At 68.4% G+C, this 48,967-nt stretch carries 41 protein-coding genes (1 of these 41 cut by a window edge); 19 read left to right on the top strand and 22 right to left on the bottom strand.

Going from position 1 to position 48,967, the window contains the following annotated elements:
• From AC1DBD_RS13295 to cysC, 3 genes are all read left to right on the top strand, one after another.
• Window positions 1-790 (top strand): PKD domain-containing protein (locus AC1DBD_RS13295; RefSeq protein ID WP_476982298.1); only part of this gene is annotated, 790 nt, incomplete at its 5' end.
• 202 nt (window positions 791-992) lie between these two features.
• Window positions 993-1,964 carry a sulfite exporter TauE/SafE family protein gene (locus tag AC1DBD_RS13290; protein ID WP_476892542.1) on the top strand — a complete coding sequence of 324 codons (972 nt, stop codon included), beginning with the start codon at window positions 993-995 and terminating at the stop codon, window positions 1,962-1,964.
• Between the two features lie 2 nt (window positions 1,965-1,966).
• Window positions 1,967-3,277, top strand: coding sequence for an adenylyl-sulfate kinase (cysC, locus tag AC1DBD_RS13285; RefSeq protein ID WP_476982297.1), 1,311 nt, complete (start codon window positions 1,967-1,969; stop codon window positions 3,275-3,277).
• Between the two features lie 113 nt (window positions 3,278-3,390).
• On the opposite strand, the gene AC1DBD_RS13280 is transcribed toward cysC, so the two are convergent.
• From AC1DBD_RS13280 to AC1DBD_RS13260, 5 genes are all read right to left on the bottom strand, one after another.
• Window positions 3,391-6,018 (bottom strand): LuxR C-terminal-related transcriptional regulator, encoded by a 2,628-nt coding sequence (locus AC1DBD_RS13280; RefSeq protein ID WP_476982296.1) that lies wholly within the window; start codon window positions 6,016-6,018, stop codon window positions 3,391-3,393.
• 73 nt (window positions 6,019-6,091) lie between these two features.
• Complete coding sequence (locus AC1DBD_RS13275; RefSeq protein ID WP_476982295.1) at window positions 6,092-8,821, bottom strand: helix-turn-helix transcriptional regulator; 2,730 nt, start codon at window positions 8,819-8,821, stop codon at window positions 6,092-6,094.
• Window positions 8,822-9,110: 289 nt separating this feature from the next.
• The gene (locus AC1DBD_RS13270; protein ID WP_441418741.1) at window positions 9,111-9,743 is read right to left on the bottom strand and encodes a GNAT family N-acetyltransferase; all 633 of its coding nucleotides are present in this window, start codon (window positions 9,741-9,743) and stop codon (window positions 9,111-9,113) included.
• A gap of 186 nt (window positions 9,744-9,929) precedes the next feature.
• Complete coding sequence (gene malQ / locus AC1DBD_RS13265) at window positions 9,930-12,101, bottom strand: 4-alpha-glucanotransferase (protein WP_476982294.1); 2,172 nt, start codon at window positions 12,099-12,101, stop codon at window positions 9,930-9,932.
• 7 nt (window positions 12,102-12,108) lie between these two features.
• Window positions 12,109-12,648 (bottom strand): hemerythrin domain-containing protein, encoded by a 540-nt coding sequence (locus AC1DBD_RS13260; RefSeq protein ID WP_476982293.1) that lies wholly within the window; start codon window positions 12,646-12,648, stop codon window positions 12,109-12,111.
• A gap of 178 nt (window positions 12,649-12,826) precedes the next feature.
• Here AC1DBD_RS13260 and AC1DBD_RS13255 point away from each other — a divergent pair, with 178 nt between their 5' ends.
• The 5 genes from AC1DBD_RS13255 to AC1DBD_RS13235 all read left to right on the top strand — a co-directional run bounded on the left by AC1DBD_RS13255 (window position 12,827) and on the right by AC1DBD_RS13235 (window position 17,638).
• Window positions 12,827-13,180, top strand: a complete 354-nt coding sequence (locus AC1DBD_RS13255) for a TraR/DksA family transcriptional regulator (RefSeq protein ID WP_441418738.1) — start codon at window positions 12,827-12,829, stop codon at window positions 13,178-13,180.
• 24 nt (window positions 13,181-13,204) lie between these two features.
• On the top strand, window positions 13,205-14,005 hold the full coding sequence (locus AC1DBD_RS13250) for a M50 family metallopeptidase (RefSeq protein WP_476982292.1): 801 nt from the start codon (window positions 13,205-13,207) through the stop codon (window positions 14,003-14,005).
• Window positions 14,006-14,104: 99 nt separating this feature from the next.
• Complete coding sequence (locus AC1DBD_RS13245; protein ID WP_476982291.1) at window positions 14,105-15,172, top strand: glutathione S-transferase family protein; 1,068 nt, start codon at window positions 14,105-14,107, stop codon at window positions 15,170-15,172.
• 47 nt (window positions 15,173-15,219) lie between these two features.
• Window positions 15,220-16,380 (top strand): serine hydrolase domain-containing protein, encoded by a 1,161-nt coding sequence (locus tag AC1DBD_RS13240; protein ID WP_476982290.1) that lies wholly within the window; start codon window positions 15,220-15,222, stop codon window positions 16,378-16,380.
• Window positions 16,381-16,429: 49 nt separating this feature from the next.
• Window positions 16,430-17,638, top strand: a complete 1,209-nt coding sequence (locus AC1DBD_RS13235) for an FUSC family protein (protein ID WP_476982289.1) — start codon at window positions 16,430-16,432, stop codon at window positions 17,636-17,638.
• A 92-nt stretch (window positions 17,639-17,730) separates the two neighbouring features.
• On the opposite strand, the gene AC1DBD_RS13230 is transcribed toward AC1DBD_RS13235, so the two are convergent.
• The 3 genes from AC1DBD_RS13230 to AC1DBD_RS13220 are packed head-to-tail and all read right to left on the bottom strand — an operon-like array spanning window position 17,731 to window position 21,359.
• The gene (locus AC1DBD_RS13230) at window positions 17,731-18,645 is read right to left on the bottom strand and encodes a MaoC family dehydratase (protein WP_476982288.1); all 915 of its coding nucleotides are present in this window, start codon (window positions 18,643-18,645) and stop codon (window positions 17,731-17,733) included.
• A complete protein-coding gene (locus tag AC1DBD_RS13225) occupies window positions 18,642-19,982 on the bottom strand; it encodes a 3-oxoacyl-ACP reductase (protein ID WP_476982287.1) in 1,341 nt (446 codons plus the stop codon). Before AC1DBD_RS13225 ends, AC1DBD_RS13230 begins: the two co-directional genes overlap by 4 nt.
• Before the next feature lie 9 nt (window positions 19,983-19,991).
• Window positions 19,992-21,359, bottom strand: coding sequence for an acetyl-CoA C-acetyltransferase (locus tag AC1DBD_RS13220; protein WP_476982286.1), 1,368 nt, complete (start codon window positions 21,357-21,359; stop codon window positions 19,992-19,994).
• 62 nt (window positions 21,360-21,421) lie between these two features.
• On the opposite strand from AC1DBD_RS13220, the gene AC1DBD_RS13215 reads away from it, so the two are divergent.
• On the top strand, window positions 21,422-22,162 hold the full coding sequence (locus tag AC1DBD_RS13215) for a TetR/AcrR family transcriptional regulator (protein WP_476916718.1): 741 nt from the start codon (window positions 21,422-21,424) through the stop codon (window positions 22,160-22,162).
• A 97-nt stretch (window positions 22,163-22,259) separates the two neighbouring features.
• Entirely contained in the window at window positions 22,260-24,419 is a 2,160-nt protein-coding gene (locus AC1DBD_RS13210) for an acyl-CoA dehydrogenase family protein (protein ID WP_476982285.1), read from the top strand.
• A gap of 116 nt (window positions 24,420-24,535) precedes the next feature.
• Here the strand turns inward: AC1DBD_RS13210 and glgA are convergent, their stop codons facing one another.
• Window positions 24,536-25,735 carry a glycogen synthase gene (gene glgA, locus AC1DBD_RS13205; RefSeq protein WP_349627356.1) on the bottom strand — a complete coding sequence of 400 codons (1,200 nt, stop codon included), beginning with the start codon at window positions 25,733-25,735 and terminating at the stop codon, window positions 24,536-24,538.
• A gap of 102 nt (window positions 25,736-25,837) precedes the next feature.
• On the opposite strand from glgA, the gene glgC reads away from it, so the two are divergent.
• The 3 genes from glgC (at window position 25,838) to AC1DBD_RS13190 (ending at window position 29,440) form a co-directional block, all read left to right on the top strand.
• Entirely contained in the window at window positions 25,838-27,256 is a 1,419-nt protein-coding gene (gene glgC, locus AC1DBD_RS13200) for a glucose-1-phosphate adenylyltransferase (protein ID WP_441418728.1), read from the top strand.
• A gap of 99 nt (window positions 27,257-27,355) precedes the next feature.
• Entirely contained in the window at window positions 27,356-28,849 is a 1,494-nt protein-coding gene (locus tag AC1DBD_RS13195; protein ID WP_476982284.1) for an SDR family NAD(P)-dependent oxidoreductase, read from the top strand.
• Window positions 28,850-28,972: 123 nt separating this feature from the next.
• Window positions 28,973-29,440 carry a pyridoxamine 5'-phosphate oxidase family protein gene (locus AC1DBD_RS13190; RefSeq protein WP_441418726.1) on the top strand — a complete coding sequence of 156 codons (468 nt, stop codon included), beginning with the start codon at window positions 28,973-28,975 and terminating at the stop codon, window positions 29,438-29,440.
• A gap of 43 nt (window positions 29,441-29,483) precedes the next feature.
• On the opposite strand, the gene AC1DBD_RS13185 is transcribed toward AC1DBD_RS13190, so the two are convergent.
• The gene (locus tag AC1DBD_RS13185; protein WP_476982283.1) at window positions 29,484-29,927 is read right to left on the bottom strand and encodes a universal stress protein; all 444 of its coding nucleotides are present in this window, start codon (window positions 29,925-29,927) and stop codon (window positions 29,484-29,486) included.
• Between the two features lie 363 nt (window positions 29,928-30,290).
• Here AC1DBD_RS13185 and AC1DBD_RS13180 point away from each other — a divergent pair, with 363 nt between their 5' ends.
• Window positions 30,291-31,025 carry a response regulator gene (locus AC1DBD_RS13180; protein ID WP_441418724.1) on the top strand — a complete coding sequence of 245 codons (735 nt, stop codon included), beginning with the start codon at window positions 30,291-30,293 and terminating at the stop codon, window positions 31,023-31,025.
• 46 nt (window positions 31,026-31,071) lie between these two features.
• Here AC1DBD_RS13180 and AC1DBD_RS13175 read toward each other — a convergent pair whose 3' ends face one another.
• Window positions 31,072-32,769, bottom strand: a complete 1,698-nt coding sequence (locus AC1DBD_RS13175; protein WP_441418723.1) for a GAF domain-containing sensor histidine kinase — start codon at window positions 32,767-32,769, stop codon at window positions 31,072-31,074.
• Window positions 32,770-32,929: 160 nt separating this feature from the next.
• On the opposite strand from AC1DBD_RS13175, the gene AC1DBD_RS13170 reads away from it, so the two are divergent.
• Complete coding sequence (locus AC1DBD_RS13170; RefSeq protein ID WP_476982282.1) at window positions 32,930-33,415, top strand: pyridoxamine 5'-phosphate oxidase family protein; 486 nt, start codon at window positions 32,930-32,932, stop codon at window positions 33,413-33,415.
• A 30-nt stretch (window positions 33,416-33,445) separates the two neighbouring features.
• Here AC1DBD_RS13170 and AC1DBD_RS13165 read toward each other — a convergent pair whose 3' ends face one another.
• The 3 genes from AC1DBD_RS13165 to AC1DBD_RS13155 are packed head-to-tail and all read right to left on the bottom strand — an operon-like array spanning window position 33,446 to window position 36,808.
• A complete protein-coding gene (locus tag AC1DBD_RS13165; protein WP_441418721.1) occupies window positions 33,446-34,297 on the bottom strand; it encodes a transglutaminase family protein in 852 nt (283 codons plus the stop codon).
• Window positions 34,294-35,220 carry an alpha-E domain-containing protein gene (locus AC1DBD_RS13160; protein ID WP_175323354.1) on the bottom strand — a complete coding sequence of 309 codons (927 nt, stop codon included), beginning with the start codon at window positions 35,218-35,220 and terminating at the stop codon, window positions 34,294-34,296. Before AC1DBD_RS13160 ends, AC1DBD_RS13165 begins: the two co-directional genes overlap by 4 nt.
• Window positions 35,213-36,808 carry a circularly permuted type 2 ATP-grasp protein gene (locus AC1DBD_RS13155; RefSeq protein WP_441418720.1) on the bottom strand — a complete coding sequence of 532 codons (1,596 nt, stop codon included), beginning with the start codon at window positions 36,806-36,808 and terminating at the stop codon, window positions 35,213-35,215. The genes AC1DBD_RS13160 and AC1DBD_RS13155 overlap by 8 nt, the downstream gene beginning before the upstream one ends.
• Window positions 36,809-36,961: 153 nt before the next feature.
• Between AC1DBD_RS13155 and AC1DBD_RS13150 the strand changes: the two genes are divergently transcribed.
• Complete coding sequence (locus AC1DBD_RS13150; RefSeq protein ID WP_476909469.1) at window positions 36,962-37,987, top strand: YeiH family protein; 1,026 nt, start codon at window positions 36,962-36,964, stop codon at window positions 37,985-37,987.
• 67 nt (window positions 37,988-38,054) lie between these two features.
• Window positions 38,055-40,661: an aminopeptidase N gene (gene pepN / locus AC1DBD_RS13145; RefSeq protein WP_476982281.1), complete on the top strand. Its 2,607-nt coding sequence runs from the start codon at window positions 38,055-38,057 to the stop codon at window positions 40,659-40,661.
• Window positions 40,662-40,834: 173 nt separating this feature from the next.
• Here the strand turns inward: pepN and AC1DBD_RS13140 are convergent, their stop codons facing one another.
• The 5 genes from AC1DBD_RS13140 to AC1DBD_RS13120 all read right to left on the bottom strand — a co-directional run bounded on the left by AC1DBD_RS13140 (window position 40,835) and on the right by AC1DBD_RS13120 (window position 44,899).
• Window positions 40,835-41,938 carry a lipoate--protein ligase family protein gene (locus tag AC1DBD_RS13140; RefSeq protein ID WP_476982280.1) on the bottom strand — a complete coding sequence of 368 codons (1,104 nt, stop codon included), beginning with the start codon at window positions 41,936-41,938 and terminating at the stop codon, window positions 40,835-40,837.
• Window positions 41,939-42,050: 112 nt separating this feature from the next.
• The gene (locus tag AC1DBD_RS13135; RefSeq protein ID WP_056739465.1) at window positions 42,051-42,308 is read right to left on the bottom strand and encodes a type B 50S ribosomal protein L31; all 258 of its coding nucleotides are present in this window, start codon (window positions 42,306-42,308) and stop codon (window positions 42,051-42,053) included.
• Window positions 42,309-42,492: 184 nt separating this feature from the next.
• Complete coding sequence (locus tag AC1DBD_RS13130) at window positions 42,493-43,302, bottom strand: TrmH family RNA methyltransferase (protein WP_476926204.1); 810 nt, start codon at window positions 43,300-43,302, stop codon at window positions 42,493-42,495.
• Between the two features lie 7 nt (window positions 43,303-43,309).
• Window positions 43,310-44,095, bottom strand: coding sequence for a sulfite exporter TauE/SafE family protein (locus AC1DBD_RS13125; RefSeq protein WP_441418716.1), 786 nt, complete (start codon window positions 44,093-44,095; stop codon window positions 43,310-43,312).
• A gap of 18 nt (window positions 44,096-44,113) precedes the next feature.
• Window positions 44,114-44,899 carry an ABC transporter ATP-binding protein gene (locus AC1DBD_RS13120; protein ID WP_476982279.1) on the bottom strand — a complete coding sequence of 262 codons (786 nt, stop codon included), beginning with the start codon at window positions 44,897-44,899 and terminating at the stop codon, window positions 44,114-44,116.
• 133 nt (window positions 44,900-45,032) lie between these two features.
• On the opposite strand from AC1DBD_RS13120, the gene serB reads away from it, so the two are divergent.
• Window positions 45,033-45,929 (top strand): phosphoserine phosphatase SerB, encoded by an 897-nt coding sequence (gene serB, locus AC1DBD_RS13115; RefSeq protein WP_476982278.1) that lies wholly within the window; start codon window positions 45,033-45,035, stop codon window positions 45,927-45,929.
• A gap of 107 nt (window positions 45,930-46,036) precedes the next feature.
• On the opposite strand, the gene AC1DBD_RS13110 is transcribed toward serB, so the two are convergent.
• Window positions 46,037-46,801: an SDR family oxidoreductase gene (locus AC1DBD_RS13110; protein ID WP_476982277.1), complete on the bottom strand. Its 765-nt coding sequence runs from the start codon at window positions 46,799-46,801 to the stop codon at window positions 46,037-46,039.
• A gap of 408 nt (window positions 46,802-47,209) precedes the next feature.
• On the opposite strand from AC1DBD_RS13110, the gene AC1DBD_RS13105 reads away from it, so the two are divergent.
• A complete protein-coding gene (locus AC1DBD_RS13105) occupies window positions 47,210-47,599 on the top strand; it encodes a DUF5655 domain-containing protein (RefSeq protein WP_476982276.1) in 390 nt (129 codons plus the stop codon).
• A 75-nt stretch (window positions 47,600-47,674) separates the two neighbouring features.
• On the opposite strand, the gene AC1DBD_RS13100 is transcribed toward AC1DBD_RS13105, so the two are convergent.
• Both AC1DBD_RS13100 and fabG read right to left on the bottom strand, forming a co-directional pair.
• Entirely contained in the window at window positions 47,675-48,094 is a 420-nt protein-coding gene (locus AC1DBD_RS13100; RefSeq protein WP_441418711.1) for an Hsp20/alpha crystallin family protein, read from the bottom strand.
• 174 nt (window positions 48,095-48,268) lie between these two features.
• On the bottom strand, window positions 48,269-48,967 hold the 3' portion of the coding sequence (fabG, locus tag AC1DBD_RS13095; RefSeq protein ID WP_175323342.1) for a 3-oxoacyl-ACP reductase FabG. 27 nt of this gene lie beyond the right edge of the window; the window shows 699 of its 726 coding nt (coding positions 28-726); its start codon lies off the right edge, out of view — the gene reads right to left on this strand; the stop codon is at window positions 48,269-48,271.

Raw genomic sequence — 48,967 nt, 5'->3', positions numbered from 1 at the left:
CACGGTGAATGCCGCGCCGGTGGCGTCGTTCACCGCCTCGGCCTCCGGTCTGACCGCGGCTTTCGATGCCAGCGCCTCCACCGACGACGCCGGCATCACCGGCTACGGATGGGCCTTCGGAGACGGCAGCACCGGGACCGGGGTATCGGCCTCGCACAGYTACGCCGCCGCGGGGACCTACAACGTGACCCTGACCGTCACCGACACCCAGGGAGCAACCGGCACCAAAACCACCCCGGTCACCGTCTCCACCTCCTCCGGCTCCGTCACCGACGTCGTCGTGCCCGCCAAATCAGTGTGGAAATACCGGTACAGCACCACCGCACCGGACCCGGCCTGGAAGAACCCCGGCTACAACTCCTCCGCCTGGAACACCGGACCCGGCGCCCTGGGCTACGGCTCAACCCCGCTGGGAACCAACCTCAACCCCTCCGCCACCACCAGCGCCCGCCCCCTGGCCGCCTACTTCCTGCGCAGCTTCTCCATCCCCACCGCCTCCGCCGTCACCGCGCTCAAACTCACCACCGTCGCCGACGACGGCGTCGTCATCTACGTCAACGGCACCGAAGTCGGCCGCACCCGCATGCCCACCGGCACTGTCACCATCAACACCTACGCCACCGCGGCAATCCCCACCTCCAACGCCAACGCCGCCCCGGTCACCTTCAACGTCCCACTCTCCCTGCTGGTCAACGGAACCAACACCATCGCCGCCGAAACCCACCTGAACTACCACGCCACCAAAGACATCAGCTTCGACCTCACCGCAACAACCACCACCAGCGGCTAGCGGAGTGAATGCCGTGCCGGCGGCGGCCTTGCCCGTCGATCGGCCGTCCGTCAGGACTGCGGCGGGGTTGCGGCGGGGGCGCTTCGCGCCTGACCACGCGGCATCGGGCCTGGTTACACTGTCTGCCCGGCCCCGGTGACTACTCTCGGAGGCACCGAACTACCTGTTTGTCCGGTGCGTCCTCGGTGGCAGGATCTGGGCCATGGACCTGAACTTGGCGTTGACCGCTTTCGGTGTAGCCATCGTCGTTGGACTGACAGGTATGGGCGGCGGCGCCCTGATGACCCCCGCACTGGTGCTGTTCTTTGGCGTTCCCCCGCTCGCCGCGGTCTCCAGCGACCTCGTCGCCAGCGCCGTCATGAAGCCGGTGGGCTCCCTGGTACACCTGCGGCGCCGGACGGTGAACTTGGACGTGGTCAAGTGGCTGGCAGTGGGTTCGGTGCCTTCGGCCTTCTGCGGCGTGCTGGTCCTCAAATGGCTGGGCCCCGGCGAGGACGTCCAGCAGAGCGTCAAAACGGCGCTCGGCTTCGCTCTGCTCTTGAGCGCCATCCTGTTGGTGGTGCGGGCCTACCTCCGGCTTGCCGAGCGCGCACGCAGCGCGGACGGGCGCGGAGCCGAGCTGCCTACAGAGCGGCCGCAGGTGGCGGTCCGGGTTCTGCCCACCGTCCTTTTGGGCATTCTGGGCGGCATTGTGGTGGGCATGACGTCCGTCGGAAGCGGGTCCTTGATCATCATCGGGCTCATGCTCATCTACCCAGGGCTCAAGGCCAACCAGCTGGTCGGCACCGATCTTTTGCAGGCCGTTCCCCTGGTCTTCGCTGCGGCCGTGGGTCACACGCTCTTCGGCGATCTGAACCTCGGCCTGACCCTGCCCTTAGTGTTGGGCAGCATCCCCGGCGTCTACCTCGGGGCCATGCTGTCCTCCCGTCTCTCGGGCGGTTTCGTGCGCCGGGCGTTGGCCTTTGTGCTGCTGGCCTCGGCGCTAAAGATGCTCTCCGTCCCGGACCCGGTAACAGCAGGGATTCTGGTGGCCGCCTTGCTGGTGGCGCCCCTGGCATGGATGTATCTGCGCCGGCAGAAGGGTTTCCCGGCGCTGGCCACCGTGGAGAGCCGACGTCGGCGCGAGGCAGCCGCCTTGTTGGACTCAACGAGCGGAATCAGGGGGACACTGTGAGCTTGCTCTTCGGTTCTGAACCATCACACGTTCTGACCGGCGCCCGGCTCGATGAGCTGGAACTCCTGCTGGGCGGCCTGTACGGCCCGGCGGACGGCTATGCCCTGCCCTGCAACGTTCCACCGGAATGGCCCTGGCCGTTTACGCTCGCGGTGCCCGCCGCCGTCGGCCAACAGGCGGTGGACTGCGGAGCCCTGCTGATCACGGATCCGGATGGCACACCGCTGGCCAGATTGACCGTTTCCGCCGGCCAGGGCGCGGGAAAAGGCACCATGCATCTTGCCGGCCGGCTGGAAGCCCTTCAGCCCGCCGAGCATCCGCCCATGCGCCGGCTGCGTCTGACGCGGCCCCTCACCGGACCGGGACAGGACACGGATCCGAGCCTGGTGGCGGCGTTCGACCGGCTGCCGGAGCCTGCCCAGCTCGCCGAAGCGATGGGTATGGCAATCCGCCATCACGCCAGGTTGTGGCTTGTCGCGGTTGCCGGCTGCCAGGAGCACGGAAACTATACGGTCCTGGAACTGCTTTCCGTCCTTGAACGCTGCACGGAGCAGCTGGTTGGAGCCCGGACCGGACTGCTGGTCCTGCCCGCGTTCGAGGGTGCGTCCGGCGCCCGTGACCGGACCCTGCGCGACTACGTGCTGCTCCGGCTGGGCGCCTCCATCCTGCTCAACTACACCTCCGATGCGGGGGCCGCGGCCAGTGCAGCGCCGAGGCGGCGTGCCGCCGCCGCTCCCGAACCGCTGGCAGCAGGCACCCCACCGCTGGGTGCTGTCGTTTTCCTGACGGGCCTGTCCGGTTCCGGGAAATCGACAATCGCCCGCGCACTGGCGGAACGGCTGCAGCGGGCAGACTCCCGCCCCGTCACGCTGCTGGACGGCGACGACGTGCGCAGGCTCCTGTCTTCGGGTCTTGGCTTCAGCCGGCAGGACCGGGATCTCAACGTCCGCCGGCTCGGGTGGGTCGCCTCCCTGGTTTCCAAGTCCGGCGGAGTTGCCGTCTGCGCTCCGATCGCGCCGTTCGAGTCGACCCGTCAGGAGGTCCGGGCGATGGCCGAGACTGTCGGCTCGTTTGTCTTGGTGCACGTGGCCACGTCGCTGGAGGTATGCGAAGCGCGGGACCGAAAGGGACTGTACGCACGGGCCCGGGCCGGCGACATACCGGACTTCACCGGGATCGGCTCTCCGTATGAACCGCCGCTCGACGCCGATCTGGTGCTTGATACCGGCACCACCTCGGTGGACGAGGCGGTCGATGTGATTTTGGCAGCGATGGGCGTCGGGGCCAGGGAACTGGTGGAACTCAGCCAGTGAAGACGGCGCGTGGCGGTTGAGCGAGGAAATCTGCCGTAAGCCAGGACATTCCTGTTGGCCTGGTCATGGAGGCAGGTCAGTAGCCCAACCACCGTTCCTGTTCTCCCCGGTCCTCAGCGGGGGCTGAGCGCGTCGCTTCGCACAGCCATCAGGTCACAACTCGTCAGGTCTTCGCGGCGGTTGATGCCGAGCTTGCTGAAGATCCGGTAGAGGTGTCCTTCAACAGTGCGGACCGACAGTGAGGCGAGCTGGGCAATTTCGCGGTTGCTGTTGCCGTTGATCACCATCGTGACTACTTCGCGTTCCCTGGGCGTCAGGGAGGTGGCGTCATCGGTGCCGAACAGGGACAGGGTGCTGATTCCCGCCAGCTCCCTGCGCCTGAGCTGGAGCAACTGGGCCACGGCGCGAACGCGCTTGCGGTCCCCGCTGCCGTTCAGGAACCAGACGGCCTTGCCAAGGCATTCCGCCGCCAGCAGGTGGTACCGCAGTTCCTGTGCCCTTTCGCTGGCCGCGATCAGCTGCTCAGCGTCACGCTGAAGAAGGGCCCGCGCGTAGGCATTGAGGCACTCGGCCTCCGGGCCTTCGCCGTGATCCGTCAGTTCCACCAGCCGCGGCAATTGGCCGCTGTCGCCGAGCCGGAGCGCCAGTTCTCGGGCATCCCGCTCCGCCGCGAGCAGTCCCATGCCTCGGGCCCGATCAGCCAGCACTGACAGCTCCCGGACGCCGTTAGCTGCTCCATGCAGACCCGCCCGCGCTGCCGCGACGTGGGCCTGCCCCATCAGCTGGAAGTGTGCGGACCCTCGATACGGGACGCGGTTGAAAGCCTCGCAGTAGCGGTCCACCACGTCGTTTTGCCCGAGCAGCGAAGCTGCATAGGCCGCCAAACCCAAGGCATACGGCAGGAGGTGGTCGAAGTCTGATTCAAAGAAGGCCTCAATGGTGACCGAAAGCCTGCCCAATGCGGTCACCATGTCGCCCTGTCTTAGCGCCGCCAGCCCTTCCACCAAGGACTGTCCCCCGCTGAAGTGCAACCCGCTGCGGAATCCGTGCCAGGGGGCCTCCGTAGGGGGCATGGCGACCAGGTTCCATCGTCCCAGGCGAACCAGTGCCAGCGAATGCTTGAAGCGTGCCAGCTCATACGCCCGGAACTGCGCCGTGGAACTTCCCCCCAGCAGCTGCAGGATTTCGCCGCTCGCCCGGAAGGCACTGTCCGGCCGACCGGTGGCGGCCAGCAATTCAGCCCAGAGATAGAGAATCTTGGCGCGGGTAATCGGATCTGATCCGGTGTCGGCCAGCCGTTCGGCCAGCTCATCCTCGATCTCGGCGTAACGTCCCTCCAAGTGGAGCGCATACAGAATCAGCAGCCGGCTACCGGCTGACTCGGCCGGTCCGGGCGTCAGGCTCCCTGCTCCCAGACGCTGCTCCGACGCGCGCCAGGAGGCGGCGATCTTCCTCAGTTCCAGGGTCTGCCCGCCCATGCCGAGATGCACGCGGGCGGCGAGGATGGATGCTGCCCCCGCCGTCGCGTGGTCCGCGGCGGAGTCGACGCAGTCCTGCAGCAGCGCCGCCGCGCGCGGAAGATCACCAAGATGGAAATGGGCGTCTGCCATTTGGACTTTCGCTGCCGCCCGGAACACTTCGCCATCGATCGCTCCGGCCGTTTGCAGCGCTACCATCGGCTCGAAATGCCGGTTGGCGCTGGCGGCTGCACCCAACAGCTGCTCGTCGGGAACCTCGGCTCCGCAGTCCAGGGACCAGCAGACCAACCGCGTCTGCATCTCCTCCGGCATCGTGCCGTCCACAACATCGAGCACGCGCGAGCGGATCATCATGCTGCGGGCCGGAGGAACAAGGGCGCGCACCACCTTTCCCAGCAGCGGGGAGGCCGACCGCACCAACCTTTGCGGCCCCCGGGCAATGGTGATGAGCCGGTCCTCTATCAGGGTGTCAACGTCCGAATCACTGGCGAGCCGGTGCAGCCAGGCCAGGGGCAGAGGCTCCGCGAGCGCGACCGTCTCAAGGATCTCCGTCTCGGCCGCAGACCTGCAGGCGAGCTGTTCCCGGACCAGATCCCTCAATTGCTGATCGACGCGCAGATGAAAGTTCTTCAGCATCCAGACGTGGTTACGCAGCACCAGTTCACCGGTGCGCTGGGCCTGGCGGATCAACGCGAGCAGAAGCAGGGGGTTTCCGCCTGCAATCCTGCATAAAGCGGTACTGGCGCTGTTGATAACCTCACCACCCAGCACCTGGCTACAGAGCTCGCGGGCCTGCGCATCGGTGAGCGGTGACAGGTCAAAGCGCCGCAGCAGCCCCTCGTTCCAGAGGGAAACAAAAGCTGCTGTCGGTCCCGGCTTTGGTCTGGAGAGCACCAGCAGCTTTACCAGGCCCATCAAGGCCAGTTGCGCCAGCACCCTGGAACTGTCTGCATCCAGGTTCCCGGCGTCTTCCACGATCACAAGCGCTGTGGGTTCCCCGGTTTCGAGCCGCCGGCTAAGCACCTTCTCCATGCGGCGGGGCACTGACGGCCACGGTTCGGACTCCGGCAAGGGGTATGAGCCCAGGTATGGAGCCAGCGCGCCGAAAGGGAGCTTCGTCATCGCCGCTGCGGGAAAGATCCAAAAGGGCTTGACCGCCGCGCCGAGCTGCCGGAGCACCGCCCCGGCCAACGCACTCTTTCCCAAGCCGGCGTCCCCCGCCAGCAGGACTCCTACCCGGTCAGGGTCCTGCAGCGCGGCCACGATTGAAGCTACCAGGTCGGAGCAGCCCACCAGGGCGCGGGGAAAGTCGTCGTTGTCCATGTCCGCCGGCCCCCTAGGCAAAGGTCATCTTCAGGTCGGCACGGCTGGAGACCTGAAGCTTTCCGTAGATCTGGTAAAGATGGCCCTCCACCGTCCGCACGGAAATGCACATTTTCGCGGCGATGGCCTTGTTGCTCTCACCCGCGGCCGCCCGCTGGGCTACCTCCTGTTCGCGCGCTGTGAGCGTCGGTCCGTCCTCCTCCGCCGGCAGGACGCCCATTTTCTGGACACTGCTGCTGATCCGGTGTCTGGCTGCCCGGGCCGCGGCCCGGTCCCCCGCGGCGTCGGCAACCTTCTGGGCCTCCCTGGCGGCGTCCCTGGCGAACAGGTCATCACCTATCCGGGCGGCGGCCTCAGCGGCCTCCAGCAGCACGGCGCTGTCCTGTTCCACAATGCCCGTTCCGAACAGGTGAGTGACGTCCGCGAACTGACCCTGGACGGCAGCTGACGCCGCGACCAGCCGCGGGGCAGCGCCCCGGCAGCCTTGGCGCACGGCAGCGCAGAGGAAGAGCAGTTCAGGGAGTTTCGCGCCGCGTCGGCGTTCCTCCTCGGCGCGTTCCAGCAGTCGCACGCCCGCCTTTTCTTTAGACGCCAGCTCGGCAGAGGCGAGCACCTGAAACAGTGAACGCACGCTCAAGGAGAGCTGAGAGGGGCAACGTCCGTCCAGCTCCACAGAGCGCAGATACTGGAGGGCTTTGTCGTTTTCCCTGAGCAAGGCGTAGCAGTAAGCGATCGTGGCACTGGCCAAAGCCTGCGCTCCGGACGTATCCAGCTGCCCCAGCTGACTATGTGCCGGCAACAGCCTTTCCAGCGCACGCTCCGCCCGGCCGCAGTACGCGTCAAGAGCCCCCTGGGCGAGTTGGTCCAATGCGACGGCGGCGACGGCGGCGATCCCGTCGCCGAACCGTCCCGCATCGGGGCTATGGCAAAGCTGGGGATCTGAGGCCGTCCCGAGGAAGACGCTTAACAGTGCCTGCTCCGCTGACCTGGCATTGACCGCCGCCAGCTCCTCCGCGGTGAAACGCATCTGCATGTCGTGGACAAGGGCCCGGGCCTCCGCATGGCGTCCCACAATCGTCCAGGCTTGCCATAGGAGCGTGGCAGCATGCACCTTATTGCCTTGGGTCGCGCATGCGGGATAGAGCCGGCTCAGCGCATCCGTCGCCTGCCGGTATCTGCCCTCGCCGAGGTCCAGTTCGGCCCTGGCCAGGGCGACGTCCTCCCGCAGCGCGGCGATACCGGCCGCGTCCTGGACAGAGGCGGCAGCAGATCCGTTCAGCCTCGCTTCCACCCGGTCCAACGCGGCGCGGGCTTCCGGTCCGCGGCCTGGACGGGATGCGAGGACGGAACTGCGCACCAGCATCGCCTCAACCCAACAGCCCAGCGCAAGGTCCATGGCGTCAAGGGCATCCGGCGACAAGAGCTGTTCGGCCCTTGCGGCGTCCCCCAAGGCTGCGTACGCCCGGCCCTGGTGGGCCAAAGCGGTGCCGCGTTCCTTCGGAGCCAGGAGCTCCACGAACCTCAGGGCCTGCTGCGGCTGACCTGCGAGATTGGCCAGCCGGGCAGCATGCCTGGCCTCCTGAGGGGACAAGGCCTCCCCACAGTCGAGGGCCCACCGGGCCAGCTCCAGGGTTTCCGTGGCCGACCTGTCAGTTGCTCGTTGGGTCTGTGCAGCGAGCCGTCGCAGCGTCCGGCTGCGGCCGTGGGGGACGCGTTGGCGGATCGCGCGCTCCGCCAACGGGTTCGAGAGTCGGACAAGGGGCCGCCGGTCGGTTGCCAGGTCGAGGCAGCCCCGCCGGGTGAGGGAGTCGAGGGCTTCGGCGCTGCACAGGCGCAGGAGGGTGTTCAATGGCATTCCGCCGCTGAGCGCCAGCAGCTCAAGGACCTGTTGCTCGGCCTCGGACTCCGGGTTGGCCCAGGCGCTGACGGCGTCCCGGGAGCATGCGCCGTACACGAATGTGCCGTTGGTCAGCACCCAGACGCCGGCGTCCTCAATGAAGGTGCCGGCGTAAATCTGATCGCGCAGGATCAGTTCGAGCGCCCGCGGATTGCCGCGGCTGGCCCTCCAGAAAGCCACTGCTGCGGCAGTTGAGACCTCGGCGGCGCAGAAGCTGCGCAGCCACTGGCTTGCCTCGGCGAGGCTGAAAGCGCCCACGTCTGTCCGACCGATGAGCCTGTCCTTCCACAGCGACACCAAGTCGCCCGGAGCCGCCAGCAGATCCTCTCCCGTGGCCAGCAGGCGAACGGTTCCATGGACGGTCAGTCGGTTGATGACGAGCGCGGCGAGCTCGTCCAGGCCTTCGGTGTTGTCCACAAACAGCACGATGTTGCGCCCCTTTGCCCGGTCCCGCAGCAACTGGGCAAGTCCGGCCACCACCTTTAGCGGATGTTCGGCGCATCCTTCGTCGAGGTCGTTGAGCAGCGATCCCAAGGCGCCATAGGGCGTCGACGCCGAGGTGGAACTGCCATTTACTTGCACCACAAGGTAACTGTCGTCCAGCCGCTCCAGCGCCTGGCGGGCCAGAAAGGTCTTGCCCACTCCCGGCGCCCCGACTACCACCGCGCCGCAGGAGCCGCCGGGTGAGCCGCGGCCGGTCAGGGAGCCCAGGATGTCCTCGACCAGGTCCTGCCGGCACCATGCGGGACGGGAAATCTGTTTAACCCCGTCCGGGGCATCGGAATCACGATTTTCAGGGTTGCCTGCGGCAACAGAAATTAAGACGGCAGCATTTGAATCGAACATGAGGTGAGACCTTCGTATTCAGTTGGAGACCCAGTAGCCCCAACCTACGAACGGCGCTGCGCAGGTACACGAGTAACGTGTACTCGATTTACCTGCCCCGGTCCTGATGGCGGACGGCAACGGTACTCAACCTCTTGGATCTACTACCTACCCGTCTCGTGACCGCCCTTCGGCGACGCCGCAAGTACCGTCACGCCTCTATCTCTGGCGCGCGGGGAGGAGGTGCCGGACATGGTGCTCCAGAATCTCGCCGGAGCCGTGAGCAAAGCGAGCGTCCCCCGGCCCGGACCTAGACGGCGAGCAGCCCGGCGGGCCTCTGCCCGGACAGGGAAGCCAGCGCGCGGGGACGCAGCTCCGGCCACTCCTCGGTCAGCAGCGACAGGATGACGAAGTCGCGCCAGACGCCGTCGGCGTTGCGGGAGGACCGGCGCCGGGTGCCTTCGGCAGTGAAGCCGAACCGGGCCAGCGAGGCCAGCGACCGCTGGTTGCGGCTGTCCACGTCGCATTCGACCCGTCCAGCCCCGCAGGAGAACAACCAGTCGAGCAGGGTGATCTTCACCTCGTGGTTCACCTTCGCTCCCCAGAGGTCCGGGTCCAGCACGGTCCGGCCGATCTTCACGCGCTCCGTCCTCTCGTCGTGTTCGGTGATGCCGGTGGTTCCGACGAAACGGGACTGTCCCAGCGGGAGCTGCTGGTACACCGAAAACACCTGCAGCCCCGCGAAACGGCGGTCCACGAACGCTGACAATTCGGCCTCACCCGCGGGCCGGGCCTCACTGTCACTAAAGCCTTGGGACCAGATCTCGTCGCGGGCCAGAAGGCGCGCCAGCGGCTCGACGTCGAGCGGTGTGAATGGTGCCAGGACGAACCTGCCGGTGGCCGTCTGAAGGGTCGGCAGGGTGTCGGGAAGGAGCAGCGCCATTGCGGCCTTTCTGGTGCGCGGTGAAGCGTGGGGAGTAGGTCGGCGGAAGCCGTATGTGTCCGCAAATTTTCGGCGGCAAGAGAAATTATCACCCCGATGCCGCAGTCCGCAACGACACGCTGGCCGCGGCTGTGCGGCAGCCCATCCGCAGCCGGTTCAGCCAGCTGCCGGCCGGCCACGAACGACTTATCCGCGGGGGTGGAGGGCCTGCTGGACCGTGCCGAGGAGCGAACGGAACCTTGCGTCCTGAGGCAGTTCCTCGATCAGCACGACGCCTTCCGGCCCGGCCAGTGGTATCCGCCAGTTGGGGTACTCCGTGCTGGTGCCGGGCTGGTTCTGCGTGCGGGTCTCCCCCACGGCGTCGACCAGCGCCACACCGAGCAACGACGACGGCGTGAGGGCGGTGAACGCGTACAGCGCCTCCACCGTGGCCTGCTCCCCGGCCTCCGCCGCTGCCGGCAGCAGCCCGCGCTCCCGGACGAGCTCCAGCACGGCTTCCTGCTCTGCGGCGTCGGCGGCGCGTTCTTCCGCGACCGGGCGCCGCAGCAGCCCGAGCGACTCGCGGAGCGTCACGTGCGCGCCGGCCAGGTAGCCTGCGGTAGGAGGCAGGTCGTGCGTGTTGACACTGGTGAGGCACTGCTGCCGGTAGCGTTCCGGCGCCAGCGGCCCGTCGCCGTCGTGCTCGAACCACAGGATCGAGGTGCCGAGGATGCCCCGTTCGGCCAGGTAGTCCCGGACCCAGGGTTCGAAAACGCCGAGGTCCTCGCCGATCACCACTGCCCCCGCGCGTTGGGCCTCGAGGGCCAGGATGCCGATCAGCGCTTTGTGGTCGTAGTACACGTACGTGCCCCCGCCCGGCCCGGCGCCCTCCGGGATCCACCAGAGGCGGAACAGGCCCAGGACATGGTCAACCCGGATCCCGCCGGCGTGGCGCAGCACGGTCCGCAGCATGTCCCGGTAGGGGGCGTAGCCGGCCTCGGCGAGCCGCCCCGGGTGCCACGGCGGCTGGGTCCAGTTCTGGCCCTGCTGGTTGAACATGTCCGGAGGCGCGCCAACCGTCACGCCGTGCGCGAGGACGCCGGACAGGGTCCAGGCGTCGGCGCCGCCGAGCTTCACCCCGACCGCAAGATCATGCACGACGCCGATGTCCATGCCGGCCCGCCGCGCGGCGTCCTGCGCCGATTCCAGTTGCTGGTCGCAAATCCACTGCAGCCAGCGGTGGAATTCGATCCGGTCCGCGAGCGCGGTCCGTTGGGCGGCGCAGTACCCGGTGTCCGGGGAGGCAGCGGCGTCCGCCCACTCGGGCGCCGGGGGGTCGAGTCTCTCTGCCAGGGCGCACCACAGCGCGAAGTCGTCGAGCCCCTGGCCCTGGTCCCGGCAGAAGTCGCTGAACCGGCGTGAACGGGAGGGTCCCCGCCGGACGCGGAACACCCGCTCAAGCACCGCCAGCTTTGCCTCGTAGCTGGAGTTGCGGTCCAGCAGGGACGCCTCCCGGTTGGCGGCCCGCAGGCGGGTCGCGAGGCTGTCCGCCTCGGCCAGCGCACCGGGCTCCAAGTAGGCGTATTCCGGGATATCCTCCACCCGGATGTACAGCGGGTTGAAGAAGCGCCGGGTGGCCGGCAGGTACGGCGAGTCCTCCACCGGCGGCTGGGGCTCCGCGGCGTGCAGCGGGTTGACCAGGATGAACCCCGCCCCTTCCGCCCCGGCAACGGCGGCCAGATCGGCCAGGTCCGCGAAGTCGCCGATCCCCCAGGAACGCGCTGATCGCACGGAGTAGAGCTGGGCCGTGAGTCCCCAGTTGCGGCGTGCCGCCAGGGCTGCAGTGGTCCGCAACCGCCCCGGAGTGACCACCAGCGGGCACTCTGCCGCGGTGCCGGCCGCGTCCGCCTGGATGGTGTGCCAGCCGATCGCCAGCCCCTCCGGGATGGCGAAGCTCGCGCGCCCGGTCAGGACGCCGTCGACCTCTTTTGGCTCCTCCCAGTTCTCCAGCTGCCGGACCTCGTGCCGGGCGCCATCCTCGGCGACGACCCGGACATTGACGTCGGTCCCGTGCGGGACGTGGACATCGAAGGATGCCGCTGCTCCCTCCCGCGCCACCACGACCGGCGGCAGGAACCGGCGCCAGGGGGCCAGCTCGGCTGCCTCCAGCGAGCGCTTGATCTCCCCCGGACCGGCGGAGGCAACGCCCAGGGCGGTGAGGACCCGGCGAAGGGTGTCCGCGGCAACGGAGCGCTCCACCCCGTCCCAGCCCCAATAGGAGGTTCCCACCCCGTGGGCCGCTGCCAGTTCGCGCAGCAGCGCGTCGGCGTCGTCTGCCGTGGCGGGGTGGTGGTCAGCCGGTTCCGTGCCGTCCCTCATGGGCGCGTCAGCCGTTGTCCGGGCGCGCCGGCGGTTCGGCACCGTGGGCGGCATGGATGTGGGCCTCCCCCACCAGCTCGTGCAGGCCGGCGACGGAGGCGGCGAGGCTGAGACCGGGCGATTCGACAATGAACGGCATCAGCAGCCGGTTTTCTTTCTCCAGGTGCAGGGCGAAGACCTGTCCGATCGTGCCGGCGGCGACGGCGGCGTCCACTCCCTGGGCGGCGCGGAGGCGCTCCACGAGGCCGACTATCGCCTTGTGTTCGGCGAGCATCCCTGCCACCAGCAGCCGTCCCTCCGGCATAGCCCCCGGTCCGCCGTACAGCGGGCCCTCCTCGGCAAGCGCATGCGGGACAAGTTCGGTCTCGCACCATTCGACCAGCACCTCGTGGGCCTCGTGCTCCGCTCCGGTGTCGCGGGCCTTCACCGCGCGGGTCAGGGCGGCAATCAGCGCCTCGAGCCGTTTGAGCATCCCCGCATGGTGCGTCTCCACGGCTGCGAGCGCCCCGGCTTCTTCCTCGGGTTTCTTGGGAACCGGCGTGTCCATGGCGTCTCCCTGGCTGGGCGGAACTCGGGTCCTGCTGAATCTGATCCAACTGTACGGCCGGCCCGGTTCCCGCGAACAGGCCTTTCGGCCCCGCATGCCGCCCGGACCTGCCGGCAGGGCCGGGGCGTTTTGGGGCGGTTTCGACGCTTCCCGGCCGGCCGCGCTAGCCTTGCACCCTATGATCGACGTCGAACGGTTCCGGATCCTCCTCAGCCAGGAGCGCGAGCGGAAGCTTGCCCTGTTGCCCGCCCTGCGCAGGGACATCACGTCGGTGAATGCCGCCCGGCAGGATTCCAACGTCGACGACGAACACGATCCGGAGGGGGCGACGATCGCTTTCGAACTCTCCCAGGCCTCCGCGCTGCTGGAACAAAGCAGGGCCGGGCTCGCACAGATCGAAGCTGCGCTGGTCCGGATCGACGCAGGTAGCTACGGCATCTGCGAGGTGTGCGGCGGCCCGATTGCCGAGGGCCGGCTTGAGGCCAGGCCGTGGACGCCCTACTGCATCCGGCACAGCGCCGGCCCGGCATAACAGCGAAGGCGTAACAGTCCCCCCATGAGCAATGAGTCAACTGCCCTCGCCACCGACGACCTGGCCGGCACGTGGTGGCACCGCATTGTGGACGGGTTCAGCCACGCGCCCGCACCGGTGGTGACCGGAACCGAACTCCTGCTGGTGGTCGCCGTCGCCGTCGCACTCTCCCTGCCGCGCGCCAGCTGGCGGTACTTTGGCCTGCTCGCCACCGTGACGCACGAGCTGGGCCACGCCTTCGCCGCACTCATGACCGGCCAGCGGCTTGGCGGCATCAGGCTGAGCCTGGACCATTCCGGCACGACCACGAGCTACAGCCGCCGGCCCTTGGCCGCCGCCTGGTCGACATTCTGGGGCTATCCGGTCCCCGCCGTTGTCGGCGCCGCGATGGTCTGGTCAGGCTTCAACGGCTGGGGGCCGGCGGCGATGTCGGTCGGCACCCTCGTGTTGCTGCTTTCCTTCCTCTTCCTGCGCAACGGCGTCGGTGTACTGATCACGGCCGCGGCGGTTCTCGCCGCAGTGCTGCTGGTCCTCTTTGTCCCCGCGGTGTTTATTGGCCACGTGATGATCGGCCTGGGGCTGGCACTGCTGGTGGCTGCCGTCCGGGACCTGGGCAAGCTGGTGGCGGTGCATTCGCGGCACCGGAACCGGCTGTCGACGTCGGACGCGTACCTGCTTGCCCGCTCCACGCCCTTGCCGGCGTTTGTCTGGATCGGGCTGTTCGGCGTCGTGGTGGCGGCGGCCTGGTGGGTGGCATGGCAGCCGATGGCGCCGGTCGTCGCCGGCCTGTTCGGCCTCGTGGCCCAGGCTGCCCGGATGGGCTGATCTGCTGGGCTGATCTGCTGGGCTGATCTGCTGGGCTGACCGGGGCCGGTGCGGCCGGTCAGGTGCGTCCGGCTGGCCTGCTGCGCATAGGCTGGGAGCATGAGTGAGACAACCACGAAATCGGACCAGGCCTTCAGCACGCGGGGCGCCTATGTCACCGGCGGTGCGGAGTTCAACCGGGACACCAACTACATCGAGGACCGGATCACCCGCGACGGCGCGCCCGGGGCCAACGGGGAGCCCGGCTGGCCCGTCGAACCCGGCCGTTACCGGCTGGTCGCGGCGCGCGCCTGCCCGTGGGCGAACCGGACCGTGATCGTGCGGCGCCTCCTCGGCCTCGAAGACGTGATCTCTCTCGGCCAGCCAGGCCCCACCCACGATGCACGCTCCTGGACCTTCGATCTGGATCCCGGCGGCAAGGACCCGGTCCTGGGCATTGAGCGGATCCAGGAGGCCTACTTCCGCCGTTTCCCGGACTATCCCCGCGGCATCACGGTCCCGGCGATCGTCGATGTGCCCAGCGGCGCAGTGGTCACCAACAACTTCCCGCAGATCACCCTGGACTTCTCCACCGAGTGGACGGAATTCCACCGCGACGGCGCCCCGGATCTTTACCCCGAAGCCCTCCGGGAGGAGATCGACGCCGTCAACAAGCGGGTCTTTACCGAGGTCAACAACGGCGTCTACCGCTGCGGTTTTGCCGGCTCCCAGGACGCCTACGACGCGGCCTACGACCGGCTTTGGACGGCGCTGGACTGGCTGGAAGAACGGCTCACCGGGCAGCGGTACCTGGTGGGCGACACGATCACCGAGGCGGACGTCCGGCTGTTCACCACGCTGGCACGCTTCGACGCCGTCTACCACGGGCACTTCAAGTGCAACCGCCAGAAGCTCAGCGAAATGCCGGCGCTGTGGGCCTACGCCCGGGACCTGTTCCAGACCCCCGGCTTCGGTGACACGACCGACTTCGTGCAGATCAAGCAGCACTATTACATCGTCCACGAGGACATCAACCCCACCGGGATCGTCCCGAAGGGGCCGGAACTGGGCAACTGGCTCTCGGAGCACGGCCGCGAGGCCCTCGGCGGCCGCCCCTTCGGCAACGGCACGCCGCCGGGTCCCGTCCGGGCCGGCGAAGAGGTTACCGCCGGACACGGCGCGGGCTAGGCACCGGCCGCGGCGGGCGGTGCAGACGGCGGCGCTAGGGTGGGGCAATGGAACTTTCCACCCAGCCACACTCCGGACCGGCGGCCGGACCGCAGCTTTCCGTCGGGACCGCCGCCCCGGCGTTTGCCGCCGTCCGTGAACTCTTCGACACATTCCTGGCAGAGGATCCTGAGTACAGTGCCCAGTTAGCGGTGTACCGCGGCGGCGTCAAGGTACTGGAGCTCAGCGGCGGTCCCGGGCTGGGCCCGGGCGACATCACAGGTACCTACTCGTGTTCCAAGGGGGCGGCAGCCTTCGTCATCGCCCTGCTGGTACAGGACGGGCTGCTGGACCTGGACGCGGCCGTGGCGTCCTACTGGCCCGAGTTCGCCGCGCACGGCAAGGACCGGCTCACCGTCCGCCAGGCACTCTCGCACCAGGCGGGCCTGCCGGGCATCGCCGGCGGCTTCGCGCTCGAGGAGTTCGCCATGCCGGAAGCCGCCCGCCGTCTGGCCGCCGCCGCCCCGCTGTGGCGCCCGGGACGCACCTTCGGCTATCACGCGCTGACCATCGGCATCCTGATGGAGGAACTGTGCAGGAGGGTCGCCGGAGCCCCGTTGCAGGAACTCTTTGACGAGCGCCTCCGCCGTCCCTTCGACATCGATTTCTTCCTGGGCCTGCCCGCCGAGGAGGAGGAGCGCTTCCGCGAGGTGTTGTACACCGAGGACCCCGATGGCTGGCTGGACCCGCTCAGCCTGGCGGGACTGAACAGCAACGCGCCGGTCAGCGGCATCATGGAGCTGCCCAACCACCGCGTCATCCGCGCAGGCGGCATGAGCAGCGCCGGCGGGATAGGCTCCGCGGAAGGACTCGCCCGGCTCTACGCCGCAGCCACCACCGGAGTCGACGGCGGTCCGGGCTTCCTGGCGCCCCGGACCATCGGACTGATGGCGGAGGAGCAGGTGTGGGGCCTTGACCGTTCCTCCGGACAGGACAACGCCTTCGGCGTGGTCTTCATGAAGCCGCACCCGGGGCGGGACTTCGGCAGCCACCTCGCTTTCGGCCACGAGGGCGCCAACGCGGCCCTGGGCTTCGCCGATCCCGGCTACGGAATCGGCTTCGGCTACGTGCCCAGGCGCAGCGAGGAAGGACGCACCAACGGAAGGGCCCAACGACTCTCGGCCGCGGTGCGGAAGGCCTGCGCGTCGACCCCGCTGGCATCCCCGTAAGGGTTCGTCCAGTTGTAGCAGCAACGCCGCGGCCCTAGGGTGAGCCGGGATGGCAAATGCAAAAGAACACGACGACGGCGGCACCCACCCCTCCTGGGCCCGCAGGCTCGCGCGCACCGTGGCCGGGAGCGTCTCTGCCGCCCTGCTGTGGCCCCGGCTGCAACTGGCCACGAAGGCGGCCATCGCGGCGGGCGTCGCGTTCTTCATCGCCCCGTTTATGCCCGGCTCCGCGGCTGACTACCCGTACTACGCGCCCCTGGGCGCCCTGGTCGCGATGTACGAAAACGTCTCCGGCTCCATGCGCCAGGGAGTCCAGACGCTGGTGGGCCTGGCCCTCGGCATCGGGCTCGCCTTTGCGCTGTTCAGCTTGGGAAACCCGACGCCGCTGTCGGTCGCGATCATGATGGGACTCGGCGTCATCCTCGCCGGCCTGCCGAAGATCGGTTCCGGCAGCGACTGGATCCCGACGGCGGCGCTGCTGGTGCTGCTGGTCGGCGGCCACAACCCGGACAAGTTCTCGTTCGGCTATCTCTTCCAAATGGGCGTCGGCGTCAGCGTCGGCATCGTGGTGAACCTGCTCGTCTTCCCGCCGCTGCACTTCAAAGCCGCCGCCCTCAGCCTGGCCGAGCTGCGGCTGGCCCTGGCCCAACAGCTCTGGGATATGGGCAAGGCGCTCCGCGAGAACTGGCCGCCGGAACACGAGGACTGGTCCCGCCGCTCAGAGGCGCTCGCGGGGCGCGCCCGCTCCGTGCGCGTTGCCGTGCAGAAAGCCGACGCAAGCCGGCAAGCCAATCCCCGCCGCCGGCTGCACCCGCGGGACGTCGAGGAGGACTACCGCAACCTGCGTGACCTGGAGCGGCTGACCTTCCATATCCAGGACGTCACCCAGGTACTCTCGGACGTCATCTGGGCCAAAGACACCCCCTTCGTGATTCCGGACGGGTATGCCGAGCCGCTCGCCGAAGCCATGACCATGGCGGGCGACGTGCTCCGGGCTGCGGAGGAGGAGGAACCGCAGCGGCAGGCCGAACTCGTCGAGGAGGCTGACGCGGCGGTCAAGGCCTTCACCGCGCGAGTCGCCGCCGACGACCAGTCCGCCGGCGCCCCGAGCGCCGTCGAGTCAATCCTGCTGAGCCTGCACCGGATGCTGCGGGTAGTGAAGTCGGGTAACGCTGATTCCGGCGCCCCCAAATCCAGCGACGCGAAGTCCAGCGACGGCCACCGGGAACCGGACGCCTCCTCCGCCGGCACCAGCTAGCCGAACGGCACAGCCGCGCTCCCCGCCAGAACGACGGCGGCGGCCGCCCCCGAAATAGTCGGAGACGGCCGCCGTCGTTGTTCGGTGGCGCGCTATTTCAGCGACGCCACCGACCCGCTGAAGTGCTTGCGCCCCGAATGCGGGCTCCAGGCGACGTAGTCGGAGCGCAACCACGCGCCGTCGTCGCCCTGCACCGTGCTGATGTCCAGCGCGACCCGGGCCGGCAGGAACACCGGCGCCTCGAACGCCACGTCCCAGCTGAAGGCGTCGCCCTTGGCCGCGCCGACGTCGGCCAGCGCCCTGGAGGCAAGGTACATGCCGTGGGCGATGGAACGCCGCATGCCGAGGGCCTTGGCGCTGAGCACGCTGAGGTGGATCGGGTTGAAGTCACCGGAAACGGAGGCGTACGCCCGCCCGGTGTCCACGCCGAGCTGCCAGAGCGCCGTCGGGTTCGGGGCCCTGAAGCCATCGGACGCGGCGGCCGCGGACGGCTTGTCGATGCCCGGGAGGAACACGCCCTTCGCGAGGTAGGTGGACACGCCGCGCCAACGGACGAAGTCCTCTCCGGCCCCGCGCACTTCAGCCACAAGGTCCAGCTGGGTGCCGGCCCGGTGGCCGCGCAGGTTTTCCGCCCAGGCCCGGATGTCCAGGGCTTCGGAGAACAGCACCGGAGCGCTCTGGACCACCTTGTTGGTGAGGTGGATCATCCCCAACAACGGCAACGGAAAGTCGTCCCGGTTCATCACGGACATGGACAGCGGGAACGCCAGGGCATGGATGAACCCGGCCGGCAGCACGTCGCTGGCGGTCTCCCCGATCAGGTGCTGGTAGGCCGTCAGGTTGGCGACCCCGGCCGTCACGCCGCGCACCTCATGGCTGCAGCCGGGCAGTTCCGTGCCCGCGTGCGTTCCCAGCACCCGCCGGCGCGCAGCGGTGGCGGCAGCGTTGACGTACAGCTTGGACAGCGACGGCATCTCGCCCAGGAGGACGGGCTGAGTACCACTCATGCGCCCACCAGGTTCTGCCCGCAGACACGCAGCACTTCGCCGGAAATGCCGCCTGCGGCGTCGCTGGCGAGGAAGGCGATCGCCTCCGCCACGTCCCCGGGCTGGCCGCCCTGCTGCAGCGAATTGAGCCGGCGGGCCACCTCGCGGGTGGCGAACGGGATCCGGGCCGTCATTTCGGTTTCGATGAAACCGGGAGCGACGGCGTTGATGGAGCCGCCGTGTGCTGCGAGCAGCGGCGCCGTGGCACGGACCATGCCCATCACGCCGCCCTTGGACGCTGCGTAGTTGGTCTGCCCGCGGTTGCCGGCGATGCCGCTGGTGGAGGCGACGGAGACGATCCGCGGCGAGTTCCGGAAGTGCTCGGAGGCCAGCAGCGCCTCGTTGATCCTCAGCTGCGCGGCGATGTTCACGGCAATCACCGAGCTCCAGCGGCCCTGGTCCATGTTGGCGAGCAGCTTGTCCCGGGTGATGCCGGCGTTGTGGATCAGGATGTCCAGGCCGCCGTGGCGCTCCACGGCGTGGTCGATGATGCGCTGCCCCGCGTCTTCCCGGCTGATGTCAAGCTGCAGGGCGGTACCGTGCACCTCGTTGGCGACCCTCGCCAGGTGGTCCCCGGCGGCCGGGATGTCGACGACGACGACCGTGGCGCCGTCGCGGTACAGCGTGCGGGCGATGGCCGCGCCGATCCCGCGGGCGGCTCCGGTCACGACCGCGACCTTCCCTGCCAGCGGCTTCTCGGCGTCGGCAGGCAACTGGCCGGCCTCGGAGGAGACCGTCAGGAACTGGCCGTCCACGAAAGCGGAGCGGCCGGAGAGGAAGAACCGGAGGGCCCCGAGGGCGCTGGGGCTCGTAGTCCGTGCGCCGTCGGCGAGCAGGATGCCGTTGCCGGTGGCGCCGGCGCGCAGTTCCTTCGCGAGCGAGCGCAGCAGGCCGTCCACGCCCTGCCGGGCCGCCGCCGTGGCCGGGTCCGTGGTCCCGGCGGCGGCGCGGGAAACGGTCACCACGCGCGCGTTCGCGGCGAGGTCCCGGAGCGAGGCCGCGGCGCTGAGCACGGGCTTTTCAAGGTCCTCGGGCCGCGCGGCCTCGTCCAGCACCAGGATGATCGCGCCGAGTTTTTCGCGCGGCACGGCGTGGCGGCGGACGTCCAGGTTCCAGGACAACAGCGTAGCGGCGAGTTCATCCGCCCCGCTGCCGGCTCCCTGGACCAGGACGGGTCCCTGCACCAGCGGCTGGCCCGGCCGGTGGCGGCGGAGCACCACGGGCTGCGGCAGCCCGAGCTTCTTGGCAATGTCCTTGCCCAGGCCCCGGCTCACGAATTGGGTGTATTTGTCAGTCATCCGGTCCCCCTAGTGTGCTTCGAGAATAGCGACGACGCCCTGGCCGCCGGCGGCGCAGATGGAGATGAGCCCGCGCGCCGGGCGGCCGTCGACCTGTCCCTTGTCATGCAGCATCTTCGCCAGCGAGGCGACGATGCGGCCGCCGGTCGCGGCGAACGGGTGCCCGGCGGCGAGCGAGGAACCGTTGACGTTGAGCTTGGTGCGGTCGACGCTGCCCAGGGCGCCGTCGAGGCCGAGCCTTGTGCGGCAGAATTCCTCGTCCTCCCATGCGGCGAGGGTGCTCAGCACAGTGCCGGCGAAGGCCTCGTGGATTTCGAAGAAGTCGATGTCCTCGAAGCCCAGGCCGTGGCGGGCCAGCAGCCGCGGGACAGCGAACGCGGGAGCCATCAGCAGGCCGTCCTTGCCGTGGACGAAGTCGACGGCGGCCGCCTCGCCGTCGAGTACCGTGGCCAGCTTGGGCAGGTCGTGCGCGTCGGCCCATTCCTCCGAGGCGAGCAGCACGGTGGAGGCGCCGTCGGTGAGCGGGGTGGAGTTGCCGGCTGTCATCGTTGCTTCGGCTCCCAGGTTCTTGCCGAAGACCGGCTTGAGCCCCGCGAGCTTTTCGAGCGTGGTGTCGGGCCGCAGGTTGGAGTCCTTGCTGAGCCCGCGGTACGGGGTCAGGAGTTCCTCGAAGAAGCCGGCGTCGTAAGCGGCGGCCAGGTTGCGGTGGCTGTTGTAGGCCAGCTCGTCCTGGGCTTCGCGGGTGATCTTCCACTGCGCCGTGGTGAGCGCCTGGTGCTCGCCCATGGACAGCCCGGTCCGGGGCTCCCCGGTGTTCGGGGCATCCGGGGCCAAGTCCTTCGGCCGGAGCCGGCTCAGCACCTGCAGCCGCTGCGGCAGGGTCTTGGCCCGGTTCAGGTCGAGCAGGATTTCGCGCAGGCCCTCGCTCACGGCGATGGGGGCGTCAGAGGCGGAGTCGACGCCGCCGGCGATGGCGGAGTCGATCTGTCCCAGTTTGATCTTGTTGGCTAGCCCCAGGACGGTTTCGAGGCCGGTGGCGCACGCCTGCTGCAGGTCGTACGCGGGGGTTTCGGCGGAGAGCGCGGAACCGAGCACCGCTTCGCGGGTGAGGTTGAAGTCGCGGGAGTGCTTGAGCACGGCGCCGGCGGCAACCTCGCCGATCCGCTCGTCCTGCAGGCCGAAACGTGCGATCAGTCCGTCCAGCGCGGCGGTCAGCATGTCCTGGTTGGAGGACTTGGTGTAGGCGCCGCCGGTGCGGGCGAACGGGATGCGGTTGCCGCCGACCACAATGGCTTTGCGGAGTTGCGGCGCTGCGGCTGATCCTGCGCCCGGCGTGGTGTCCTTCGGTCCGGTCGCGGATGTTCCGTTTTCAGGCATGTGCTCTCTCCTTTGATCAAAGCGGATTACTGATACCCAGCGTACCTGATACGCTGGGTATCGTGAACATCCTGCAGGCGGAACCCCCCGGACCGGTCAGTGCCGGCATCAGTGCTGCGCGCAGCAACCCCGGCGACGCCTCGGGGAGCCCAGTCGATGGCCGGGCCTCCCGCTGGCAATCCCACCGAGAGGAACGGCGCCGGGAGCTGATCAAGTCCGCACGGAAGGCGGTCCACGCCCTGGGCAGCGAAGCCTCGATGGAGGACATCGCTGCAGCGGCCGGAACGTCCAAATCCGTCTTTTACCGCTACTTCGGAGACAAGGCCGGCCTCCAGCAGGCCGTGGGCGAAGTGGTCCTGAGCCAGATGCAGCGGCGCATCCAGGAGGCCGCGCAGAGCGCCCAGACCCCGCGCGAAGGGCTGTACGCCATGGTGTCCGCCTACCTGCAGATGGCCGAGACCAGCCCGAACGTCTACACCTTCGTCACCCGCTACGCGCCCGGCGAGGCGGAGAGCCACAACGGTTCGATCGCCGCGGCCGGGGCGCTAGGCCATTTCTTCGCGTCGATCAGCGAGATGATCGCGTTGCCCATGCGGAGCCAACTGCGTGCTGTCGCCGGTAAGGAAGCCGTGATCGGCTACTGGCCCAACGCCGCGATCGGGCTGGTCCGGAACGCCGGGGAGCAGTGGCTCGCCAGCCCGGACTCCCCCGCCAAACCCGGCCAGGAAGCGATGGCCCGCCAGATCACCGACTGGCTCTGCTTCGGCATCGCACCCGAACTCCAAGATCCGCCGGCCCCGTAGCCGCGTACCAGCTCCAACACGACCAACTGCCAGAGCACCAAAGACCAGAACCACCAACGACCAGAACCGCAATGTCAGTGCCAACGAAGGAATCGACATGACTGAACTAGCCGACCGCCCCGCGGGCCACCCCACCTCCCCGGCCCCCGCGCCCCGGACCTCGCCCGCCGCAGCTTCCGCTGCCGGTGCCCCCGCCGTCGACGTCGCCGCCCTCGGCGAACAGCTGCTGGGCAAGTGGGCCGCGGTCCGCCGGCAGGCCCGGGACCTGGCCGGCCGCCCGGAACTGCACAAGACCGAGGGGCTCACCCACACCGAACACCGCCAGCGGGTCTTCGGCCAGCTCAAGATCCTGGTGGAGAACGGCGCCGTGCACCGGGCCTTCCCTGCGGAGGTAGGCGGTGCGGACGAACACGGCGGCAATGTCGCCGGCTTCCAGGAACTCGTCATTGCCGACCCCTCGCTGCAGATCAAGGCCGGCGTGCAGTGGGGCCTCTTCGGCTCCGCGGTGAACCACCTCGGCACCGAGGAACACCACCAGAAGTGGCTGCCGGGCATCATGAGCCTGGACATCCCCGGCTGCTTCGCCATGACCGAGACCGGCCACGGCTCGGACGTCGCCAGTATCGCCACCACCGCCACCTACGACGCCGCCACCGGCGAGTTCGTGGTGCACACGCCCTTCCGCGCGGCCTGGAAGGACTACATCGGCAACGCCGCCATCGACGGCCTGGCCGCCGTCGTCTTCGCGCAGCTGATCACCAACGGCGTCAACCACGGCGTGCACGCGTTCTACATGGACCTACGTGACCCGGAGACCAAGGAGTTCCTGCCCGGCATCGGTGGAGAGGACGACGGCGTCAAGGGCGGCCTGAACGGCATCGACAACGGCCGGCTGCACTTCACCCAGGTCAGGATCCCCCGGACGAACCTGCTCAACCGCTACGGGAACGTCGACGCCGACGGCACCTACACCTCGCCGATCGCCAGCCCGGGCCGCCGCTTCTTCACGATGCTCGGCACCCTGGTCCAGGGCCGCGTGTCCCTCGACGGCGCCGCCGTGACCGCGTCCAAGCTGGCCCTCAAGACCGCCATCCAGTACGCCTCCGAACGGCGCCAGTTCAACGCCTCCTCCGCCACAGACGAGGAGGTCCTGCTGGACTACCAGCGGCACCAGCGACGGCTGTTCACCCGGCTCGCCACCACCTATGCCGCCAGCTTCGCCAGCGAACAGCTGCTGCAGAAGTTCGACGACGTGTTCTCCGGCCGGAACGACACCGACGAGGACCGCCAGGACCTCGAGACCCTGGCCGCCGCGCTCAAGCCGCTCAGCACCTGGCACGCCCTCGACACCCTGCAGGAGTGCCGCGAAGCCTGCGGCGGCGCCGGCTTCCTGATCGAGAACCGGTTCGCTTCGCTGCGCGCCGACCTCGATGTCTACGCCACCTTCGAGGGCGACAACACCGTGCTGCTGCAGCTGGTCGCGAAGCGCCTGCTGGCGGACTACGCCAAGGAATTCCGCAACGTGGACTTCGGCGTGCTGGCGCGCTACGTCGTCGGGCAGGCCACCGGCGCCGCCATCCACCGGACCGGCCTGCGCGGCGTCGCCCAGTTCATGGCGGACTCCGGCTCGGTGCAGAAGGCCGCCAGTGCGATCAAGGACGAGGCAGGCCAGCGGGCCCTGTTGACCGAGCGCGTCCAGGCCATGGTGGCCGAGGTTGGATCGGCGCTCAAGGGCGCGAACAAGCTGCCGCAGCAGCAGGCCGCCGCGCTGTTCAACAGCCACCAGAACGAGCTCATCGAGGCGGCCCAGGCGCACGCCGAACTGCTGCAGTGGGAGGCCTTCACCGAGGCGCTGGGCAAGGTCGCCGACCCCGGCACGAAGGCGGTCCTGACCTGGCTGCGCGACCTCTTCGGACTGTCCCTGATCGAGAAGAACCTGTCCTGGTATCTGATGAACGGCCGTCTCTCGATGCAGCGCGCCCGCACCGTGGGCGAGTACATCAACCGGCTGCTCGTGAAGATCCGCCCGCATGCCCTGGACCTGGTGGACGCTTTCGGTTTCGGCCCGGAGCACCTCCGCGCAGCGATCGCCACCGGGGCGGAGAAGACCCGCCAGGACGAGGCCCGGGAGTTCTTCCGCCAGCAGCGTGCCAGCGGCCACGCCCCGGTTGACGAGAAGATCCTGCTGGCCCGCACGGCGCGCGAGGCGAAGGCCAAATCCGGGATGGCCGCTTCCGGCAAGGCGCGGCGCGGCTAAGCAACAGCGCCGCTAAGAAAGCAACCGAGCTCAAAAACAGCAGAGCCTAAAAACAGCACGGCACGACGACGGCGCCGCCCCCTTACCCTGGGCGGCGCCGTCGTCGTGCTGCGTCACTACTGCGGAAGAACCGAGCGGTAGACCTCGAGGGTGGTTTCGGTGATGGATTCCCAGGAGAAGTGCTCCTCGGCCCGGCGGCGGCCGGCCTGGCCCATCGCGCGGGCGCGCGCCGGGTCGGAGACCACCTCGGTCAGGGCCGCGGCAAACTCCGTAACGAACTTCTCCGGATCGAGCGGGGTGCCGGTGCCGTCGGTGACCTGCTCAAGCTGCACCAAGAGTCCCGTCTCGCCGTGCTGCACAACTTCCGGGATGCCGCCCGTGGCGCTGGCCACCACCGCGGCGCCGCAGGCCATCGCCTCCAGGTTCACGATCCCGAGCGGTTCGTAGATGGACGGGCAGGCGAACGCGGTGGCGTGGCTGAGGACCTGGATCAGCTCGCGGCGCGGAAGCATCCGCTCCACGAGGATCACGCCGCTGCGCTGGCCCTGCAGTTCCTCGATCAGGCGGGCAGTCTCCGCGGCGAGTTCCGGCGTGTCCGCGGCGCCGAGGCACAGCACCAGCTGGACGTCGGCGGGAAGCTTCGCAGCGGCCCGGAGCAGGTACGGGACGCCCTTCTGGCGGGTGTTGCGCCCCACGAAGACGACGCTCGGCCGCTCCGGGTCGATGCCCAGGGCGCGGACCACGTCCTCGTCTTCGTCGCGGTTCCAGAGGCTGACGTCGATGCCGTTGTGGACCACTCGGACCTTCGCCGGGTCCACCTCCGGGTAGCTGCGCAGAATGTCCTGACGCATCCCTTCGGACACGGCGATGATCGCCGCGGCGGACTCGTAGGCGGTCTTCTCCACCCAGGAGGACAGGGCATAGCCGCCGCCGAGCTGTTCGGCTTTCCAGGGCCGCAGCGGTTCCAGGCTGTGGGCGCTGAGCACGTGCGGGATGCCGTGCAGCAGCGAGGCGATGTGCCCGGCCATGTTGGCGTACCAGGTGTGCGAATGCACGAGGTCCGCGCCGGCGATGTCCGGGACGATCCTCAGGTCCACGCCGAGGGTCTGCACCGCGGCGTTGGCGCCGGCCAGGTCCTCCGGCACGGCATAGGACGTTACGGTGGCCCCGTGGTAGTCCGGAGTGCGCGGGGCACCGAAGGCCCGCACCTGCAGATCCACCCTCTGGGCCAGCACACGGCTGAGTTCGGCCACGTGGACGCCGGCGCCCCCATAGATTTCGGGCGGGAATTCCTTGGTCACAATGTCTATTCGCACAAACCCCAAGGTAGTCCTTCCGGCTGATCTGTTCTAGTGTGAAGAGGTCCGGGCACACCGGACGGTTTTTGGGGAGCAACGAAGGCGTTCAGGAGCGATCACATGCCGCAGCAAAAGAAAGTCTTGGCCATTGTCCTCGCAGGTGGCGAGGGAAATAGGCTGATGCCGTTGACGGCCGACCGGGCCAAGCCGGCCGTTCCCTTCGCCGGAAGTTACCGGCTCATTGATTTCGCCCTTTCCAACCTGGTGAATTCCCGGTATTTGCAGATTGTCGTCCTGACGCAATACAAATCCCACAGCCTTGACCGGCATATTTCCGAAACGTGGCGCATGTCCACCCAGCTCGGCAACTACATCGCCTCCGTACCCGCCCAGCAGCGCGTCGGCAAGAGCTGGTTCCTGGGCAGCGCCAACGCCATCTACCAGTCCCTCAACTTGATCCACGACGCCAACCCCGACATCGTCGTCGTGGTCGGCGCGGACCACGTGTACCGCATGGATTTCGCGCAGATGGTCGAGCAGCACGTCGCCAGCGGCGCGAAGGCGACGGTGGCGGCCGTACGGCAGCCGTTGCACATGGCCGACCAGTTCGGCGTGATCGAGGTTGACCAGGAGAACCCGGAGAAGATCGCGGCCTTCGTGGAGAAGCCGTCCTCCACGCCCGGGCTCGCCGCGGACCCCACGCAGTTCCTGGCATCCATGGGCAACTACGTTTTCAACGCCGACGCCCTCGTCGAGGCGCTGCACGTCGACGCCGAGCGGCTCGACACCAAGCACGACATGGGCGGGGACATCATTCCCTACTTCGTCGACCAGGGCGAGGCCGGGGTGTATGACTTCACCCTCAACGACATCCCCGGCTCCACCGAGCGTGACCGCACCTACTGGCGCGACGTCGGCACCATCGATTCGTTCTACGACGCCCACATGGACCTGATCTCCCCCGTGCCGGTGTTCAACTTGTACAACTCGGAATGGCCGATCTACACGCGCCAGAGCATCTCGCCGCCGGCCAAGTTCGTCCGCGGCGAGGGCGGCACCGTGGGCACGGCGCTGGACTCGATCGTGGCCAGCGGCGTCGTTATCTCCGGCGGCATCGTGGAAGGCTCGGTGCTCTCCAACGACGTCTACGTCGGCACGGCCAGCCGGGTCCTTGACTCGGTGCTGATGGACAAGGTCCAGGTCGGGGCGGGCGCAGTGGTCAAGCGTGCCATCGTCGATAAGAACGTCCGGATCCCGGCCGGTGCCGCGATCGGCCTGGATCCCGAACTGGACCGGGCGCGCGGGTTCAAGGTCACCGACTCCGGCATCACGGTCCTGTCCAAGGGCCAGGAAGTTCCCGAGCCCGGCGACGCCGAACGTTCCCTCTCCGCGGCCAACCTGTACCTCGTGCCGGATGCCGTGAAGACCGCCACCGAGAACTGGCCGGCCGGCCGCGAGTCCGTGGAAAAGGTCGGCGAGGTGCACGCCGCCGCCGTCGGCGTCGAGCCTCCCGGGAAGTCCTCCACCAAGGCGTACTAAGCCGCGGGCCTGAGCCGGGCCGCCGGTTGGCCGCCCGGGTTCCGGGTCGCCAATCTGCGGCGTCGGGTCGGGGCCGTTGCAGGCTGTAAAATTAGCCCAATGAGCTCTCCCGATCTGCCCTCCGTGCCGGCCAGCGATTCACCGGCCCCGGCTGAGTTGACCCCCGCGGAAATCGCCGCCTGCCTCAAGGTGCTGAACAGCATCCACGTTTACGACGAGGAACACCCGGACTACGTTTCGATCCGCCGCGCGACCGGGAAGATGTTCAAAGCGGTCAAGCGGCACCGCCGGAGCACGAAGCGGGACCTCATCGCCGAGGCGGACCGTGCCGTCATCGCCCAGACCGCGACCGCCGCACCGGACCGGATCGATGACGAGACCCGCGGCAACAAGCTGGCGACCTCGGCCACCGGCGAGGTCGCGGGCCACCTGATCAGGTCCCGGCCCTGCTACATCTGCAAGCAGCACTACACGCAGGTGGATGCGTTCTACCACCAGCTCTGTCCCGAGTGCGCCCTCTTCAGCCACAGCAAGCGCGATGCCCGGACTGACCTGAGCGGCCGGCGTGCGCTGCTGACCGGAGGACGGGCCAAGATCGGCATGTACATTGCCCTCCGGCTGCTCCGCGACGGCGCCCACACCACCATCACCACGCGCTTCCCGAAGGACGCCGCCCGGCGCTTCGCCGCTATGGAGGACAGCGCCGACTGGCTGCACCGGTTGCGGATCGTCGGCATCGACCTGCGTGACCCCTCGCAGGTGATGGCCCTGACGGACTCCCTCGACGCCGCGGGCCCGCTGGACATCATCATCAACAACGCCGCCCAGACGGTCCGGCGCTCGGGCAACGCATACAAGCCGCTGGTCGACGCCGAGGACGAAGCCCTGCCCGCGGAGCTGCAGGCAGCCAACGGCGGCCCCGAGCTGGTCACCTTCGGCCACGCCCACGACAAGCACCCGCTGGCCCTGGCCAGCTCGGTCCTGGACCATCCCGTGCTGGCCGGCGACGCCATCACCTCGCTGGCGCTGTCCACCGGCTCCGCCTCGCTCGAGCGGATCGCCTCCGGCACCGCGATCGACGCCGGCGGCCTGGTTCCGGACCTCGCCAGCATCAACAGCTGGACCCAGGTGGTGGACGAGGTGGACCCGCTGGAGATGCTTGAAGTGCAGCTCTGCAACGTCACCGCGCCGTTCCTGCTGGTAAGCCGGCTGCGCGGGGCGATGAGGCGCTCCACCGCACGGCGCAAGTACATCGTTAACGTCAGCGCAATGGAGGGCCAGTTCTCCCGCGCCTACAAGGGACCCGGTCACCCGCACACCAACATGGCCAAGGCCGCGTTGAACATGATGACGCGGACCAGCGCCAAGGAAATGCTCGATTCCGACGGCATCCTGATGACCGCCGTCGATACCGGCTGGATCACCGACGAGCGGCCGCACTACACGAAGGTCCGGCTGATGGAGGAAGGCTTCCATGCGCCGCTGGACCTCGTCGACGGCGCCGCGCGGGTCTACGACCCGATCGTCATGGGCGAGTCCGGCGAGGACCAGTACGGCGTTTTCCTGAAGGACTACAAGCCCAGCCCCTGGTAGGACCGGGGCCGCCGGGTCCGGTGTGCCGTGGACAAGCGGGCCGTAGTCAAGCGGGCCGTCCGTCCCGGCGCCACGGGCCTTATGGCCCTGATGGGCTGCCCGGCCTGTCCGTAACGTGGAGCTGTGAATACGACGACGCCTCCGCCCAATTTCCAGCTGTCCATCGACCAGTGCTGGGTGCTGCTCGACAGCGAAGTTGTCGGGCGGATTGCCCTGATCGTCGACGGCCACCCGGAGGTATTTCCGGTGAACTTCGTCCTGCAGCGCCGCTCGATCGTGTTCCGCACGGCCGGTGGCACCAAGCTGTGGGGCGCCATCACGGCCAAACCGGTTGCCTTTGAGATCGACGGCTACGACTCGCACGAGCAGACAGCCTGGAGCGTCGTCGCCCGCGGCGAAGCCGAACTGATCGAAGACCAAGCGGACAAGGACGCGGTGGACGACTTGCTCCTGGAGCCCTGGCAGCCCGGTGAAAAGAACTACTACGTGCGGCTGGCGCCCAAGGCCCTCACCGGACGCCGCTTCAAGGTCAACAACCCGGATGTCTGGCACACCCGGCTGGCGGACCCGCGGCGGGCCTCTTTCGAATAGACCCGGACGGACGCGGCCGCCCCGGGCCCCCTGTCAGCCCCGGCTAACGCTTTTCCGGTGTGTGCACCACCAGTACGGGGCAGTGCGCGTGCGCCACGAGGGCGGAGCTCACCGAGCCGAGCAGCAGGCCGCCGAAGCCGCCGTGCCCGCGCCGGCCCAGCACCAGCAGGTCCGCGCCGCGGCTCTCATCGAGGAGCACTTTGCGCGGGTGCCCCTGCACCAGCCGCGTTTCCACATTGGCGGGGGTGGCTTCGCCGAAGGCCTTCACCACGGTCTCCTGCAGGATTTCACCCGCCCGCACGTCGAAATCGTTGATTCCCATGGCGACGTAACCGTCGTAGACCGGCGGAACGTCCCAGCAGGCCAGTGCCACGATGTTGGCCGACAGCGGGACCGCCAGCCGTTGCGCCTGCCGCAGGGCCTCCACCGAAGCGTCCGATCCGTCGACTCCGACCACGATGGTCCGGATGCCCGTAGCCTCGCTCATGACTGGTCCCTTCGTGGTGCCCCCATGGCACGTAGCTCCAAGGATTCCGGCGTCCGGGTCCGCAGGCTAGGGCCGAAAGTCACGCCGGCGGGCCCAGCCGGCCCGGCGTCGTGGGCCGAACGGCCCTTGTCCGGGGCAACGCGCCGGCCGCAGACTTTCAGTGCGCGGCGAAGAAATATTCCCGCTTCGCGACCATTGGGGGCGACTAAAGCCCACAATGGAAGGTACGACTTCACCGCAATTCAGGGATCAGCAAGCAGGGTCCCGCACAAGTTGGACGGGCGCGCTCCGCCACGGACCTGCAACGCGAGCTGGGGAGCTCCGTGGGACCGGTGGCAGCGACAGCGCCCGGACGGGAGAAACATGATTGCCTGGGCAGATGCCGGTCTCACTGCAACCGAGGGCCACCCGGCCGTGATCCGCGTGTTCATCCTCGACGACCACGAGTTGGTCCGCCGGGGCCTCCAGGAACTCCTGGAGGGCGAGGGTTTCCTGGTCGTCGGCAGTTCGGGATCAGCCGTGGAGGCGACGCGGCGGATTCCGGCGCTGCACCCGGACGTTTGCGTTCTGGATGCCCGGCTGCCCGACGGGACCGGGATCGAGGTCTGCCGCGACGTTCGTTCCGTCGACCCCTCGCTTAACTGCATCATCCTCACCAGCTTCGACGACGAACAGGCCCTTCGCGGCGCCGTCCTCGCCGGAGCCTCAGGCTACGTCCTGAAGGAGATCGGCGGAACCGACCTGATCGGTGCCCTGCGCCGCGCCGCCTCGGGCGAATCCCTCTTCGAGGACGGCGTGGCCGCCGGGATCGTTGAAAGCCTGGTGGAAACCGAAGAAGTTGATCCCCGGACCGCTTCCCTCACGCCGCAGGAACGCAGGGTGCTGGAGTTGGTCGGCGGCGGGCTCACGAACCGCCAGATCGCGGCAGAGATGTTCCTGGCCGAAAAGACCGTCAAAAACTACGTCTCATCCCTGCTGGCCAAACTGGGCTTCGAGCGCCGCACCCAGGCGGCGGTGTTCATCGCCAGCCCGGCCGGCGCGGGAACGCCCGCCAACGGCACCGAGGCCGACGCCGGCCGGCGACACAGCATCCACTGAGGGTGCCTGCCCGACCTGCCCGCCGGGCCGAAGCCGGGCACGCCGGCTAGAGCGGGACGGACCATTCGACGCTGGTTCCGGCGTCCGGCGCCGTCGTGATGGTGCACTGGCCGTCCAGCATCCGCGCCCGATCTTCCAGATTGGCCAGGCCGTTGCGCTCCTGGCTGTCATTGAAGCCGGAACCGTTGTCCGTGATGACCACCGTGACCTGGCCCTTGATGACGGCTACCGACACCGAGATAGCGTCCGCACCGGAATGCCGGATGGCGTTGCTCAGCCCTTCGGAGACCACAGCCACGACGTTGTCCGCCTTGTCCGGCGTGACGGCGTCCACCGGGCCGGTCAGCGTCAGCCGGGGCGTGAAGGGCATGGACTTGGCGGAGCTTCGGGTCACCCGACGGATCCTTCCGCTGAGCAGTTCCGTTTCGCCGCTGCTGCTCTTGAGCGAGTAAATCGTGTCGCGCAGGCTGCGGATCGCTTCGTCCAGTTCGCCGGTGATATTGCGGATCCGCTCGGTTGCGAGTTCGTCCTTGGTGAACCGCGTCAGGCTCTGCACGCTCAGGCCGGCCGCGAAGAGCCGCTGGATCACGAGATCGTGCAGGTCCCGGGCGATCCGGTCCCGGTCCGTAAACACCAGCAGTTCCTCGCGGAGCCGGTGCACGCGGGCGAGTTCGAGGGCGAGTGCCACGTGCGAGCCGAAAACAGCGCCCATCTCGACGTCGGTACGGGCGTAGCGCAGCGACTCCGGGTTGCGGGCCAGCAGCAGGAGGCCGTGGTGGGCGCCCTGCGTGCTGAGGGCCACCGCGAGCAGCGGACCCAGGCCGCCGCCGTCGACCCCGTTAAAAACCCCGCCGGCGTGGTCAAGCATGACCGGCTCGCCGCCGGAGAGCACGTCCTGCAGCTCGGGCGAGTCGAGGCAGAGCGACGTGCCGGAGAAGTCCTTGGCCCGCTCCCCCGCGGCGCCCGCCACGATGAACCCGGGCCCGGACACGGCGGGAGCCACAATCAGCGCCAGCGCCGAATCCGACTCCTGCAGCGCCCGCGCCGCGATCGGGTCGAGGCCGCCCGCGGAGTAGTCCCGGTCGCTGGCGAGCATCAGCCCGGACACATCCATGCACGCTTCCAGCCAGCGGGCACGTCGCCGGGAGTCGTCGTAGAGTTTGGCGTTCTCGATCGCGACGCCCGCTGCGGCGGCCAGCGCCACCGCAAGCGCCTCATCCTCCGCGGTGAAGTCCCCGCCGCCTTCCTTCTCCGTCAGGTAGAGATTGCCGAACACGGTGTCCCGGACCCGGACCGGCACGCCGAGGAAGGACTGCATGGGCGGGTGGTGCTTCGGGAATCCGTAAGCCTCCGGATGTTTGCGCAGGTCCTGCAGCCGTAACGGCCGGGGATCGCTTATCAGTAGGCCCAGCACCCCGTGCCCGGTCGGCAAAGGTCCGATCTGCTGGGCGAGCTCGCCGTCGATTCCAACGGTGATGAAGTGGCTCAGGGCGTGGTCATCGCCGATCACGCCCAGGGCGCCGTAGCGGGCGTGCAGGAGGCGGCAGGAGGACTGCACCACGCGTTCCAGGACGGCGTCCAGGCTGAGATCCTCGGCCACGGCGACGACGGCTTCGAGCAGGCCCGCCATGCGCTCCTGGGACTGGAGCAGCTCTCCGGCGCGGGACACGAAGTCCTTGAGCAGGTCCTCGATCCGGGGGTTGCCGGAATTCACAATCTCCGGGCTGTTATTAGGTGAATGCATCTACATTGGCCCCAATCCTCACGACGTACATCCGCGCCGATGACGTGTTGCCAGAATACCCTGATACCTTCCGATCGGACCCTAAAAGCTCGGGGATTATTACGCCGCCGGGCCGTTATGCCCTAGCCCGATTGTCGCCGGCTGACGTAGGCTCGGCGCCATGAGCACCGATCCGAAACCGGCCGCAGGCCAGCCCCATGACGTCGAAAACCTGGACAACCACGAGTGCTGGCGGCTGCTGCGCAGCGTGACCGTGGGCCGGATGGCCGTGTGGGTGGACGACCATCCGGACATCTTCCCGATCAACTACAAGGTGGACCACGGAACCCTCGTTTTCCGCACCGCGGAGGGCACGAAGCTGCAGGCCGCGACCGGCGACACTCCGGTAGCAGTGGAGGCCGACGGCGTCGATGCGGACAGGGGCATCGCCTGGAGCGTGGTCATCAAGGGCCAGGCCGCCGCGGTGAAGAACACGGAGGAGATCCTGGATACGGTGGGCCTGCTGCTCTTCCCGTGGCAGGCCGGCAAGAAGGACCACTTCGTCCGCATCACTCCGGACTCGATCACCGGCAGGCGTTTCAAGATTGTGCCGCCGCTGACGTGGTGGACGCCGCTGGACGACGCCACCCGCTCGGGCTTCGAATAACCCCACAACCGCGGACGGCTGGAAAGCGGCTTAGGCCAGCCGGGTGATTTCCACCGTCACCGACAGGGCGGACCCTCCGCCGCCGGACAGGATGCCCTTGAGCGGCGGTACGTCGCGGTAGTCGCGGCCGCGCGCCACCGTGACATGGAAGTCCCCGGCAGGTTTGTGGTTTGTCGGGTCCCAGCTGCGCCATTCCCCGTCCCACCATTCCAGCCAGGCATGCGACTGCCCGGCGACCGTCTCGCCGAGATCCGCCGTCGAACGCGGGTGCAGGTAACCGGAGACGTACCGGGCCGGGATTCCGCAGCTGCGCAACGCCCCGATCGCCAGGTGGGCGAGGTCCTGGCAGACGCCCTGGCGCTGGGTCCAGGCCTCCTCGGCGTTCGTGGTGACGCCGGTGGAGCCCTTCATGTAGCTCATCTCGCCGCGCATCCATTCGAACACGGCCATGGCGGCCTCATGCGGGTTGCGCCCCTCGACGACGCCGGGGACGATCGCGAGCACCTCGGCGCCGGGGCCGGTCAGCTGCGACTGCGGGATCCAGTCGCTGAACTGGTTGAGCGTTTCGGGCGAAGAGAGCACGTCCCAGCCGACGATGTCCGCCTCGGCCGGGATCCGCTCGACGCGGTGGACCTCCACCGTGGTGGTGGAGAGGACCTCGAGGTGGTCGTGCGGCATCTGCATGTCGAAGGCCGTCACGCGGGTGCCCCAGTAGTCGCGGTAGCTGCTGAGCGCCGCCTGCGACGGAGAGACCTTCATGGAGGACTCCAGCACCACCTGCTGCGGGTCCGTCAGCGGCGTCATCCGGGCCTCGTTGTAGGAGAGCGTGACCCGCTTGTTGTACTTGTACGCGGTCTTGTGCGTGATGCTGAGCCGGGTCATGAAACTTCTCCCACCCAGGCCAGTTCGTCTGCCTGATTGAAGTACTTACGGGAAATGGCGTCCGAGGCCTGCGAGACGGCCTTCTGCACGCGCTCCATGTGCTCCGGCAGCTCTGACATCAGGTCGTCGGTGCGGTGGAACTCAAGGAAGGTCCGGGCCTGGCCCACGATCCGTCGGGCGTCATTGATGAAGCCGACGCGCTGCGCCGAGGGGTCCAGCTTGGCGAGGCAATCGTCGGCGTCGCGCAGGGCGTAAACGATGGACCGCGGGAACAGCCGGTCCAGCAGCAGGAACTCGGCCGCGTGCTGATCGCCGAAGGCGGCCCGGCGGGTCCGCAAAAAGGATTCGTACGCGCCGGCGCAGCGGAGCATGTTGACCCAGGACATCCCGGCCGAGAGCACATCCCGGGTCGAGAGCATCCGCGCGGTCATGTCGGCCCGCTCCAGCGAGCGTCCCAGGACCAGGAAAAGCCAGCTTTCGTCGTGGCTGACCGTGGTGTCCGCAAGGCCGCTGACCATCGCGGTGCGTTCCAACACCCAGTTGCAGAAGCGGTAGGTGCCCACCACGTCCTTGCGGTGCTGGTTCAGCCCGTAGTAGGTGGTGTTCAGGCTCTCCCACAGACCGGAGGACACGGTTTCCCGGGCGCGCCGGGCGTTCTCACGCGCGGCCCCCAGGGAACCGGCGATCGAGGTGGCGCTGTGCTTGTCGTAGGCCAAAGCATGCAGCAGCTCGTCCAGGCCGAAGTCCTCGGACTGCGGCCGGGCGCCCATGACGGCGAGGAGTTCCTGCGCGACGCTGCGCTGTTCCTCCATCGGCAGGTGGTTCAGCCGTTCGAGGTGGACGTCCAGGATCCGTGCGGTGCCGTCCGCGCGTTCCACATAGCGGCCGATCCAAAACAGTGACTCGGCAATACGGCTAAGCATTCTCGGCTACCTCCCGCGCGTCGGACATCTGCTGCTGTTGTTGTTCCTTCTGGCTGTCACGCCAGTTGCTCTCCACCGGCCAGACCGAGACCCGCTCGCGGACCGCAATGGCAGGCCGCGGGATGACCTCGACCGGGACCTGCGGGGAGTCCGCCAGCACCCAGGTGTCCTTGGAGCCGCCGCCCTGGCTGGAGTTCACGATCAGGGACCCCTCCTTGAGCGCCACCCGGGTGAGGCCGCCGGGCAGGACCCAGACGTCGTCGCCGTCGTTGACCGCGAAGGGGCGCAGGTCCACGTGCCGCGGGCCGAACTTGTCGCCGCTGAGCGTGGGCACGGTGGAGAGCTGCAGCACCGGCTGCGCGATCCAGCCGCGCGGGTCGGCGATGATGCGCTTGCGCAGGGCCTCGAGCTCGTCCTTGGACGCGTCGGGGCCGATKACCAGGCCCTTGCCGCCCGATCCGTCGACCGGCTTGACCACCAGCTCGTCGAGCCGGTCCAGCACGTGCTCGCGGGCTTCCTTCTCCTCAAGCCGGAAGGTGTCCACGTTGGCGATCACGGGTTCTTCGCTGAGGTAATACCGGATCAGGTCAGGCACGTAGCTGTAGACCAGCTTGTCGTCCGCGACGCCGTTGCCCACCGCGTTGGCGATCGTGACGCCGCCGGCGCGGGCGGCATTGACCAGCCCGGGGCAGCCAAGCATCGAGTCGGAGCGGAACTGCAGCGGGTCCAGGAACTCGTCGTCGATCCGCTTGTAGATCACGTCCACCCGCTGTTCGCCGGCGGTGGTGCGCATGTAGACCCGGTTGCCGCGGCAGATCAGGTCCCGGCCCTCGACGAGCTCGACGCCCATCAGGCCGGCCAGCAGGGTGTGCTCGAAGTAGGCGCTGTTGAACACGCCGGGGGTCAGGACCACGACGGTGGGATCGTCGACGCCGGACGGCGCGGTCTTGCGCAGCGCGGAGAGCAGCCGGCGCGGGTATTCCTCCACCGGGCGGATGAGCTGCTGGCCGAACGCTTCCGGCAGGCCCTTGGCCATGGCGCGGCGGTTCTCCAGGACGTAGCTGACTCCGGACGGGACGCGCACGTTGTCTTCCAGGACGCGGAACGTTCCGGCCGCGTCGCGGACGACGTCGATGCCGGAAATGTGCACGCGCACGCCGCCTGCCGGTTCGAAACCGTGGACCTGGCGGTGGAAGTGGGCGCTGGTGGTGACGAGCTGCCGCGGGATGACGCCGTCGGCGACGACCGTCATCTTGTCGTAGACGTCGTTGAGGAAGGCTTCGAGGGCCCGGACGCGCTGGGCCACCCCGCGTTCCAGGACAGACCACTCGTCGGCCGGGATTACCCGGGGCACGATGTCCAGCGGGAACGGCCGCTCCTCCCCCGCGAAGTCGAAGGTGACGCCGCGGTCCAGGAAGGTCCGTGCCATCGAGTCGGCGCGGGCGGTGACGTCGGCCAGCGAGAGCTCCTGCAGCGCCCCGGCCACCTGCCCGTAGGAGCGCCGGGCCTGCTGGTCCGGGGTAAACATCTCGTCGTAGGCGCCGCTGCGGCCGGCGGCCTCGGAGTAATCCTGGAAAAGGTCAGACATGCCCACTAGCCAACCACCTTTTCGTTACGAAATCATTTCGGCGCATCCGGTGGGGCGTGTTGCGGCTCACACCGGCGTCCGGCTTTGGAGCGGTTCCGTGTCGCGCTTCGATGTTTGTCCGCAAATTACGGCAAGGTTGGGTGCGTGCCACTTATCCGACCCGCCTTCCTGCAGCGGCGCCCGGGCCGGCTGCAGCCGTTGCTGCCGGGCCTGCTCGCCTGCGCCGCCGCCGTCGTCACAGCCCTCGCCGTCCACCTGGCGCTGCCCGCACTGCCGGCCATGACGGTGGCGGTGGTGCTGGGACTGCTGGCCGCGAACCTGCCCGGTGTGTCCGGCTGGAGCGCCGGCTCCGGCCGGCCCGGGCTGGACTTCGCCGGGAAGCACCTGATGCGCAGCGGCATCGTGGTGCTGGGGCTCAAGGTCAGCGTGGTGGATGTCCTGGGCCTGGGCTGGCCCGCGCTGCTGCTGATCACCGGGGTGGTGCTGGCGGCCTTCGCCGGCACCTACGGCATCGGCCGGCTCTTCCGGCTGCCGCCGCCGGTGTCGCTGCTGATCGCGACAGGGTTCGCCATCTGCGGCGCCTCCGCGATCGGTGCGATGGCCGCGGTGCGCCGCATCCGGCAGGCTGACACCGTGCTCCCAATCGCGCTGGTCACGCTTTGCGGCACGCTAGCGATCGGCGTCCTGCCGCTCCTGATCGGCCCGTTGGGACTGGGCCCGGAAGCTTTCGGGGCATGGGCCGGCGCTTCGGTGCACGACGTCGGGCAGGTGGTCGCCACCGCGCAGACCGCCGGGGCTTCGGCTCTCGCCGTCGCCGTGATCGTCAAACTCACCCGGGTACTGCTGCTCGCGCCCATGGTCGCCGCGGCGGGCATCCACCACCGGATTGGATCCGACGACGGCGGGAAGCTCCCGCCGGTCGTCCCGCTGTTCGTGGTGGGGTTCATCGCCATGGCGGCCCTGCGGTCCGCCGGCTGGCTCTCCCCCGCGGCGCTCGGGGCGGCCGCCGTGCTGCAGGACCTGCTGCTGGGCATGGCGCTGTTCGGACTTGGTTCGGCCGTGCGGGTGCGGCACCTGCTGCGCACCGGGACCCGTGCCCTGCTGGCCGCCCTGGCCTCGTGGCTGCTGATCGCCGCGCTGGGCCTGGGCGCCGCCGTCGTCCTCATCCCCGGGCACTGATACCGGGCGCTGTTACCGGGCGCTGACCCCGGCTGTGCAGCGGCACCGCTCGTGATTAGATAGCGGAGTGTCGAACCAGAACCTGCGCCGTGACGAAGCGGCCGCCCGCTCAGCCCTGATCACCACCCACAGCTACGACGTGTCCCTTGACGTCCGGCAGGCGGCGGACCCCATGGTCGCGGGCTATACCAGCCGCAGCGTCATCAACTTCTCCGCCAGCGAGCCCGGCACCTCCACCTTCCTGGACTTCATCAGCAGCAAGGTGCACAGCGTCTTCCTCAACGGCAAGGGCCTGCCGGTGGCGGACGTGGTGGACGGCTCGAGGATCCGGCTGGACAATCTGCAGGCCGAAAACCAGGTCACTGTCACCGGCACCGCCCTGTTCAGCACCTCGGGTGAGGGTATGCACCGTTTCTTCGATCCCGCCGACGGCCAGTGCTACCTCTACACCCAGTACGAGCCCGCGGACGCGCGGCGCGTGTTCGCGAACTTCGAACAGCCCGACCTCAAGGCCGAGTTCACCTTCCACGTGATGGCCCCGTCCGAATGGCAGGTGTCCTCGAACGGCGTCGAAGCCCTACGCACCCAGCTGACCAGTGATCCGGCGACAAGCCGCTGGGACTTCGCCCCCACCAAGCCGATGTCCACCTACATCACCACGGTGCTCGCTGGCCCCTACTTCAAGGCCGAGGACACCTGGCACGGGACCCTCTCGGACGGCACCGTGCTGGACGTGCCGCTGGCCCTCTACTGCCGGGCCTCCATGGCGCAGTCTTTCGACGCGGCGGAACTGTTCCGGCTGACCAGGAACGGCCTGGACTTCTTCAACGAACTCTTCGACTACCCGTACCCCTGGGGTAAGTACGAGCAGGCCTTCGTGCCCGAGTACAACCTGGGCGCCATGGAGAACCCCGGCCTGGTGACGTTCACGGAAAGCTATGTGTTCACCTCCCGGGCGGCCGACTCGCAGTACCAGGGCCGGGCCAACACCCTGCTGCACGAAATGGCGCACATGTGGTTCGGCGACCTGGTCACGATGCAGTGGTGGGACGATCTGTGGCTCAAGGAATCCTTCGCGGACTACATGGGGACCCTCGGCGTGGACCGCACCACGGACTGGGGAACCGCCTGGGTGAACTTCGCCAACAACCGCAAGGCCTGGGCCTACGTCCAGGACCAGCTGCCCACCACGCACCCGATCGTCGCGGACATCCCGGACCTTGAGGCCGCCAAGCAGAACTTCGACGGCATCACCTATGCCAAGGGCGCCTCGGTGCTCAAGCAATTGGTCGCCTACGTGGGCTTCGAGGCGTTCATCGCAGGATCGCGCCAGTACTTCCGCGACCACGCCTACGGCAACACCACGCTGGAGGACCTGCTGGCCGCGCTCAGCGCCGCGTCCGGCCGCGACCTCGCCACCTGGGCCCGGCAGTGGCTGCAGACCTCCGGCATCTCGACCCTCACCTCCGAGATCCAGGAGCACGATGGCGTCCTGGCCACCGTGTCCCTGCACCAGCACGCAGAGGACCCGATCACCGGCCGGCAGGAGCCGCGGCCGCACCGGCTGCGGATCGGCCTCTACAACCCCGATGCCGCCGGCGCCCTGGTGCGCACCGACAGCGTGGAGACCGACGTCGACGGCGAACTCACCCTGGTAAGCCAGCTCGCCGGCAAGGCGCGACCGGCGCTGCTGCTGGTCAACGATGAGGACCTCAGCTACGCCAAGGTCCGGCTGGACCCGCACTCCGAGGCCACCGTGCGCAGTTCCCTGGGGACGATCAGCGATCCGATGGCACGGGCACTGTGCTGGACCGCGTTGTGGGATTCCGCCCGGGACGCCGTCACGCCCGCGGCCCGCTACGTGGAGGCAGTGCAGCGCTTCGGCGCCTTCGAGACCGGCATCGGCGTGCTCCTGAATGTCCTCGGCAACGCCGGAACGGCGATCGAACGCTACGTTCCCGCGGCCGGGCGGAACGCCGTCCGCAGCGCCTTCCTGGACGTCGCCGCCGCCGAACTGGAGAAGGCAGCACCCGGCTCCGACCACCAGCTGGCCTGGGCACGCACGCTCGCCGCCACGAGCCGCTTCGACGCCGGACGGCTGGACCTGGCGAAGGGCTTGCTGGACGGCAGCACTGTCATCGAGGGCCTCTCCGTCGATGCGGAGCTCCGCTGGAACCTCTGGCACGCCCTCGCGGCCAACGGCCAGGCGGACCCGGCGCAGCTGGACGCCGAACTGGCCCGCGACAACACCGCCTCGGGCAAGTCCGGGCACGCCACCGCCCTAGCGGCCCGGCCTGAGCCCTCGGTCAAGGATGCCGCCTGGGACGCCGCCGTGCACGGCACCGCACTGTCCAACCAGTTGCTCAGTGCCACCATCGCGGGCTTCAACACCGCGCCGGCCGGCCTGCTGGCCGGCTACGTCGAACCCTACTTCGAGTGCCTAGAGCGGGTCTGGGCGGACCGCAGCATCGAGATCGCCAGCCGGATCGTTCGCGGCCTCTACCCGGCCGGCCAGGACCTGACCCCGGACCTGCCTCCGGAGGAGCACCCGGTGATCGTCCGGACGGACAAGTGGCTCGCCGAACATACGGACGCACCCCGCGCGTTGCGACGGATCATCATCGAACAGCGCAGTCAGTTGCTGCGGGCCCTCACGGCGCAGGCCGCGGGCTAGGAACCGCCCGGGGCGCCCATCTGACGCGAATGGCCGCTATACGCGTGGGCATAGCGGCCATTGGTGGCGAATCGACGAAGGACGTCGCCCGCCCGGGCGCCCATCGGATGCAAACGGCCGCTGGGGTGTGTACGGAGGACTGCTGCGGAGCAGCCGGCGCGATAGTGGGGACGCTACGGGACCCGGTGTAGCCACTCCGTGGTGCCGAACTTGGTCTCCACCCGCTGCCGGGCAGCGTCGAGTTCGGCCTCGGTGAGTTCCGCCGGCGTCGCGCCGTACCGCTCGGTGAAAACCTCCATCATGGCGGCGACAATCTCGGCGCGGGCCAGTCCGGTCTGCCGGCGCAGCGGGTCGACGCGTTTCTTTGCGCTCGTCGTGCCCTTGTCCGAGAGTTTCTCCTTGCCGATCCGGAGCACCTCGACCATCTTGTCGGCGTCGATGTCGTAGCTCATGGTGACGTGGTGCAGCATGCCGCCGTTGGCGAGGCGCTTCTGTGCGGCGCCGCCGATCTTGCCCTGCTCGGTGGCGATGTCGTTCAGCGGCACGTAGAACGCGCTGATGCCGACCTTTTCCAGGGCCGCCATGACCCACGCGTCCAGGAAACCGTAGGAGTCGGCGAAGCTGATGCCGTCCACGAGCGTCTGCGGCAGGTAGAGCGAGTAGGTGATGCAGTTACCGGCCTCCATGAACATGGCGCCCCCGCCGCTGATCCGGCGGACCACACTGATGCCGTGCCGGCTCACGCCGTCGGGGTGGACTTCGTTGCGGACGGACTGGAAGCTGCCGATCACCACAGACGGCTCCTCCCAGTCCCAGAACCGCAGCGTCGGGTTGCGGCGGCCGGCGCCGACCTCCTCGGTGAGGACCTCGTCCAGGGCCACGTTTACGTGGGTGGGCAGCACGGACGGGCCGATGATGTTCCAGTGGTGGTCGGCCCAGCCTGTGGCCTTGGCCAGGGCCCGGCGGACCGTAATGGCGATCGCCTCGGCGGAGAAACCGAAGAGCACAGCGTCCTCGGGCAGCGCGGCCTTGACCGCCGCGGCAAGGTCCGCCGCGCTGGCATCCTCGGCCTGGCCGGTGAGGCTGCGGTTGATCTGCAAGAGCGCCTCGTCGGGTTCCAGGAAGAAGTCCCCGCTGATCGAGACGTGGGCCAGGACCCCGTCGACGACGTCGAGGTCGGCCACCACCAGTTTGCCGCCGGGAACCTTGTACTCGCCGTGGCGGCGGCCGCCTTCGTCCTCGGTGGCGGACGCTGCGGGCGAAGGGAAGGAAGTCATACCCTTAATCCTGCCACGCGGCCAGGGTCGGGGTACGCAAAGCGGCCGGGACGCAAAAAGCCCGCACCGTTGCCGGTGCGGGCTTTTCCAAAAGACTTTGGGGTGAAGAAAGTTACTTCTTGCCGCCGAAGCCCTTGAAGCGAGCGTTGAAGCGCTCGACGCGGCCTGCAGAGTCCATGATGCGCTGCTTGCCCGTGTAGAACGGGTGGGACTCGGAGGAGATTTCGACGTCGATGACCGGGTAGGTGTTTCCGTCTTCCCACTCGATGGTCTTCGAGGAAGACACGGTGGACTTGGTCAGGAACTTGACGCCGGAAGCCAGGTCGTTGAAAACAACAGCTTCGTACTTCGGGTGGATATCAGACTGCATAATTGGACCTTTGTTCACGCAACTGGATTTTGCCAGCTGCCAGGTATGAGTGGGATGGCTGCTCGGCGCCGGAAGGCGCAGCACGGCCAGCTACCAATAATAGCCCAGATCCCCCGACTGGACGAACCGGCCCGCAGGCGGCCGCGGAGGATCTCCGAACCGACCGGCGGGCGGCCGCGGAGTGTCAGTCGCGGGGCCGCAGTTCCCAGAACGCGACGGCGGAGGCCGCGGCGACGTTGAGCGAATCGACGCCGGGGCGCATCGGGATCTTCACGGCCAGATCGACGGCGGCCAGGGTCTCCACACTCATCCCGGCGCCCTCGGTGCCAAGCACCAGGGCCAGCCGTTCGGGGTTCCGGGCCGCAAGGACATCGACGTCCACCGCGTCCGGGGTCAGCTCCATCGCGGCGACCAGGAAGCCGTGTTCCTTGAGCACCTCCAGCTCCCCCGGCCACGTGTCGAGCCGGGCCCACGGGACTTGGAAAACGGTTCCCATGCTCACGCGCACGCTGCGCCGGTAGAGGGGGTCGCCACAGCGCGGGGAGACCAGCACGGCGTCAAGCCCCAGGGCGGCCGCGGACCGGAAGATCGCGCCGACATTCGTGTGGTCCACAATGTCCTCGAGGACCGCGATCCGGCGGGCACCGGCGAGCAGGTGGGGCAGCGGCACGGGCGCCGGACGGTGCATGGCTGCCATCGCGCCCCGGTGCAGGTGGAAGCCGGTGATCTCCTCCAGGAGCGCGGCCGAGCCGATGTAGGCCGGGACGTCCGGATACTCCTCAAAGACATCGGCGAGGTCCTGGATCCACTTCTCCGCAAGGAAGAAAGAACGCGGCCGGTGCCCGGCGGCGAGGGCGCGGCGCAGCACCCGGGAGGACTCCGCAATGTACATGCCCTCGGCGGGTTCGCGGAGCTTACGCAGGTGCACGTCGGTGAGCTGGGTGTAGTCGGCGACCCGGGGGTCGTCGGCGGATTCGAGGTAGTGGAAGCTCATGCGCCGGTCAATTCACCAGTTTGGCGATCATGAAGCCCAGGGCCACGGTTCCCAGGATGAAGATCACGCCGCGCAGCACCGGCGGCGACAGGCGGCGGCCCACCTTGGAACCGACCAGGCCGCCGATCAGCGAACTGACGGCGATCAGCCCGACGGCGGGCCAGCTGATCCGGTCGAAGGCGAAGAGCAGGTAGGATGCCGCGGCGACGAGGTTCACGCCGAGGACCAGGATGTTCTTCATGGCGTTGGCGTTCTGCATGGTTCCGGCCATGAACACCCCGAGGATGCCGACCAGCAGGATGCCCTGCGCCGCCACGAAGTATCCGCCGTAGACACCGGCGAGGTAGACCAGGACCACCAGCAGGATCCCGTGCCGTTTGTCGCGGATGGCGTGCTCCGGGTTCTCTTCCCGGTTCTGCACCCAGCGTTGCAGCCTGGGCTGGAACACCACCATCAGCAAGGCCACCACGATCAGCGCGGGCGCGGCGTAGTGGAACACCATTTCCGGCAGGTGCAGCAGCAAGTAGGCGCCGGTGATGCCGCCCAGCAGTGAGGCGGGCAGCAGCCGGAGCAGCTGGTTCCGCCGCCCTGCCAGCTCCTTGCGGTAGCCCCAAGCACCGGCCGCGCTGCCGGCCACAAGGCCCATGGCGTTGCTGATCGAGGCGGTCACCGGGGCGAAGCCGAGGGCGATCAGCACCGGAAAAGTCACCAGGGTGCCCGAGCCCACCACGCTGTTGATGGTTCCGGCCCAGAGGCCGGCGAAGAAAATGAAGACGCTACTGAGGAACTCCACGCGCTGTCAGTGGTTTCTTCAGCGGCGGGCGGTGGCGGTGTACCGGCCGCCGGAAACGTTGACGTCGAGGTCGACGCCGAACGTCTTGCTGAGGTTTTCCGCGGTCAGCACCTCGGCCAGCGGGCCGGAGGCAACAACGCCGCCGTMGCGCAGGAGGAGTGCGTGGGTGAAGCCCGGCGGGACCTCTTCGAGGTGGTGGGTGACCAGCACGATCGCGGGGGCGGCCTCGTCGCGGGCCAGCTCGCTGAGCCGGTGGACGAGGTCCTCGCGGCCGCCCAGGTCCAGGCCGGCGGCGGGCTCGTCGAGCAAGAGCAGTTCAGGATCCGTCATGAGCGCGCGGGCAATCTGCACGCGCTTGCGTTCCCCTTCGGAGAGGGAGGCGAAGGGGCGGTTGAGCAGCGGGCCCATCCCCCACTCATTGAGCAGGGCGAAGGCGCGGCGTTCGTCGTCCTTCTCGTAGCCCTCGCGCCAGCGGCCGGTGACGCCGTACGCGGCGGTCACGACGACGTTGAGGACCTTTTCGTGCTCGGGGATCTGGTTGGCGAGGGCGGCGGAGGACAGGCCGATCCGCGGGCGGAGTTCGAAGACGTCCACGGCGCCGAGGATCTCTTCGAGGATCCCGGCCATGCCGCTGGTGGGATGGAGGCGTGCTGCGGCCACCTGCAACAGAGTGGTCTTGCCAGCGCCGTTGGGACCGAGGATCACCCAACGCTCGCCTTCCTTGACCTGCCAGTCAACCTTGTCCAGGAGCGTTTTCGCCCCACGTACAACGCTGACGGCGGCCATTTCAAGAACATCACTCATAGGAGTAGACACTAGGACAAAAAAGCGGACTACTGATAACCGGGCCGCAGGCCAGAGGGCGGTGTCCCCCGGGCGCGTCACCAGCGCGAAACGAATTCTGGGCGGCTGCGGCGCGCTCGCTAGGATTGAGGCCATGAGTTCGAACGTGACCGCGGTCAGCTACGGCGTGCATTTGTCCCTTCCCGAAGTAGAGCAGCTGCGCCGTTCGCTGTCCGGAGCGGGGCTGTCCGTCGGCGCCGAAAGCACCTCCGGCGACGGCCGCTTTGCGGTCTACTCCGCGGACTGCACGCTGCCGGACGCCCTGACCGAGTCGGGGCTGGCCGACCTTCGCCGGAGCGTCGCCGCGGCCGGCGTCGAGGGCGTCGAAACGGCAATCGTTCCCGCTGCCCTGCGGCAGGCAGCGCGGAAGTTCCTGATCATGGACGTCGACTCCACACTGATCCGGCAGGAAGTCATTGAGCTGCTGGCCGCCTATGCGGGCAAGCGGGAGGAAGTGACGGCCGTGACCGAGGCGGCCATGCGCGGCGAACTGGACTTCGCGCAGAGCCTGCACGCCCGGGTGGCGGTGCTCGCCGGGCTGCCGGCCGACGTCGTCGACTCCGTCCGCGCCGAGGTGACTCTGAGCGACGGCGCGGCAGAGCTGGTGGCGGCCTTCAAGGCGGCCGGACACGCCGTCGCCGTCGTCTCGGGCGGCTTCAACCAGATCCTGCGGCCGATTGCCGAGGGCCTGGGACTGGACTACTGGATCGCCAACGAACTGGAAATCGTCGACGGCGCGCTGACCGGCAGGGTGCTGGGAGATGTGGTGGACCGCGCCGCCAAGGAAAAGTACCTGCGCGAATGGGCGGCCGCGGAGGGCATCCCGATGGAACACACCATTGCGGTGGGCGACGGGGCCAATGACCTGGACATGCTTGGCGCCGCGGGCATCGGTGTCGCGTTCAACGCCAAGCCCGCCGTCCGCGCGGTGGCGGACGCTGCCGTGAACATGCCCTACCTCGACGCCGTCCGGCACATCGCCGGCGTCTGAGCCCGCACCTTGACGCCCGTCCCTTAACGCCCGTCCCTTAACGCCAGATGACACTTGGCGGCAGTGTCATTGAAGAACACTGCCGCCAAGTGCCATCCCGGTGGCTGCTAGTTGTTGACCGTGCCGTTTGACTTGTCGAAGTAGTCGGCGCCCCCGACGTATTCGGTGTGGCCGGTTTCGACGTCGGCGGTGGCCATCTTGGCGACCTCGGCGGCGAATTCCTTGACCGAATACAGCTTGCCGGCCTCGGCGCGGCGGGCCTCGATGGCGCCCGGGTTGGAGCGGTCCAAGAGTGTGGCGGTGACGGTGCCTTCAATCATGTCGCCGGAGACAACCACCAGCGAGATGCCCTTCTCCGCCAGGGCCGGAACCAGTTCGCGGAGCGCATCCTCGCCCGCGCGCTTGCTGCGGGCGACGGGCTCATACTCGGGCATGGTGGGCACGGTGTTGATGAAGTGGGCCTGGTGGCTGGTCACGAAGACCACGCGTGAGCCCTCTGCCATCAGCGGCACGGCGGCATTGAGCATGTTGACCTGGGCGTCGCGGTTCAGCTTGAGCGCGTAGCCCTCTTCCATGCCGGACTCCATGCCGCCGGAAGCGTTCAGGACCAGGAGATCCAGTGACCCGAAGTTCTCCATTGCGGCGCTGGCCAGGGCCTGGACGCCTACCTGCGTGGTCAGGTCTGCGCCGACGGCTGCAGCCCGGCCGCCCACGGCCTCGATCTCAGCGACAACCTTGTTGGCGCGCGGCGCCTTCTGGCGGTAGTTCACAACGACGGCGGCACCCTCGGCGGCGAGGAATTTGGCGACCTCTGCGCCGATGCCGCGCGATGAACCGGTAACGATTGCGGTCTTGTTGTCCAGCAGTCCCATTCGAGCTCCTTTGTTCCAAACATCCAAATACTGTGGGGTCTGCTGTCCATCATGCCAGCGGCCCGCAGCATTTCGGTTGTTCGGGATCCACAAAGAAGCCGCGCGGGCCTAGTTCGGGTGGCGGCGCGGATTGGTTTTCGGGTACTGCGCGGGACATGCCCACTCCCGGCGCCCCGGACCACGGGACATGCCCACTCCCGGCGCCCCAGACCACGGGACATGCCCAGATGGCGGGCGCAGCAAGGGACATAATGCCTAAGTGTCCATCGCCCGCAGCCGGGAGTGGGCATGTCCCCCGCGCGTGCGGTGCACGCTCCCCTGGTCTCACCGAGTACAACCTGCGGCCCCCGGTTCAATTGGGCCACAGGCTTCTGTTTTGGCACCGGGCCGGGGAGTAGGCTCGCGCCCATGGGGAGCCACGGCACCGAATCCACGCCGGAAGGGGTCTTCAGCGGGTCACCGCGGGGCCTGGACCTTTGCCGCGCGGTGGAACGGCTCCTCGCCACGTCTCCGCCGGCAGCCGCGCCGCCCGAAATCAGGGCGACCACCAGCCAGGTGGCCTTCCGCGGACGCCGTCGCGGGTTCGCCTACGTCTGGTGGCCGGGACGCTATGTCCGCTCAGATGTCCCGGCCGTACTGTCCATTGCGCTGCGCAACCGCATCGACTCGCCCCGGTTCAAGTCGGTGGTTAACCCGTCCCCCGGCCTGTGGATGCATCATTTGGAGCTCCGCGCTGAAGAGGACCTGGACGCCGAGGTCGCGGGATGGCTGCGGCAGGCAAGGGACGAAGCCGGCTGAGGAAAGCGATCGCCGCTCGTCCCCAGCCGGCGGGGCTTCGCCGCGGGCGGGCGACCCGCCATACGGGGACCCGCGTCAGGCGCGGTCCACCCGGATTTTCTTCGTGGGCTCCCCTGGCGCCGCCACGGGGGCCGGCGCGCGCACTTCCAGGACGCCGTCCTTATAGCTGGCCGTGATGTCCTCTTCCTTTGCCCCGGCCGGGAGGGCGATGCTGCGCAGGAAGGAGCCGTAGCGGAATTCCGAGCGATAGCCGGTCTTGCTCTTGTGCTCGGTCTTTTCTTCGCGTTCGGCCCGGATGTGCAGCATGCCTTCGCTGACCGACACGTCGACGTCCTTGTCGGGATCGATACCGGGAACCTCCGCCCGCACCACCAGGGTATTGCCGTCCTGGAACTGCTCGACCTTGATGGTCGACGCCATCGTCAGGTCGCCGTCGAGGAACCGACGGACAGGTTCCAACATGTCCGAGGGCGCCCACTTGCTGAGATCAGCCATGATAAATCCTCCTGGGTCCACGCCCCTGCCTTGGCGCGGTCAGGGGCTGTAACCCCATTACACGCCCCCGGCCGCAGCGCCGCCTAGGGCCAAAGGCCCGGCCTCGTGCCGCCGCCGCGGACGACGGCGGCCGCCGTCGTCCGCGGAGCCCAAAGCCGGCCGCAGAGCTACTGCCTAGTGGCCCATACCAAGGCCGCCGTCGACCGGGATAACCGCGCCGGAGATGTAGGCGGCCTCGTCGCTGGCAATCCAGCGGACGACGTCGGCCACTTCCGACGCCTCGGCGAAGCGGCCCGCGGGAACCTTCGACAGGTAGTCCTTCTGCGTGGCTTCCGGCAGCTCGGCGGTCATATCCGTGTTGATGAAGCCCGGCGCCACCACGTTGGCGGTGATTCCGCGACCCCCGAGTTCGCGGGTGAGGGAGCGGGCAATCCCGACGAGGCCGGCCTTGGATGCGGAGTAGTTGATCTGGCCCGGGGCGCCGTAGAGGCCGGAGACGGAGGAAATGAGTACCACGCGGCCCTTGCGTGCGCGGATCATGCCCTTGGAGGCGCGCTTGATCACCCTGAAGGCTCCGGTGAGATTTGTGTCGATGACCGAGGTGAAGTCGTCCTCGCTCATCCGCATCAGGAGCGTGTCTTTGGTGATGCCGGCGTTGGCCACCAGGACCTCGACGGGGCCGTGCGCCGCCTCGACTTCCGTGAACGCCGCGTCCACCGAAGCCTCGTCCGTGACGTCTGCCTTGACGCCGAGGATGCCCTCCGGGAGCGTGGCCGCGCTGCGGTAGGTGACCGCCACCTTGTCGCCGTTGGCGAGGAAGGATTCGGCGATGGCCAGGCCGATGCCGCGGTTGCCGCCGGTGATGAGGACGCT

The sequence above is a fragment of the Arthrobacter sp. 10T419 genome, assembly GCF_056394105.1.
Note: the sequence above shows the minus strand (reverse complement) of the source record. Positions and strands in the feature narration are given on the sequence as shown.

What these genes read in the sequence shown, in the direction of transcription:
- AC1DBD_RS13245 (WP_476982291.1), top strand. Translation starts at nt 14,105, where the DNA reads ATGAGTGAGACAACCACGAAATCGGACCAGGCCTTCAGCACGCGGGGC.
- glgC (WP_441418728.1), top strand. Translation starts at nt 25,838, where the DNA reads ATGCCGCAGCAAAAGAAAGTCTTGGCCATTGTCCTCGCAGGTGGCGAG.
- AC1DBD_RS13100 (WP_441418711.1), bottom strand. Translation starts at nt 48,094, where the DNA reads ATGGCTGATCTCAGCAAGTGGGCGCCCTCGGACATGTTGGAACCTGTC.
- AC1DBD_RS13270 (WP_441418741.1), bottom strand. Translation starts at nt 9,743, where the DNA reads ATGGCGCTGCTCCTTCCCGACACCCTGCCGACCCTTCAGACGGCCACC.
- AC1DBD_RS13240 (WP_476982290.1), top strand. Translation starts at nt 15,220, where the DNA reads ATGGAACTTTCCACCCAGCCACACTCCGGACCGGCGGCCGGACCGCAG.
- AC1DBD_RS13220 (WP_476982286.1), bottom strand. Translation starts at nt 21,359, where the DNA reads ATGCCTGAAAACGGAACATCCGCGACCGGACCGAAGGACACCACGCCG.
- AC1DBD_RS13140 (WP_476982280.1), bottom strand. Translation starts at nt 41,938, where the DNA reads ATGACTTCCTTCCCTTCGCCCGCAGCGTCCGCCACCGAGGACGAAGGC.
- AC1DBD_RS13290 (WP_476892542.1), top strand. Translation starts at nt 993, where the DNA reads ATGGACCTGAACTTGGCGTTGACCGCTTTCGGTGTAGCCATCGTCGTT.
- AC1DBD_RS13275 (WP_476982295.1), bottom strand. Translation starts at nt 8,821, where the DNA reads ATGTTCGATTCAAATGCTGCCGTCTTAATTTCTGTTGCCGCAGGCAAC.
- AC1DBD_RS13105 (WP_476982276.1), top strand. Translation starts at nt 47,210, where the DNA reads ATGGGGAGCCACGGCACCGAATCCACGCCGGAAGGGGTCTTCAGCGGG.
- AC1DBD_RS13255 (WP_441418738.1), top strand. Translation starts at nt 12,827, where the DNA reads ATGATCGACGTCGAACGGTTCCGGATCCTCCTCAGCCAGGAGCGCGAG.
- AC1DBD_RS13170 (WP_476982282.1), top strand. Translation starts at nt 32,930, where the DNA reads ATGAGCACCGATCCGAAACCGGCCGCAGGCCAGCCCCATGACGTCGAA.
- AC1DBD_RS13210 (WP_476982285.1), top strand. Translation starts at nt 22,260, where the DNA reads ATGACTGAACTAGCCGACCGCCCCGCGGGCCACCCCACCTCCCCGGCC.
- AC1DBD_RS13185 (WP_476982283.1), bottom strand. Translation starts at nt 29,927, where the DNA reads ATGAGCGAGGCTACGGGCATCCGGACCATCGTGGTCGGAGTCGACGGA.
- AC1DBD_RS13260 (WP_476982293.1), bottom strand. Translation starts at nt 12,648, where the DNA reads ATGGACACGCCGGTTCCCAAGAAACCCGAGGAAGAAGCCGGGGCGCTC.
- AC1DBD_RS13110 (WP_476982277.1), bottom strand. Translation starts at nt 46,801, where the DNA reads ATGGGACTGCTGGACAACAAGACCGCAATCGTTACCGGTTCATCGCGC.
- AC1DBD_RS13195 (WP_476982284.1), top strand. Translation starts at nt 27,356, where the DNA reads ATGAGCTCTCCCGATCTGCCCTCCGTGCCGGCCAGCGATTCACCGGCC.
- AC1DBD_RS13250 (WP_476982292.1), top strand. Translation starts at nt 13,205, where the DNA reads ATGAGCAATGAGTCAACTGCCCTCGCCACCGACGACCTGGCCGGCACG.
- AC1DBD_RS13165 (WP_441418721.1), bottom strand. Translation starts at nt 34,297, where the DNA reads ATGACCCGGCTCAGCATCACGCACAAGACCGCGTACAAGTACAACAAG.
- AC1DBD_RS13235 (WP_476982289.1), top strand. Translation starts at nt 16,430, where the DNA reads ATGGCAAATGCAAAAGAACACGACGACGGCGGCACCCACCCCTCCTGG.
- AC1DBD_RS13230 (WP_476982288.1), bottom strand. Translation starts at nt 18,645, where the DNA reads ATGAGTGGTACTCAGCCCGTCCTCCTGGGCGAGATGCCGTCGCTGTCC.
- AC1DBD_RS13160 (WP_175323354.1), bottom strand. Translation starts at nt 35,220, where the DNA reads ATGCTTAGCCGTATTGCCGAGTCACTGTTTTGGATCGGCCGCTATGTG.
- serB (WP_476982278.1), top strand. Translation starts at nt 45,033, where the DNA reads ATGAGTTCGAACGTGACCGCGGTCAGCTACGGCGTGCATTTGTCCCTT.
- malQ (WP_476982294.1), bottom strand. Translation starts at nt 12,101, where the DNA reads ATGAGGGACGGCACGGAACCGGCTGACCACCACCCCGCCACGGCAGAC.
- AC1DBD_RS13225 (WP_476982287.1), bottom strand. Translation starts at nt 19,982, where the DNA reads ATGACTGACAAATACACCCAATTCGTGAGCCGGGGCCTGGGCAAGGAC.
- AC1DBD_RS13130 (WP_476926204.1), bottom strand. Translation starts at nt 43,302, where the DNA reads ATGAGCTTCCACTACCTCGAATCCGCCGACGACCCCCGGGTCGCCGAC.
- AC1DBD_RS13180 (WP_441418724.1), top strand. Translation starts at nt 30,291, where the DNA reads ATGATTGCCTGGGCAGATGCCGGTCTCACTGCAACCGAGGGCCACCCG.
- AC1DBD_RS13175 (WP_441418723.1), bottom strand. Translation starts at nt 32,769, where the DNA reads ATGCATTCACCTAATAACAGCCCGGAGATTGTGAATTCCGGCAACCCC.
- AC1DBD_RS13135 (WP_056739465.1), bottom strand. Translation starts at nt 42,308, where the DNA reads ATGCAGTCTGATATCCACCCGAAGTACGAAGCTGTTGTTTTCAACGAC.